The 57671-nt window shown below is 28.8% G+C and carries 42 protein-coding genes, 8 tRNA genes and 1 pseudogene (2 of these 51 running past the window's edge); 25 read left to right on the top strand and 26 right to left on the bottom strand.

Annotation, left to right across the window (positions count from 1 at the left end; all coding sequences use genetic code 11):
- From bpuSUM_RS03270 to bpuSUM_RS03260, 3 genes are all read left to right on the top strand, one after another.
- Nucleotides 1–644: the final stretch of a histidine kinase gene (locus bpuSUM_RS03270; protein ID WP_247065790.1), read on the top strand. Its footprint begins 1045 nt before the window's first position; 644 of the gene's 1689 nt are visible here — the last part of the coding sequence; the start codon falls outside the window, past its left edge; it ends in the stop codon at nucleotides 642–644.
- Between the two features lie 91 nt (nucleotides 645–735).
- Nucleotides 736–1254, top strand: a complete 519-nt coding sequence (locus bpuSUM_RS03265; protein WP_011772582.1) for a ferric uptake regulation protein — start codon at nucleotides 736–738, stop codon at nucleotides 1252–1254.
- Between the two features lie 13 nt (nucleotides 1255–1267).
- Nucleotides 1268–2251, top strand: coding sequence for an alpha/beta hydrolase (locus tag bpuSUM_RS03260; RefSeq protein WP_247066310.1), 984 nt, complete (start codon nucleotides 1268–1270; stop codon nucleotides 2249–2251).
- A 41-nt stretch (nucleotides 2252–2292) separates the two neighbouring features.
- On the opposite strand, the gene bpuSUM_RS03255 is transcribed toward bpuSUM_RS03260, so the two are convergent.
- Both bpuSUM_RS03255 and bpuSUM_RS03250 read right to left on the bottom strand, forming a co-directional pair.
- Nucleotides 2293–3837: a PTS transporter subunit EIIC gene (locus bpuSUM_RS03255; RefSeq protein ID WP_247065788.1), complete on the bottom strand. Its 1545-nt coding sequence runs from the start codon at nucleotides 3835–3837 to the stop codon at nucleotides 2293–2295.
- Between the two features lie 40 nt (nucleotides 3838–3877).
- Complete coding sequence (locus bpuSUM_RS03250) at nucleotides 3878–4591, bottom strand: N-acetylmannosamine-6-phosphate 2-epimerase (RefSeq protein WP_247065786.1); 714 nt, start codon at nucleotides 4589–4591, stop codon at nucleotides 3878–3880.
- 136 nt (nucleotides 4592–4727) lie between these two features.
- Here bpuSUM_RS03250 and ylqF point away from each other — a divergent pair, with 136 nt between their 5' ends.
- From ylqF to bpuSUM_RS03225, 5 genes are all read left to right on the top strand, one after another.
- The gene (ylqF, locus tag bpuSUM_RS03245; RefSeq protein ID WP_247065784.1) at nucleotides 4728–5594 is read left to right on the top strand and encodes a ribosome biogenesis GTPase YlqF; all 867 of its coding nucleotides are present in this window, start codon (nucleotides 4728–4730) and stop codon (nucleotides 5592–5594) included.
- Nucleotides 5595–5665: 71 nt separating this feature from the next.
- Nucleotides 5666–6709, top strand: coding sequence for an ABC transporter ATP-binding protein (locus bpuSUM_RS03240; RefSeq protein ID WP_247065781.1), 1044 nt, complete (start codon nucleotides 5666–5668; stop codon nucleotides 6707–6709).
- A gap of 5 nt (nucleotides 6710–6714) precedes the next feature.
- The gene (locus bpuSUM_RS03235) at nucleotides 6715–7512 is read left to right on the top strand and encodes an ABC transporter permease (protein WP_247065779.1); all 798 of its coding nucleotides are present in this window, start codon (nucleotides 6715–6717) and stop codon (nucleotides 7510–7512) included.
- A gap of 15 nt (nucleotides 7513–7527) precedes the next feature.
- Nucleotides 7528–8319 (top strand): ABC transporter permease, encoded by a 792-nt coding sequence (locus bpuSUM_RS03230; protein WP_247065777.1) that lies wholly within the window; start codon nucleotides 7528–7530, stop codon nucleotides 8317–8319.
- A gap of 17 nt (nucleotides 8320–8336) precedes the next feature.
- Complete coding sequence (locus bpuSUM_RS03225) at nucleotides 8337–9386, top strand: ABC transporter substrate-binding protein (RefSeq protein ID WP_247065776.1); 1050 nt, start codon at nucleotides 8337–8339, stop codon at nucleotides 9384–9386.
- Between the two features lie 43 nt (nucleotides 9387–9429).
- Here the strand turns inward: bpuSUM_RS03225 and bpuSUM_RS03220 are convergent, their stop codons facing one another.
- Complete coding sequence (locus bpuSUM_RS03220) at nucleotides 9430–10770, bottom strand: Na+/H+ antiporter NhaC family protein (protein ID WP_247065774.1); 1341 nt, start codon at nucleotides 10768–10770, stop codon at nucleotides 9430–9432.
- 1150 nt (nucleotides 10771–11920) lie between these two features.
- Entirely contained in the window at nucleotides 11921–13354 is a 1434-nt protein-coding gene (gene zwf / locus bpuSUM_RS03215) for a glucose-6-phosphate dehydrogenase (protein WP_247065772.1), read from the bottom strand.
- 195 nt (nucleotides 13355–13549) lie between these two features.
- On the opposite strand from zwf, the gene bpuSUM_RS03210 reads away from it, so the two are divergent.
- The 5 genes from bpuSUM_RS03210 (at nucleotide 13550) to bpuSUM_RS03190 (ending at nucleotide 23643) form a co-directional block, all read left to right on the top strand.
- Nucleotides 13550–14995, top strand: a complete 1446-nt coding sequence (locus bpuSUM_RS03210) for a nicotinate phosphoribosyltransferase (RefSeq protein WP_247065770.1) — start codon at nucleotides 13550–13552, stop codon at nucleotides 14993–14995.
- A gap of 24 nt (nucleotides 14996–15019) precedes the next feature.
- Nucleotides 15020–18241, top strand: a complete 3222-nt coding sequence (locus tag bpuSUM_RS03205) for an exodeoxyribonuclease V subunit gamma (protein WP_247065768.1) — start codon at nucleotides 15020–15022, stop codon at nucleotides 18239–18241.
- Between the two features lie 4 nt (nucleotides 18242–18245).
- Nucleotides 18246–21686, top strand: a complete 3441-nt coding sequence (recB, locus tag bpuSUM_RS03200; protein ID WP_247065766.1) for an exodeoxyribonuclease V subunit beta — start codon at nucleotides 18246–18248, stop codon at nucleotides 21684–21686.
- Between the two features lie 9 nt (nucleotides 21687–21695).
- Entirely contained in the window at nucleotides 21696–23522 is a 1827-nt protein-coding gene (gene recD, locus bpuSUM_RS03195; RefSeq protein WP_247065764.1) for an exodeoxyribonuclease V subunit alpha, read from the top strand.
- A 47-nt stretch (nucleotides 23523–23569) separates the two neighbouring features.
- Nucleotides 23570–23643 (top strand) — tRNA-Asp (locus tag bpuSUM_RS03190).
- Nucleotides 23644–23822: 179 nt separating this feature from the next.
- On the opposite strand, the gene pfkB is transcribed toward bpuSUM_RS03190, so the two are convergent.
- The gene (gene pfkB, locus bpuSUM_RS03185; RefSeq protein ID WP_247065762.1) at nucleotides 23823–24740 is read right to left on the bottom strand and encodes a 1-phosphofructokinase; all 918 of its coding nucleotides are present in this window, start codon (nucleotides 24738–24740) and stop codon (nucleotides 23823–23825) included.
- Between the two features lie 129 nt (nucleotides 24741–24869).
- On the opposite strand from pfkB, the gene bpuSUM_RS03180 reads away from it, so the two are divergent.
- Nucleotides 24870–26717 (top strand): fructose-specific PTS transporter subunit EIIC, encoded by a 1848-nt coding sequence (locus tag bpuSUM_RS03180; RefSeq protein WP_247065760.1) that lies wholly within the window; start codon nucleotides 24870–24872, stop codon nucleotides 26715–26717.
- Between the two features lie 33 nt (nucleotides 26718–26750).
- Here the strand turns inward: bpuSUM_RS03180 and bpuSUM_RS03175 are convergent, their stop codons facing one another.
- Complete coding sequence (locus bpuSUM_RS03175) at nucleotides 26751–27476, bottom strand: hypothetical protein (protein ID WP_247065759.1); 726 nt, start codon at nucleotides 27474–27476, stop codon at nucleotides 26751–26753.
- Nucleotides 27477–27575: 99 nt separating this feature from the next.
- On the opposite strand from bpuSUM_RS03175, the gene bpuSUM_RS03170 reads away from it, so the two are divergent.
- Both bpuSUM_RS03170 and rnmV read left to right on the top strand, forming a co-directional pair.
- Nucleotides 27576–28844: a M18 family aminopeptidase gene (locus tag bpuSUM_RS03170; protein ID WP_247065758.1), complete on the top strand. Its 1269-nt coding sequence runs from the start codon at nucleotides 27576–27578 to the stop codon at nucleotides 28842–28844.
- Between the two features lie 3 nt (nucleotides 28845–28847).
- Complete coding sequence (gene rnmV, locus bpuSUM_RS03165) at nucleotides 28848–29384, top strand: ribonuclease M5 (protein ID WP_347343293.1); 537 nt, start codon at nucleotides 28848–28850, stop codon at nucleotides 29382–29384.
- A 3-nt stretch (nucleotides 29385–29387) separates the two neighbouring features.
- Here rnmV and bpuSUM_RS03160 read toward each other — a convergent pair.
- The 3 genes from bpuSUM_RS03160 to bpuSUM_RS03150 all read right to left on the bottom strand — a co-directional run bounded on the left by bpuSUM_RS03160 (nucleotide 29388) and on the right by bpuSUM_RS03150 (nucleotide 32503).
- Nucleotides 29388–29459, bottom strand: a tRNA-Asn gene (locus bpuSUM_RS03160).
- A 76-nt stretch (nucleotides 29460–29535) separates the two neighbouring features.
- Nucleotides 29536–31584 carry a LysM peptidoglycan-binding domain-containing protein gene (locus bpuSUM_RS03155; protein WP_247065757.1) on the bottom strand — a complete coding sequence of 683 codons (2049 nt, stop codon included), beginning with the start codon at nucleotides 31582–31584 and terminating at the stop codon, nucleotides 29536–29538.
- Nucleotides 31541–32503, bottom strand: a complete 963-nt coding sequence (locus bpuSUM_RS03150) for a hypothetical protein (RefSeq protein ID WP_247065756.1) — start codon at nucleotides 32501–32503, stop codon at nucleotides 31541–31543. The genes bpuSUM_RS03155 and bpuSUM_RS03150 overlap by 44 nt, the downstream gene beginning before the upstream one ends.
- A 98-nt stretch (nucleotides 32504–32601) precedes the next feature.
- Between bpuSUM_RS03150 and mfd the strand changes: the two genes are divergently transcribed.
- Both mfd and bpuSUM_RS03140 read left to right on the top strand, forming a co-directional pair.
- The gene (mfd, locus tag bpuSUM_RS03145) at nucleotides 32602–35970 is read left to right on the top strand and encodes a transcription-repair coupling factor (protein WP_247065755.1); all 3369 of its coding nucleotides are present in this window, start codon (nucleotides 32602–32604) and stop codon (nucleotides 35968–35970) included.
- Nucleotides 35971–35978: 8 nt separating this feature from the next.
- Nucleotides 35979–37187, top strand: a complete 1209-nt coding sequence (locus bpuSUM_RS03140) for an acetate kinase (RefSeq protein WP_247065754.1) — start codon at nucleotides 35979–35981, stop codon at nucleotides 37185–37187.
- A 146-nt stretch (nucleotides 37188–37333) separates the two neighbouring features.
- Here bpuSUM_RS03140 and bpuSUM_RS03135 read toward each other — a convergent pair whose 3' ends face one another.
- Together bpuSUM_RS03135 and bpuSUM_RS03130 are read right to left on the bottom strand one after the other, a co-directional pair.
- The gene (locus tag bpuSUM_RS03135) at nucleotides 37334–37879 is read right to left on the bottom strand and encodes a DJ-1 family glyoxalase III (protein WP_247065753.1); all 546 of its coding nucleotides are present in this window, start codon (nucleotides 37877–37879) and stop codon (nucleotides 37334–37336) included.
- A gap of 16 nt (nucleotides 37880–37895) precedes the next feature.
- Nucleotides 37896–37969: transfer RNA gene (locus tag bpuSUM_RS03130), tRNA-Met, on the bottom strand.
- A 444-nt stretch (nucleotides 37970–38413) separates the two neighbouring features.
- Between bpuSUM_RS03130 and bpuSUM_RS03125 the strand changes: the two genes are divergently transcribed.
- On the top strand, nucleotides 38414–39961 hold the full coding sequence (locus tag bpuSUM_RS03125; protein WP_247065752.1) for a glycoside hydrolase family 3 N-terminal domain-containing protein: 1548 nt from the start codon (nucleotides 38414–38416) through the stop codon (nucleotides 39959–39961).
- Here bpuSUM_RS03125 and bpuSUM_RS03120 read toward each other — a convergent pair.
- Nucleotides 39948–40907, bottom strand: a complete 960-nt coding sequence (locus bpuSUM_RS03120) for a DHH family phosphoesterase (protein ID WP_247065751.1) — start codon at nucleotides 40905–40907, stop codon at nucleotides 39948–39950. The two genes, bpuSUM_RS03125 and bpuSUM_RS03120, sit on opposite strands and share 14 nt — an antisense overlap.
- 129 nt (nucleotides 40908–41036) lie before the next feature.
- Here bpuSUM_RS03120 and cdd point away from each other — a divergent pair, with 129 nt between their 5' ends.
- Entirely contained in the window at nucleotides 41037–41492 is a 456-nt protein-coding gene (gene cdd, locus bpuSUM_RS03115; RefSeq protein ID WP_247065750.1) for a cytidine deaminase, read from the top strand.
- 33 nt (nucleotides 41493–41525) lie between these two features.
- Here cdd and bpuSUM_RS03110 read toward each other — a convergent pair whose 3' ends face one another.
- Nucleotides 41526–41894 (bottom strand): hypothetical protein, encoded by a 369-nt coding sequence (locus tag bpuSUM_RS03110; RefSeq protein WP_247065749.1) that lies wholly within the window; start codon nucleotides 41892–41894, stop codon nucleotides 41526–41528.
- A 115-nt stretch (nucleotides 41895–42009) separates the two neighbouring features.
- On the opposite strand from bpuSUM_RS03110, the gene bpuSUM_RS03105 reads away from it, so the two are divergent.
- From bpuSUM_RS03105 to rpsD, 3 genes are all read left to right on the top strand, one after another.
- A complete protein-coding gene (locus bpuSUM_RS03105) occupies nucleotides 42010–43308 on the top strand; it encodes a cation diffusion facilitator family transporter (RefSeq protein ID WP_247065748.1) in 1299 nt (432 codons plus the stop codon).
- Between the two features lie 55 nt (nucleotides 43309–43363).
- Nucleotides 43364–43437, top strand: a tRNA-Met gene (locus tag bpuSUM_RS03100).
- Between the two features lie 20 nt (nucleotides 43438–43457).
- The gene (rpsD, locus tag bpuSUM_RS03095) at nucleotides 43458–44084 is read left to right on the top strand and encodes a 30S ribosomal protein S4 (RefSeq protein ID WP_247065747.1); all 627 of its coding nucleotides are present in this window, start codon (nucleotides 43458–43460) and stop codon (nucleotides 44082–44084) included.
- A 39-nt stretch (nucleotides 44085–44123) separates the two neighbouring features.
- Here rpsD and bpuSUM_RS03090 read toward each other — a convergent pair whose 3' ends face one another.
- The 12 genes and pseudogenes from bpuSUM_RS03090 to bpuSUM_RS03035 form a co-directional block, all read right to left on the bottom strand.
- Nucleotides 44124–44273, bottom strand: a complete 150-nt coding sequence (locus bpuSUM_RS03090; RefSeq protein WP_247065746.1) for a hypothetical protein — start codon at nucleotides 44271–44273, stop codon at nucleotides 44124–44126.
- Nucleotides 44274–44330: 57 nt separating this feature from the next.
- On the bottom strand, nucleotides 44331–46736 hold the full coding sequence (lon, locus tag bpuSUM_RS03085) for an endopeptidase La (RefSeq protein WP_247065745.1): 2406 nt from the start codon (nucleotides 46734–46736) through the stop codon (nucleotides 44331–44333).
- The gene (gene clpX / locus bpuSUM_RS03080) at nucleotides 46711–48000 is read right to left on the bottom strand and encodes an ATP-dependent protease ATP-binding subunit ClpX (RefSeq protein ID WP_247065744.1); all 1290 of its coding nucleotides are present in this window, start codon (nucleotides 47998–48000) and stop codon (nucleotides 46711–46713) included. The genes lon and clpX overlap by 26 nt, the downstream gene beginning before the upstream one ends.
- Before the next feature lie 23 nt (nucleotides 48001–48023).
- On the bottom strand, nucleotides 48024–48608 hold the full coding sequence (gene clpP, locus bpuSUM_RS03075) for an ATP-dependent Clp endopeptidase proteolytic subunit ClpP (protein WP_247066306.1): 585 nt from the start codon (nucleotides 48606–48608) through the stop codon (nucleotides 48024–48026).
- A 14-nt stretch (nucleotides 48609–48622) separates the two neighbouring features.
- The gene (tig, locus tag bpuSUM_RS03070) at nucleotides 48623–49966 is read right to left on the bottom strand and encodes a trigger factor (RefSeq protein WP_247065743.1); all 1344 of its coding nucleotides are present in this window, start codon (nucleotides 49964–49966) and stop codon (nucleotides 48623–48625) included.
- Between the two features lie 48 nt (nucleotides 49967–50014).
- Nucleotides 50015–50086: transfer RNA gene (locus bpuSUM_RS03065), tRNA-Gly, on the bottom strand.
- Nucleotides 50087–50092: 6 nt separating this feature from the next.
- Nucleotides 50093–50173 (bottom strand) — tRNA-Leu (locus tag bpuSUM_RS03060).
- A 57-nt stretch (nucleotides 50174–50230) separates the two neighbouring features.
- Nucleotides 50231–50304, bottom strand: a tRNA-Arg gene (locus tag bpuSUM_RS03055).
- A gap of 18 nt (nucleotides 50305–50322) precedes the next feature.
- Nucleotides 50323–50396 (bottom strand) — tRNA-His (locus tag bpuSUM_RS03050).
- A gap of 103 nt (nucleotides 50397–50499) precedes the next feature.
- A complete protein-coding gene (gene pepD / locus bpuSUM_RS03045; RefSeq protein WP_247065742.1) occupies nucleotides 50500–51921 on the bottom strand; it encodes a beta-Ala-His dipeptidase in 1422 nt (473 codons plus the stop codon).
- 218 nt (nucleotides 51922–52139) lie between these two features.
- A complete protein-coding gene (locus bpuSUM_RS03040; RefSeq protein ID WP_247065741.1) occupies nucleotides 52140–52631 on the bottom strand; it encodes a chemotaxis protein CheD in 492 nt (163 codons plus the stop codon).
- A 252-nt stretch (nucleotides 52632–52883) separates the two neighbouring features.
- Nucleotides 52884–53823: pseudogene (locus bpuSUM_RS03035) on the bottom strand (D-alanyl-D-alanine carboxypeptidase family protein); the annotation flags it as partial.
- A gap of 84 nt (nucleotides 53824–53907) precedes the next feature.
- Between bpuSUM_RS03035 and bpuSUM_RS03030 the strand changes: the two are divergent.
- Entirely contained in the window at nucleotides 53908–55410 is a 1503-nt protein-coding gene (locus tag bpuSUM_RS03030; protein WP_247065739.1) for a lactate permease LctP family transporter, read from the top strand.
- Between the two features lie 194 nt (nucleotides 55411–55604).
- Nucleotides 55605–57401, top strand: coding sequence for an integrin-binding adhesin P66 family protein (locus bpuSUM_RS03025; protein WP_247065738.1), 1797 nt, complete (start codon nucleotides 55605–55607; stop codon nucleotides 57399–57401).
- A 103-nt stretch (nucleotides 57402–57504) separates the two neighbouring features.
- On the opposite strand, the gene bpuSUM_RS03020 is transcribed toward bpuSUM_RS03025, so the two are convergent.
- Nucleotides 57505–57671 carry the 3' end of a J domain-containing protein gene (locus bpuSUM_RS03020; RefSeq protein ID WP_347343291.1) on the bottom strand. The gene runs 583 nt beyond the window's last position, so the window shows 167 of its 750 coding nt (coding positions 584–750); its start codon lies off the right edge, out of view; its stop codon occupies nucleotides 57505–57507.

Raw genomic sequence — 57671 nt, 5'->3', positions numbered from 1 at the left:
GTTCATTTTCATTTTCAAATGAAAAAATTGTAGGAATTAGGCAATATTTAAATTTCAATACAAAAGAAAAATCAATAATTGATTTCTTCCTAGACGAAAACCTTGCAAGCTTTTTTATATCGATTAAAATAGCATGGCCTTCTGTTATAATTTGTAATAATAAAAGCCTAAAGCTCAGTAACACAAATTATTTACTTGAATATTCAAGTCTAGAGATACCCATTTTTGAAGTTGAGAAAGGAACAAACTTAAAAATTACTGCAAAATACAATGACTTTGATACTTATGAAAAAATCATTGAAACAAAAAAAGACATAAAAGGATACATTAATGGCACAGAATTCTTAATATCTAAAGGAAACAATCAAAACAGTAATTTTTTCATAAGTTTTTTAAATATTGAAAAACATATTATATACACGATTAATTATAAAATCGCAAAAAGAGGTTTTAAGAGATGGTTTATCTTAAATATAGGAGGATCTTACAATACAATAAAAGCTGAAGATTTAAAAAATTATTCTTTGACTTTAAATTTGCTATTACTCCCAATTAATAACAATTTCGATAATAAAATCAAGATAAACTCAAAAATAAAAACCTTACTTTTTTACCCAAATATAAAAAAAAATGAAAATAAATAGCTATCAGTAGCAAAATATTAATAAACCGTTATAAAATTATTTCTATAAGGACATTAAAGTACTTAATCTTAAATAATAAAGGGTATTATATATGAACAACAATACAATAGAGGTACATTCCACTTTAGAAAAAGTCGGAATTACTAATGACCCTATCTTGCTAAAATCATTAACAACAGAGTTGGGCATGAAAGCCTCACATTCAAGAAATAGAATCATTCTACACATTGCCTCAAATCCAAAAGAGTATTTTACAGCAAAAGAGATTTACAATAAATTAATAAAAGAAATACCAAGTTTATCAAAAGCAACAGTGTATAACACATTAAACATCTTAAAAGAACGTAATATTCTTAAAGATATAAAAACAACCGATCAAAAAGAAACAAGATTTTATCTAAGTTTGACTTCTACAATAGCTCACTTTAAATGCAACAAATGCAATCAAGTCTATCCCATCCAACTTGATGACATTAAAGATATTCTGAAAGACAAACTTGGAGAAGAATGGAAAACCAAATCTATTGAAATTATTTACTCAGGCTCATGTAACAATTGTTATCAACAATCTAAAAAAGAAAAATCTAATATTGATTATGAAAATAATTAAAGGAAAGCAATATATGAATATAAAAAACACAATTTTTATCTTGATATTCTTACTTCTTTTAATAGTAGTAGGACCAAGAATTAAATTTAGAAATGAATTTGAAAAAACCAAAATTCCCAATAATCTTGGAGATATTGATCAATATTTACTAAGTGAAGAATCCAAGTTCAATCTAGAATCAAATACAAAAAAAGAAATCATATGGAACGGGGATAAAAAAAGAACAGAATATGCAGTAATATATATTCATGGATTTGGAGCATCTAAAAATGAGATTTATCCTATACCAAATAACATAACAAAAGCATTAAACGCAAATATATTCTTTACAAGACTCAAAGGACACGGAATTAACGACAAAAACGCATTCAAAGACGTCAAAACCAAAGACTGGTTAAGAGATATTGATGAAGCCATTCAAATTGGACAATCAATAGGGGAAAAATTAATACTCATTGGCACCTCAAATGGTGGCGCTTGTGTTATTTGGGCATTAAAAAACTACCCAGAGAAAATATATTCTGCCATTTTAATATCACCTAATATTTATCCTAAAGACAAAAGAACAAACTTAATTTACTATCCTTGGGGACGTCAAATTGCTTACCTTATAACAGGTGGATATAACGAACTTGAAATAAGACAAAATAAAAGAATAGAACATGCAGAGGTCACACCATTCCATTCACCAATACGACAAGTCGATTCAATAATTGCAATGATGGGTCTTGTTAAATTAATTAATAATAATGGTTTCAATGAAATAAAAACTCCACTAACAATAGTTTATTCCCCAAATGATCCTACAGTAGATTCTCCAACAATAAATAAATTCATAAGTGAATATGGAGGACATAAAAAAACAATACCAATGATCCTTGTTGAAAGCATTCACTCTCATGTTCCTGCAGGAAATCATAGTTACAGAAGTGCTCAAAATACATCTTATTTAACAAAATATGCGGTTGATTTTATTAAAAATATAAAAAGCAAGTGATATACAAAAACATACACTTGCTTAAAAAATTTAACCCGGAATTAATTACCAAGAATTTCTTCAATTTCATTCTTAAGCACACTAACACCAGGACCATAAATCACCTGAACACCACTATCTTTAATAAGAATTCCCTTTGCGCCTGTATTATCCAAGGTCTTTTTTAAAACTTTAAGAGAATCTCTAACAGTAACTCTAAGCCTTGTAGCACAACAATCAAGTTCAATAATATTATCACCACCCCCAAGCCCCATAATTACTTGAGATGCAATATTATTTCCCTTGACATTTGCATCAGAAAGAAATGTGTCATTATAATTTATAGCATCTTCTCTTCCAGGGGTTTTATAGTTAAATTTAGATATTAAAAAAGCAAAACTAAAATAATATAGGAAAAACCAAAAAACACCTACCAATGGAACTAAAACCCAATTTGTTCTTGCATTTCCCTGTAAAATTCCAAAAAGAATAAAATCAATAAATCCTCCAGAGAAAGTCTGTCCTATTGTGATTTGTAAAATATGAGCAAACATAAATGCAAAACCATCAAATACTGCATGAATTACATAAAGAACTGGTGCTACAAAGAGAAAAGAAAACTCAAGGGGTTCTGTAATTCCTGTCAAAAAAGAAGTTAAAGCTGATGAAAATAAAAGACCAAAAACCTTTGTCTTTTGATTTGGTTTTGCAAGGCGATAAAGCGCAAGAGCAGCACCTGGCAACCCAAACATCATAGTAATAAATCTTCCACTCATAAAACGACTAGTTCCAACAAAAAATTTATCAGTACTATGAGAGGCAAGTTCAGCAAAAAAGATATTCTGAGTTCCTTCAACTAACTTACCATTAATAATTTCAGAACCACCAAGACCTGTTGTCCAGAAAGGCAAATAAAATATATGATGCAGTCCAAAAGGACCAAGCATTCGTAAAAAAATTCCATAAATAAGGGTACCAACATATCCTGTTGCATCTACTAATACACCCATTTTGCTAATCCCAGCTTGCATGAATGGCCAAAATATAAACATACATACAGCAAGAAGAATATTTGAAAAAGAAACTATTATTGGTATAAATCTAGAACCTGAAAAAAATCCAAGAACTTTTGGAAATTCAATTTTATTTAACTTATTATGAAGATAATAAGTTAAAATACCAACTATAATTCCTCCAAAAACACCTGTTTCTAAAGTCCTAATTCCAAGTATTAACCCAACAGCTCCTTTTGAGATCTCTTTAGAGTTACCAAACATATCAATTAAAATACCAATAGTAGAATTCAAAACAAGATATCCAATAAAGGCAGCAAGTCCTGCTGTTCCCTTGTCTGATTTTGCAAGTCCAACGGCAACTCCAATGGCAAATATAGGTGGCAAATTAACAAAAATAATAGCACCGGCAGTACGCATTATATTAAACACTGACTGAAGAAAAAACACATTCAAAAAAGAATATGAGTTGATAGTTGCCGGATTAGATAAAGAACCTCCAATACCCAAAAATAATCCTGCTGCAGGAAGAATAGCAATAGGCAACATAAAAGAACGTCCAAATTTTTGGGCATTTTCAAAAAATTTTCCCATAAAACCCTCCTATATGTCTATAAAAGAAACATATTAGATATTATAAACACTCCCAAATTTCTTTAACCTCATTTATTTTATCAACAAATTTTCTTGTAATTTCCATAGGCCGTGTAATAGCGCCACCTACAACAACTAAAGAAACCCCAAGTTCAAAACTTCTCTTAGCCTTAAGAGGAGTATCAATTTTTCCCTCAACTATTAACTTTGATTTGAAATTACACTTAAGTAAATTTTTTAAAAAGGCAAAATCATTATCTGCAATATTGCACCCTTCAGTATTCTTGGTATATCCATGTAAAGTCGTACCAATAAAATCAAATCCAAGTTTATCTGCATTAACAGCCTCTTCTAAAGAAGCAATATCTGCCATCAAGAGCTGACTTGGATATTTTTGTTTAATCTTATTAAAAAACTCAAACAACAAAAGACCATCGGGACGCTCTCTAAGAGTAGCATCAAGAGCAATCACATCAACTCCTTCACTACAAAGTTCATCGACTTCTTTAATAGTAGGTGTAATAAAAACAGAAGAACCATTATAAACTCTCTTAACAATACCTATTATGGGTAAATCAACCTCTGATTTGATTTGACGAATATCTAGAACACTATTAGCCCTAATTCCAACTGCCCCACCCATTTTTGCTGCTAAGGCCATCTTAGACATAATAAAACTACTATGTAAAGGCTCTCCTTCAAGAGCTTGGCAAGATACAATTAAACCTTTTTTTATTTTTTCAATGATATACAACCCCCTATGATTTAATCATTTAAAGCAATCTTAAATTTACAAAATATACCATTTTTGAAAAAGATGCAATTCATCATAAAATTAAGTGCATAAAATACAAATTTCATATCTGCTTAAATTAAGCTATAATTTAACAATGTCAAACAAAATCAACTGGTTCCCTGGTCATATGAAAAGAGCATTAGACTTAATCCAAGCAAATCTTCAAAAAACAAATATTGTATTAGAAATACTTGACGCTAGAGCCCCACTTAGTAGCAAAAATCCACTAACTGAAAAAATAATTAAAAACTCAAATAGGGATAAAATAATACTTTTAAACAAATCAGATCTTGCACAAGAAGGAGAAATTCTGAAATGGAAAGAATATTTTAAAATACTTGGAAATAATGTACTAATCACAAACATATACAAAAAAGGAATGAGAAAACAAATAATAGACAACATAACAAAAATAGCTAATGTGAAAAAAATTAAAACTTACGAAGAAAAAATAAAAGTATTAATAATAGGGGTGCCAAATGTTGGAAAATCATCAATAATTAACCTATTAGTAGGAAAAAAAAGCACAAGTGTTGCAAATAAACCAGGACACACAAAAAATATACAAATATTAAAAATAAATGAAAGAATTAATATCTTTGACATGCCGGGAATCTTATGGCACAACTTCGAAGATCAAGAAATTGCAAAAAAACTTGCAATATTAGACATGATAAAAAATGAAATAATAGATAATACAGAACTAGCACTATATCTACTTAAAGAAATGCACATAAATAACAAAACCAAATTACTAAACAAATATAATATAATATCAACAAATTCAATTGAAATTTTAGAAGAATTTGCAAAAATAAGAGGATTTATAAATAAAAAACATATAATAGACATTGAACGGGCGTCAAAAATATTAATAAAAGAATATAGGGAAGGAAAATTTGGAAAAATTATACTTGACATAAAACGTCATAATAACAATAAATACAAGTCATTTACATAAGCATTAATATAAAGTATAATCTAGTTTCATGTGATTCAGTCGACACATGCAAAAAAGGGGGGTCTCATTAGTTGAATAATTACATCCTAGAGATTAAAGACTTAAGTCATTATTATACTGATAATAATAATAAAACTCTAGACACAATTAATTTAAAAATTAAAAAAAATGAATTTATTACCCTACTTGGTCCATCAGGATGCGGTAAAACAACACTGATAAAAATCATAGGGGGTTTTTTAAATCAAAACAAAGGAGAAATTCATTTCCTATCAAAAGAGATTTCAAAAATTACACCTAATAAAAGAGAAATTAACACTGTATTTCAAAACTATGCTCTCTTCCCACACATGAATGTTTTCGACAATATCTCATTCGGACTTAGGATGAAAAAGATAAACAAAAATTTAATTCAAGAAAAAGTAAAAGCTGCACTTTCCTTAATTGGCATGCAAAAATACGCTTACAGAAATATTAATGAACTATCAGGTGGACAAAAACAAAGAGTCGCAATTGCAAGAGCAATAATTATGGAACCTAAACTTTTATTATTAGATGAACCACTATCAGCTCTTGACTTAAAGATGAGACAAGAAATGCAAAAAGAACTTAAAAAAATACAAAGAAAGCTTGGAATAACATTTATCTATGTCACACACGATCAAGAAGAAGCATTAACAATGAGCGACAGAATAGTAGTAATGAATGAAGGAATAATCCTTCAAATTGGAACACCGGAAGAAATTTATAATGAACCCAAAACAAGATTTGTAGCTAGTTTTATTGGCGAAAGCAATATTTTTGAAGGAACATATGAAAAAAAATTTGTAGTCAAAATGTTTGGTAAAGATTTCAAATGCCTTGACAAAGGGTTTAAAAATAAAGAACCCGTTGACCTTGTAATACGACCAGAAGACGTAAAAATATTACCAAAAGGCCAGGGAAATTTAAGTGGAATAATTACTTCAGCAGTATTCCAGGGTGTACACTACGAAATGACACTAGAAATTCAAAAATCTCATTGGTTAGTTCAAAGCACAAAACTGACAAAAGTTGGTGAAGAAGTTGATATCTCATTAGGTCCTGATGATATTCATGTAATGTGCAAGGAATAACAAATATGCATAGAATAATTCTAGTACTATATACTCTATTCTTATCAATCTTTATTATCTTCCCATTAGTAATAATAATAGGTTTAGGATTTTTCAATGAACAAAATGAACTCACATTTGCAAATTTCATAAGATTATTAGAACCAAGCTACTTAAGAATTTTTTCAAGAAGCATAAACTTTGCCTTAATTACAACCATATTTTGTATGCTAATTGGATATCCCACCGCATGGTTTATTTCCATGTCAAAAAAAAGTGTTCAAAATATGCTCATAATAATGATAATACTCCCTATGTGGATCAATACCTTACTTAGAACTTATGCTTGGATCAGAATATTAGGAAAAAATGGGATTATTAATAATTTGCTTAAAGCCATGGGACTTGAAACTATCGAACTGCTCTACAATGAAAAAGCTGTAATAATCGGTATGGTATATAATTTTTTACCATTTATGGTCTTACCAATATATACAGGACTTTCAAAAATAAAATATGAATATATTGAAGCTGCAAAGGACCTTGGTGCAAGAATGTGGCAAATATTATTATATATCAAGCTACCATTAACATTATCATATCTTGCCACAGGAATAATAATGGTATTCATACCATCAATCACAGTGTTGATCATATCAGATCTATTAGGTGGCGCTAAACAAATTTTAATCGGCAATTTAATTGAAAAACAATTCTTATTCGTAGAAGATTGGCATACTGGCGCTGCTATTTCATTTATTGTAATGATAGTAATATTGATATTCAACTTAATAATACTTAAATTAATGCAAAAAACAACGTAAAATAAGGATATTAATATGCTTAAAATACTAAAAAACACTTTTCTATTCCTGACACTTGGATTCGTTTATGCACCCATATTAATTTTAATAATTTACTCTTTTAATGCAGGAAACAATGGATTTTTTTTTCAAGGATTTAGCCTAAAATGGTATAAGGAAGTCTTTGAATCACAGCAAATAAAAATAGTCATATATAATACTTTATTAGTAGCAATAGTATCATCCTTAATTTCTATTGTAATTGGTGTTCTGGGCGCTTACAGTATTTACAAAACAAAAAACAAAAAAATAAAAACCATCCTGTTATCAATCAATAAAATACCAATAATTAATCCTGACATCGTAACAGGAATTAGTTTAATGACTTTTTTTTCTTTGATAAAAATACAGCTGGGTTTTTCTACAATGCTAATGTCACACATAATCTTCTCAACACCTTACATAATAATAATAATTTTGCCTAAATTATATTCTCTCTCAGAAAACGTTATTGATGCAGCTCGAGATCTTGGAGCATCAGAAAGCCAAATTTTTAAAAACATAATATGTCCAGAAATAATTGGAAGTGTGGCAACAGGAGGTCTCATTGCATTTACATTATCGGTTGATGACTTTTTAATATCATTTTTCACGACAGGCCAAGGGTTTAATAATTTATCAATACTCATAAACTCTTTAACTAAGAGAGGAATAAAGCCCATAATCAATGCCATTTCTTCTATACTATTTTTTGTAATACTTAGCCTTCTATTTATTATAAATAAATGCGTAGGAATCAAAAAATTAACAGTAGATACAGAAATTTAATAATAAGGAGTTTAATTTTGAAAAAATTTTTAATATTAACAATAATTTTGACAGTCATCTCTTGTTCTCCTCGAAAAACACAAAATACTCTTAATGTCCTTAACTGGGCAGAATATATTGACGAAAAATTACTAGCTCAATTTGAAAAAGAAAATAATGTAAAAATCAATTATGAATGTTTCAATAACAATGAAGAAATGATGGCAAAATTTAATAACACAAAAGGTTATTATGACATTATAGTTCCATCAGAATATTTGATTGGAGAATTAATAAGTGAAAACAAAATTGAAAAGTTAGATTATTCAAAACTGCAAAATGTAAAAAATAATATATTAGATAGATTTTATAATCTAGAACATGACTTTGATAATTTCTATTCTGTACCTCTCTTTTGGGGAGTAATGGGAATACTTTATAACAAAACCAAAGTTGATATAAATGACATGAATGAATTTGATATACTATTTAACGAAAAATATAAACAAGAAATTGCAATGTTAGACTCGCCAAAAGAAAATATTGGGGTTGCACTTAAAAAACTTGGCTATTCCTTCAATGAACACAAAATATCCATAATCAAACAAGCCGAAGAACTACTCAAAAAACAATCTCCCTTGGTAATAGGTTATTTTTCAGATATTGCTGCAAAATCTCTAATACTCAATGGTGAATCATCAATCCAACTAACATGGAGCGGAGAAGCAATAGATGCAATGCTTAAAGATCCAAATTTAGACTTTTATGTACCTAATAGTACAAATATCTGGGTTGATGTCATGGTAATTCCATCAGACGCACCTCATAAAGAACTTGCTTATAAATTCATAAACTTTCTTTATGAAAATGAAGCATCTTATGCAAACTTTAAAGAGACAAAATATAATTCACCAAACAAAAATGTATTGCATCGATTACAGGAAGAAGCAAAGGTAAATCCTGAAATAAATATATACTTAGAAGAAAAATTTCTTCCAACAAATTTTTCAAACCACGAAGTATTTAAAACAGTGCCTAAAGAAGTTAAAGAAGAACAAATGAGAATATATGTAGAATTATCATCCTAACAAAATCTAAGGCACCTTTTATTTAAAAGGTGCCTTATCTTAATCAAACTTTAGCAGAATTTAAAAACTGATTTTTTAACCCAAAAAAAGCTATGGACACAATAATAATGACACCTAAAAATACTTGATAAAACAAAAATGGCATGATATCAAGTGGAGATATGGTCCCTTTTGCAATATTTATCAAACTTATCATATGCATACCATATGGTAAAGCACCAATTAACGCACAAGAAGAAATTGAAAGCAATGCCGCACAACGCTTAGGACATACAGAATTTGCTTCAGATATACCTTTAGTAACAGTCCCATTAACTAAAATTGCAAGACCACTATTTGAAAGAAAACCTGTCACCATAATTATTAAAAAAGTAATTGTAAACTCGGCACTCCTTCTGCACTTAGCAAAATACTTCAACTTAGTTAAAATCCACTCAAAACCCCCATGCCTAATAGTCATATAAGAAATTCCTCCTGTAAAAATAACAAGAATAAGCATCTCACTTAAATCTAAAAGTCCAGCATTAATATTTTTAAACATCAAAAGCAAAGTTAAATCACCATTAAAAATGCCAATACCACCAGCAATTAATATTCCAAAAAATAAAACTAAAAATACATCTACTCCTAAAAACGCAAAAATTATAACAAAAAGGTAAGGAATCACTTTCAAATAACTTATCTCACCAAGCTCAACATTAACTCCAATACCACCAATATAAGAGCCTAAAACAGCAAATGCTACAGTTGATAAAATAGATGCAGGAAATGTAAAAAAAGCACCATTTCTAAAAACATCTATAATTTTAACTCCTTGCGTACGACTTGCAATAATAGTTGTATCTGATATTAAAGACATGCTATCACCAAAAGCGCCACCTCCAAGCACAGCTCCTGCAACCATTGGCAATGGGATACCGCTTTTATTTGCTATTTCAAATCCAATTGGAGTAATAGCCACAACGGTTCCAAGAAAGCTGCCAGTTGCAGTAGATAGAAAAAGGCATATTAAAAATATGCCTGCTATCAACAAATTAGCAGGTATATACTTAAGTCCAATAGTTGCTACGGTTTCAATGCTACCTATTTCTTTACAAACAGCCGAAAAAGCACCTGAAATCATAAAGATGAAAGATATAAATATAATATCAGTCTGTGAACATCCTTCAATAAAGTCATTCATCTTATCTATAAACGAACCCTTAAATAAAAGGAATGCTGTAACAACAGCTAATAACATAGCAATTATTGGTGGCATTTGATAAAAAGCCATCTCTACACCTTGAAACTCTAAAGCCACTCCTGTTCCTACATAAACAACAATAAAAACAAGAAAAGGAATAAGCCCTAAAAAATTTGGCTGTATATGACTACCTTTGTTCATTTTAAACCCCCTTACAATTCATGCATTTATGAATTAATTACTTAGCTCTCTTATTCAACTTAAGAAATCTAAAATCAATTTATTTTTAGCGATAATCTAAAAAATCCCTTTATATCAAGGCTAACCATCATAGACAAAAAATAGAAAAATAGTTGATAAATTAAAACTATAACTACTTATGGAAGGAACAATACTCTTAACATCCTACAGACCTGCCAAAAGGCAAATAAACATATCTATACGCAAACAACTTCTATGAGAAGGAATATTATCATAAATAGATACTTCTTTTGCAAAAACCTATTACAAATAAGCATAGGGATCATAATCACTAGCAAAAAAATACCCTCAACTATGACAGTAAGAAATATAACTATCAAACCTGTAGAACTCCCACCTCCGCATTAAATTTTCAATCTTAACAATCAACCCTAACCATTTATTTTTCATAACACTCTTCATTATAACTACAACAAAAAAATTTACCATCTCAGTACCAAGAAAAAAATTAAGCATTTCGATCTTCTCCCTTACTAAATCTTTTTCATAATATATAAATATTTACAAATTTGCATAAAACTTCAATAAGATTAATACCTTAAACAGAAACCTTTTCTGTTTAAGCAATAAAACAAATAACATATTTTAAGACTAATACTTGAACTGATTTCAAAATTACTTATCCTTTTACAAAGAACAGAAAAAACTCTTGTCAATAAAGGGCAAAATCCAACAAAATCAAATTTAATCTCACACTCATTACATTTTCCACCAAAACTCCACAAACAAAAAACAGTAAAATAAATTACCTTAATTAATTATAAGTCTAAAAATATGGATATGTATTTTTAATATTATACCACAAAATATAACATTTAAAGATTTTATTAAAAAAATAAATTCAGATTGAATAAAAAATTGAATATAAAAGAGAAAATCATAAATTACATGAAGATTATTTTTTGAAAACAATCATATACTTACATATAATTACTTTGTAATAAAACTATGAAACAATACTATGTTTAAACCAGACAAGACAAAATAAGAAAATCATCTAAGACAGTATAAACACCTATAACAACAAATAAAGTAGGCATAAATTTTATCTTAATTAACTTAACAAATCTAAATTTAATATTTCAAATACCTACATCTTACGCCAAAAATGGTCATTTTCTAAAATCATATTTGCTTCAACTGGTCCTTCTGATCCATAACAATAATCCCAATTTTTAATGTCTTCCCATTTATCAAGAATATCTGATACAAATTCCCAAGAACTATCAATCTCATCATTTCGAGCATACAAAGTTTTATCACCCAAAAAAGCATCAAAAAGTAATCTCTCATAAGACTCACTAAAAAATTTGTTAAATGAAGCATGATAAGAAAATTCCATATTAGCTTCCTGAATATCATAATTATATCCTGGTCGCTTAGTATTAAACTTAATTTCAATGCCATCTCTCGGTTGAATTCTAAAAATCAAAGCATTTGAAAGATTAATCAACCCAGTATTAAAAATAGTGAAATCAGGCTTTTTAAATTGAATATATATTTCTGAAAATTTCCTCACAAGCGCTTTCCCCGTCCTAATATAAAAAGGCACCCCAGACCAACGCCAGTTATCAATAAACAATTTCATAGCCAAATAAGTTTCAGTATCTGAAGTACTTAAAAAATTAGCTTCTTCTCTATATCCTTTTTTTAAAATCCCTTGTACCTGAGAACACATGTATTGTCCTTTGATAATATGATTTTGCATAGTCTCTCTACTTAATTTTCTTAAACTCTTTAAAACCTTAACCTTTTCATCATGAATAAAGTCAGCACTAAATCCAATAGGAGGTTCCATTGCAACTAAACTTAAAAGTTGTAAGATATGATTTTGAACCATATCTCTTAAGGCACCAACAGAATCATAATACTCAGCCCTACCATCAATTCCTGCCTCTTCTGCTACGGTAATTTGAATAAAGTCCACATAACGATTGTTCCAAATATTTTCAAAAATAGAATTCCCAAACCTAAATGTAAAAATATTTTGAACGGTTTCTTTGCCCAAATAATGATCAATTCTGTAGATTTGTTCTTCCCTAAACACAGAATAAAGAAGAGTGTTTAAACACCTAGCTGTATCAAGACTACTACCAAAAGGCTTTTCAAGAATTATTTTAGACAAATAAGAAGTATTACTAAATGAATATGGTTTTAAATTTTCAATTATTGCCTCATAAAACTCAGGTGATGTTGAAAGATAATATATTCTCTCTCTATTATTTAAAAGAGATGACAATTTTACATAAGCATCCTTTGCCCTAAAATCTCCTGATAAATAAACAAAAAATTTCAAAAAATCATCAACCAAATCAGTAGACTCTTCTTGCCACAAAGAATCCTTAATATAAACCTCAAGTTCATAATCAGTAAAGTTTCTTCTCGCAAACCCAATAATTCTAAAATTATTAATATGACCATCCTTATACAAATTAAAAAGAGAAGGAATAAGTTTTCTTCTAGACAAATTGCCAGTAACACCAAATATTACAACATCAAAATTAGATACATTCTTTTCACTCATAAAATATCTCCAACAGATAATTATACTATTATTGTCACATCAAAAACCATGACATAATATTCTTATTATAAATAATAGTTATACCTACATTAAATTTAATCACAGCAATGACGGTTTAAAACGAATGCCTCAAAATTTATAAAAATCAAATACAAATATAGTGTTATAATTAGTATAGTGTACAATGTATAAGAAATGAAAAACTTATCACTATTTACAGATTTTTATGAACTCTCAATGATGAATGCTTACTTCATAAGAAGTATTAATCCAAAAGTCAAATTTGAAATGTTTTTCAGAAAAACGCCATTTAAAAACGGATACATAATTTTAGCAGGAATTCACACATTACTTAATGCTTTAAAAGAATTACATTTCAGAGATGAAGAGATTAAATATCTAGACAGTTTACAGTATTTTGACAAAAAATTTTTAGAATACTTAAAGACATTTAGATTAAACATAAAAATAAGCTCAATAGAAGAAGGAAGAATCGTTTTCCCCCATGAACCCATACTAATCATTGAAGGAAATTTAATTGAACTCTTACTCATAGAAGGACTGATATTAAATACAATAAATTTTGAAAGCCTAATTGCAACTAAAACAGCAAGAATTAAAGAAGCCGGGGCTAAAAATCTAGCAGAATTTGGTCTTAGAAGAGCGCAAGGAATTAATGGCGCACTCTCAGCAAGTAAAGCTGCTTACATAGGAGGTGCTAATTTTACAAGCAATGTACTTGCAGGATATAAATACAATATTCCTGTCATTGGCACAATGGCTCACAGCTGGATAATGAGTTTTAAAAATGAAGAAGAGGCCTTTTGGGAATATGCAAAAATATATCCAAATAATGTAAGTTTGTTAATTGACACTTATGATACACTTAACAGTGGTCTTAAGAATGCAATAAAAGTTTTCAAAGCACTAAAAAAAAAAGGAAGCAAAAATTTTTCCGTTAGAATTGACAGCGGAGATCTTGAATACTTAAGCAAACAAGTTAGAAGAATACTTAATGAGAATGGACTATCTGAAGTAAAAATCATTATATCAAACGAACTTGATGAAGAAATTATTATGTATCTAAACTCAATTTATGCGCCTATCGACTTCTGGGGAGTAGGAACCAATCTAGTTACTGCAAAAGGAGAATCCAATCTCTCAGGGGTGTACAAAATGACATCAATTCAACAAAACGGCAAATTTATCCCTAAAATGAAAATGTCAAATAACATTCATAAATCAACACTACCCTCTCAAAAAGGGGTTGTCAGAATATACTCAAATGAACAAATGATTTTCGATCTAATTTTTTTAAAAGAAGAAGAAGAAGAAATAAAAAAAATGTTAAGCTTAAAAAAGGAATTTACAATTTTTCACCCCATACAAGACAATACATTCAAAGAAATAAAAACATATGAAAGCTTTGAATTTTTAATAAATACAGTTTTTGAAAACAACAAAATTTGTCAAACCCGCGAATCAAGTCTCGAACATATAAGAGCAAGGGTTCAAAGTGATCTTAAAAAGATCGATCATACACATAAAAGGCTCATAAATCCACACATATATAAAGTAAGCATTACAGAGAAATTAAAAAATCTAAGAAACAAACTCATTAAAGAAAACAAAAAACCATAATACTATGTATAATATGTGTATTATATGTATAAGATATATAAAACAAACAAAGTAAGCAAAATTTATAATAAAATTAAAGAATTAATTAAAAACGATGACATATTTAAAAAAGAAACTATCATCATTTTAAAAAGTAACATTTTAAGCGAAGAAATTAAAAAATATCTAGCAACCCTAAATGAAGTCTCATATAACCTCAATGTAAAACAAAACATAATAAAAACGATATATAATCTCTCAATGGAAAACCACAATATAAAAAAATTTTTGGAAAACAATACATTACTCCTTTACTCAGAAACAGAAAAATTTATTCTGTATCACATGTTAAAAGACAATAAAATAAAAAATATCAAGCAATTTAAATCGACAAAAAACAGATATATCTTTGCATCAAAGATAATAACTTTATTTCATAAATACTACTCTAAATTTCCAAATTTAATTGATTATTGGAGACAAAATAAATTTTTATTTGAAGATCAAAATAAGATTCACTATGAATCCATGCAAAAGGAAATGTTTGAAAAACTATTTGAAAATCAAATCAGCCTTTTTAACTTGCACGAAAAAATTGAACAAGAAATAACAGATACTAAGCAAAGCATTGAAACAAAAAGAATAATAATAATTGGAGAGACTAGAGAAACTGACAGAAAAATTTTACATTGTTTGCAAAAAATTTTCGACATTATAGTATACGAATTGATACTTGAAGATATAACTCAAATCAAATCTGCCTTCATAGATGAACTAGTGCCGGTAAAAATCAAAAAATGCAATTCAAGTACACAAATAGAAGAAGAAACTGATATTCAACCATTTGAAGAGAAAAATTTTTTAGCAAGTTTCAAAAACAATATTATAAAAGGTACTCCCCTATTAAACTTAGATAATAGTTTTAAAATAACAGAGGCAACAACAAAAAAACGAGAGGTAGAAATTTTAGTAAATAATATTTTACATTCAACACAAAATAATCATCTAAAAATAAACGATATCGTAATAACTTACTTACCAAAAGATATGGACATATACTTACCATACATAGAAGAATTTTTAAATAAATATGAACTTGAATTTACTATTTTAGATTCTAAAGATATCTCACAAAGTAAAAGTGTAATAGCATTAAAACAATTAATGAAATTCTTCGTTTCAAACAAAGGAACGATTAGTAATTTTAATAGAAAAGAAATAATTGAATTTTTAAGTAATACAAAAGTAATGAATAAATTCAACATCTCAATAAGTGAATTAGAATACCTAATAAAATTTAACGATGCAGTGAATATTAATTTTGGAATGAATGATGCTCATAAAGAAAGCTTATCTTATGACAAGAATTTTTTAAATTCATGGGAAAATGGCTTTGATAGATTTCTCACATCTACAATGTTTAATGAAAAATATGAATGCAATAATTGTCAAGAGAGCATAAGCTTTCAAGATCCAGATTCAATAGTAAGATTAATAAGTATAATAAAAAGCCTATACGAAGACATAATGTACTTTCAAGAACAAGAATATACAATATATGAATGGGCAGAAATAATGGATATTTTCATAGATAAATATATCAAACTTGAAGATAACAACAAAATCGATGAATATATAAGCACAAGAATACAATACTTTAAAAACTTTTCAAAAGATTTTAATGAAAACCTTTACAAAGATTACATGACAAAAGTTAAAGACAGAAAAGTTGATTTTGCTCTCTTCAAAATAATGCTTGAAGAGAGCATCGAACAAAAAGCATATCAATCAAACAATCAAAATACAGGTATACTTGTTGCAAGCTCTGATAAAATCGAATATTTACAAAAACCTGAAATTCACTTTTTAGGAATCCATCAATTAAATTCAAATATTCATTTTGATAACATGAACTTATTAAACGAATATTATGACTATGTCAATCTGGAACAAGATAGCATTTCAAATTTAATTAGAATAATCTTTGCAGCATCAAACAAATTCTATTTTTATTACTCACTAAGCGAATCTCCAAATCCAGATATCAATAAACCTAAAGTAATAAATAAGATAATAAATTACATAAGAGATATGGGACAAGAGCTAAAAATTGAAATACACCCAAGTGAAAATTACGATTTTGAATATTTCAAATACAAAAAAGCCAATTACCTAATTAACTATGATACAGAAGCCTTTAATATTGCAAAATCACTACAACAAGGCAAACATCCAAACTTCAAACAGAAAAGACTTAAATTAAAAAAACAAATCACACTAAGGATAGAAGACATAAATAAAGCTATAACCAATCCATACAAATACTTTTATGAAGAAATATTAAATGTATATATTAAAGATATAAGCCAAATTGGTGATATTAAAAAAAAACAAGAAGAACAGATTATTGACATTGATAATTTTAATTATAAGCTAATGAATAATATCATACCAATACATGAATATATAAAAGATGAAACTAATGAACATATATTAGAGAAAATAGATAATATAATTGAAAATCAGATTCAGAAGGGAATAATTCCCATGAAAATCAAAAAAACAACTATCAAAGAAGAATTCATAGAAAAATTCAATGAAATCAAAAATAATATTGTTATCAATTTTCAGGAATTTTTCAAAATGCAGAAAACCGAAATCACATTAAATAAAAGTATATTCATTAACTTCGAAGGTGAAACAATAGAATTTAAGTTAAATGGAACACTCAAAAACATATATAAAATAGATAATCGATATTTTTATGTCAATTTAGAGAAAAAAGATTACGGTCAAGACAAAATTATCAGAAAAATCAACCTATACATAATAGGATTAATGTTAAAAAGCTCAATTAAAAATATAGAATCAATTCAAGAAATAAGAATAACTTATAAAACTTCTAAATTATCACTTGAGAATCAATATACAAATGAAACGATAAACTACATAGACCTTACAAATTTATTAAAACAAATAGCATACATCTCAAGCTATCCTACTCCCATTTATAAGGATTTAATACAAAAAAGTTTAATTAAAATAAAAGACATAAACGAATTTCCAACAGTACTAAAAACACAAATAAAATATCCACAAAAAAGCATTAATATTAACAAAGATATGGAATTCATTCTTCAACAAAGAGATATAACATGGTGTCCATATTATAACAGATTTAAAGACACTCACGATCTAGACATAAACGACAACTTAGAAAAATTACTTCAAGATTTTTATGCTAAATTCATCAAGGTAGAAAGTTAATCCCATGAGAGAAATAATAGATAAAATCAAATACAACGAAAAAATATTAATTGAGGCTTCAGCAGGAACTGGAAAGACCTACATACTTGAGAATACTATTACAAACTTACTCATAAATAAAATGTACTCTCCAAGCGAGATTTTAGTGCTAACATTCACAAAAAAAGCAACAGAAGAGATGCATACTAGAATATTGAAATCAATTGAACATGAATATCAAAATTCACAAAAAGATAAATCTTTAAAAAATTTTTACGAGCAATCAAATAAAATATTTATCTCAACCATAAACAAATTTGCACTACATTCTCTAAACAATTTTCAAATCGAGACAGAAAACTTTGTCAAATACAGTGTAAAAGAAAATTTTACATCAGAAATAGACGAAATAGTTTATGAATTTTTAAGAAAATCGGATTCATTAAAAAAAGAATTAGCAATCAAAGATGATGAATTTGAAATCTTTAAGTCTAAATTTAAAACTACAAAAGACATGATTCAATATATAAGACAAGGATATAAAATAGACAAGACACAAAAACTTGGGGATTGGATAAAAACTCAAACGATTTTTAAAAAAATGCTTACAAATCAAGATAGATTAATTAATGAGTATAACTTAATAGTCGAAGCATTAAACAAAATGACTATGGAAGAAAAAATAACTTTCCTAAATAAACATAATCAAGGAATTAAAATATCGGAAATAAAATATAGTAATGAAAAAGATATAGTAAAAATAACAGACATACTTGTAAACAACAAATTTCTTTCGAAGATAATAGAATCTAATCTTAAAAAAAATGTCACTCTCTTACCTAAGGAACTAAAAATACAAACCGCCTTAAGAAAACTTAGTCATGAAACAAATATAAATAAAGAAGATAAAAACACACTTAAAAGATTTATTAATCTAAAAGTCGAATATAAAATACTTAAATATATAGAAAAAGAACTTGCAAATACCATTAATGAAACAAACACAATAGACCAAAAACATATAATTCTAAACTTCAAAAAACACCTGGAATCTCATGATAACAAATTATTAAATTCAATAAAAAGCAGATATAAAATAATACTAATAGATGAAGCACAAGATTTAAACCTAATACAAATAGAAATATTTAAACTACTTAACTCTTGTGGCATAAAGCTAATATTTATAGCCGATCCTAAACAAATAATTTATACATTTAGAAATGCTGATATATCATATTATAACCAAGGTATAAAAGATCAAATAAAAGATAACGCAAGAATAACCTTATTAACAAATTACAGAGCAAACAAAAAATTAGTTGAACCTTTAAATATCATGTTTGATAATATCTATAATAAAACACACACAACGAAAATCGAACAAATAGAATTTATCAAGTCAAAAACAGAACCTAAGAATGACAAAAATAAAATTTTTATAAACGATCAAGAAATAGAAGCAATAAACATAATAAAAAATGAAGAAGATAAAAATATTTTACAAAAAACAGCTACAACAATAAAATATCTACTAACAAACGGAAAAATTTATGATAACAACAAACTAAGACAAATTAAAGAATCAGACATAAAAGTACTTTGCAGAACAAGCAAGGAAATAGATTTAATAGCTAAAGAACTTAAAAATCAAAATATAAAAACGAATAAGATCGAAGAACCATTCTTTAAGACGAAAGAATTCAGCGAAATATTTTACCTTATAAAATGTTTCGACAGGAAACAAAATTTTCAAACTCTAAACTATATCTTAACTAGCAAAATAATAAACCTTCCGTGGGAATTATACCTAAATCTACTTGAAAAAAATGAAATAAAACACATAGAAGAAACCATTAGTGACATAATATATTTACTTGAAAATCAAAAAATAACATTAATAAAAGCAATAGACGAAATCATATCAAAGAAAGATTTATGGCTCAATTTGGCAAAAATTTTTAATAATACTACGTTTACTGAATTTGCACAATCAAAAAAAAGCTACAGAGAAACCCTAATAAATGAGGAAAAATTTGAGGAACTTAAGAACTACGAAATAAGTCTAGACTTTATTTCCAAAATTTACTATGAAGATAAAACCATAGAATCATTAATATGCACTCTAGAAGATCTAATAATCAATAAAGATACTGAACAAAATGAAGAGCAAATCACTACCCAAGGTAGTCAATCCATAGAAATACTGACAATTCATAAATCAAAAGGACTAAGTGTTAATATCGTATTTCTCATAGGTGATATTCAAAACAATGATAGCCTACTGAAAAAATCAGATACATTTTATAAATTTTGCTTAGAAAATAAGATAGAATATGATTTTTTAAAATTAAAAGAAAATCAACAATCTGCCAAACATAAGATTTTAAATGAAGAGAAAAATATTTTTTATGTAGGAACAACACGATCAAGATTCGCACTATTTATTATCAATAAAGGCACAATAATAAATAAAATGCTAGAGCTAGCGGAAATAAAAACAATCGATAAAATAAATTTAGACTTTAATGTATATAATCTGATTAAAACTCATAAATTCAATAAATTAGAAAAAAATGATAACAAAGAAATAAAATTAATCCCTCCAACACCAATAAACAAACATTTATTTAGAAGAGAATATATACATAGCTATACAAGTCTTGCATCAAATTATAAATTTAATTACCATGCAAATCAAGAAACAAGAGATGATGAGACTTATGACAATCATGCTAATTGTACGGAAGAAACACTCCCAAAGGGCAAAGATATTGGTAATATTTTACATGTCATAATGAAAGATATAAATTTTAGCGACGCAAAAGATAATTTCAACAATTTTCAAAAAATCAATATTGCTCTTATACAAAAAAGAATTGAACATTTCAATTCAAAACTAAATACACCAAAGATACAAGAAATGTTAATAAAAATGATCTATAACATATTAAATACAAAAATCAAATTTATTGACGCAAGACTGTGTGATATTCAAGAATTGCAAAAAGAAATGGAATTTTTAATCAAGATAGATACAAAAATTTATGAACAAAAGTCTCTCTTTAAAAATTATAACAAATTGGATTTAACACTCAATAATGGATATATAAAGGGAATCATTGATCTTATATTTAAGATAAATAATAAAGTATACATTTTAGACTACAAAACAAATTATCTTGGAGCAAATTCAAAAGATTATAATTTAACAAATTTAAAAAAGAAGATGAAACAAGAAATGTATGACTTACAATATAAAATTTACGCACTAGGAACAAAAAAAATACTCTTTAAAAATTCAGAAGAATATAATAAATACTTTGGAGGAGTAATATATCTCTTTACAAGAGCATTTCAAAAAAATACCAAAAAACAATCTAAAACACAGAATGGGATTTATTTCACCATACCAAATTTCAAAGAATTAGATTTAGAGCAAATATATTTACAATTAAAATATTAAAAGGAAAATATGAGAAATTTTTTAGTCTTAAGAGAGTTTTTAAAAGATCATAAGAGAAACTATTTGAATCCAGAACTCAAAATTTATGAAATAATAGAAACTTTAAACATAAACATAGAAAATTACTATAAAGCACATTTACTCACAAAAAAAATCAAAGATGAAAAATACGAAGAAATTACTACTTTTTTAATATTCTTATTTAATTATCTCTCTAAAGGACACTTAAGAGCTAATATTAATTTATTAATTAAAGATATTCAAAATACAATCAACTGTGCTTTCCTTGAAATAGAAGATGAAGATCAATCTTATCAAAAATCAATCAACATACTAGAAGAACTTGAAAAGTTTACACAAGCAACAAAAATATACAAAATAATCTTACATTTAAAAGAAAATAATATAATGAAAGATCTTAATAAAAATGAAAGAATCATAACTCCTTTAATATTAGAAAATAATATTAATATCTATACCCAAAAAAACTTTAGAGAAGAAGAAGAATTAATAAAAAAAATAGATCAAAGACTTAAGGATAATAAAAGTGAAATAACTACTCAAAGAATACAAAATATCATGAACAACTTAAACACTAAGGACCTAAGTGAAGAACAAATCAATGCAATCAAAAAATCTTTAAAAAGTAATTTCTTTATACTCAGTGGCGGACCGGGAACAGGCAAAACAACAACTATAAATTATATTCTAAAAGCAATTGATATGCACTCAAATGTTAAACAAAAGGTAGCCCTTGTAGCACCAACTGGAAAAGCAAGTCAAAAACTAAAATCAAGTCTAAAAGAATCATTTAAAAATCTTGAAACAGAATATAGCACAGTACAAAAATTATTAAAAATGTCATTTATCAATAAAGGCAATAAATATGATGAAGCCAACCCCCTAGAATTTGAAATAATAATAATTGATGAAGCATCTATGATAGATTCAAGCACTTTCTTAAAATTGCTAAAGGCGGTTAAGATAAGCACAAAACTCATAATAACGGGGGACAAAAACCAACTTCCATCAATAGCTGGAGGCAATGTATATTCAAGTCTAACGCAAATAAAAGAAATAAATGATGAAAACATAGAAATACTTAAAAAAAATTTTAGAAGTAACGATGGGATAAATTTATTAGCCAAAGCAATATATCAAGAGGACACAAATCTAATTGATATTCAACTTAATGCCAACAAAAATATAATTTTAAAGGACATAAATAAAGTCAATATTGAAAATGAATTATTAAATCACATAAAAAACTTATATAAAAAAATCTATAATTTTGATCTCAATTCACTAAATAACAAAGAAATTAAATTAATAATTAATGCTTTGCTTAGCAACGTCATTTTATGCTCAAGAAATTTTGGAAAATTTGGAACAAAAAGAATAAATGAAATAATAAAATTATATTTGAAAAAAATCTATGGCAATTTAATTGGACAAATAATTTTAATTACTCAAAATGATTATAAAAACGATCTATTTAATGGAGAAAGGGGTATTCTCTTTAGAGAAAACTCTAAAATTTACGCTTTATTCAAAAAAGAAGATGAAAAATACAAAAGAATCAACTTTAATTTAATAAACAAATATGAACTTAGTTTTGCAACAACCATACATAAAAGCCAAGGCTCTGAATATCAACATGTACAAATAATAATAGAAGATAATCCATTCTTAACAAAAGAACTACTCTACACTGCAATAACAAGAGCTAAAGAAAGCATAAAAATAATATCAAGCAAAGACATTATTAAAAATGTCAGCCTAAAAACAATAAAAAGAGATTCAAAAATCTCAGATCATATAGATGCATTAAAATAAATTGACAAACAAAAAGAAAAACAATATAATCTTAAGGTATTGCATTTGGGGGCGTAGTTCAGATGGTTAGAACGCCTGCCTGTCACGCAGGAGGTCGCGGGTTCGAGTCCCGTCGCTCCCGATAGTAATCCTTAAAGTCAAGAATTGTTATTTGCATTTACTTTATTTCAAAAGTAACTATGAAAGCATAAATCAACTGCAAAACACATTAAAGCTATTATTAAAGTTGCATTATAAAATAAAGACCCTTCAAAAACCCCATTAAAACAGAAAATTCATTAATATTTATAAATGCTTAAGTTACATTAAAGAAAGATATTCAAGTTTTACTTTATCAAAAATATCTTTAGCATCATCCAAACTACAAAGTTGCCCTCTAAGTGCCGTTGCGGTACCTGACGCAACTCCAAACCTAAAAGAATCAAGAAGAGAATTCCCATTTTGATAAGCATACACAAATCCAGCAACTACAGAATCTCCTGCACCAATAGTACTTAAAGAATTAATTTGCGGGACATTAGCCAAACAAGCATCTTTATTATTTATAAAAACAGCACCTTTACTTCCCATTGAGATTATAATATTTTGCACACCCCTTTCCATAAGCTCACACCCAGCATTAATTAGATCTCTACTAGAAGTCAAATTAATACCCAAAAGTTCTTTAAGTTCATTAATATTTGGCTTTATTAAAAAAGGTTTAAGCCCTATAATCTCTTGCAAGGCAGGACCACTAGTATCAATAATTAACTTAACATTACTCGCAAGACTCTTGGCTATTTCATTATAAACCTGATACCCAAGCGAGCTTGGCACACTACCAGACATGATTAACACATCTTTATCTAAATTTTTTAATTTTAAAATCAAAGACTGAAAATCCCTCTCAAGAATTACGGGTGATTTTCCATTAATCTCTGTTTCTTCTCCATCTGACATCATTTTAATATTGATTCTAGTATTGTCAGATATGCTAACAAAATCATGCTTTATACCCATCAAATCAAGATAGGACCTTATATAATCACCTGTAAATCCACCCAAAAATCCAAGAGCAACACTTTCAATTTCAAAATTTTTAAGTACATTACTTACATTTATTCCCTTCCCACCAGCAAAAAAATTATTCCTAACAATATGATTAAGACATCCTGTCTGAAAACCCTCCACAACTATTTTATAATCAATAGCAGGATTAAGAGTAAGCGTATATACCAAGCCAATCTCCTTTATAATTAAGTAAAATAATTAAATAATTAAATAATGTAATTATTATATGTTATAATTATAATATATTATATTTATAATAATTATAATATGGAACTATAGTATAGCAAGGAGTTTCCTATGCAAGATTTATTTTCTAAAAAATTAATATTATTAAACTACGAAGCCAAAAGTAAAGATGATGTAATTGAAAAAATGGCTGACATGCTCAATGAAAACAGATATTTGAATAACAAAGAAGATTTTATAAAAGAAATTAAAAAACGAGAAGAAATAAGCGGAACAGGCCTTGAAGAATATATTGCAATGCCACATGCAAAAGGTAATTTTGTTAAAAAACATGGAATAGCTATATTACGAACTAAAGGAGAAGGGTTTGATTTTAACGCTTCTGACTTACAACCTTCAAAATTATTTTTCATGATAGCTGTACCTGAAAAAATTACAGGTAATACTCATATTAAAACAATATCTTACCTTAATAATATATTTAATAATGAAATTTTAAGACAAGAAATTATGAGTACAAATGATACAAATAGATTTTTAGAAATTCTTTTAAAGAATAACACAGATGTAATAATGAATGACACTAGTTCCAAAAATTTCATTCTAGCAGTAACCGCTTGCCCTACAGGCATTGCCCATACATACATGGCAGCTGAAAGCCTAAAACGAGCAGCAGCTGAACTAAACGTAGAGCTCAAAGTAGAAACTAATGGCTCTAGTGGAGTTGACAATCTAATAGAAGAAGAGGAGATAAAAAGAGCAAAAGGCATAATTATTGCATCCGGAAAAACTGTCGATAAAGACAGGTTTAATGGTAAACCACTAATTGAGGTTGGTGTAAAAGATGGTATACATAAAGCAAAAGAACTCATTCAAAACATTCTTGATAACAAAGCAAAAATTTATAAGAGCGAAACAGTACAAGAAAAAAGCAAAACAATCCGAAAACCAGGTGGTGCATATAAACATTTAATGAACGGTGTATCTTTCATGCTCCCATTTGTAGTGTCTGGGGGAATAATTATTGCAATATCATTCATGTTCGGCATCAAAGCTTTTGATCCAAACGATCCAAGCTATAATAAGATAGCAGATATTTTAATGCAAATCGGCGGTGGTAATGCTTTTTTTCTAATGATTCCAATACTTGCTGGATATATTTCATTTAGCATAGCAGAACGTCCCGGCCTTGCACCTGGAATGATTATAGGATTAATGATGAGCAAAGGAAATGCAGGATTCTTAGGGGGCATTCTAGCAGGATTTATCGCAGGATACGTAACTTTAGCAATAAAATCAATAAGTAAACAAATAATACCACCAAAAATAAGTGGTATTAATCCCGTTTTAACCTACCCGCTTTTCTCAGTGCTAATATCAGGATTTTTAACATATTTTTTACTAGCACCAATTGAATATATTAATACATCTATAACAAATATGTTAAATTCACTAAGCGGAACAAATATGGCATTACTGGGTGCACTACTTGGTGGAATGATGGCAATAGACATGGGTGGTCCTGTAAACAAAGCTGCTTATGCATTTGGCATTGCAATGATAACTGCTGGGAATTATATACCCCATGCAAGCGTAATGGTAGGAGGAATGACGCCTCCACTTGGCATCGCACTTGCAACTAGCATTTTCAATAATAAATTTTCACAAGAAGAACGTGAAGCTGGTAAAGTTTGTTACTTTTTAGGCGCATGTTTCATAACGGAAGGGGTGATTCCTTTTGCAGCATCAAACCCTTTAAAGGTAATACCTGCTTGCATAATAGGGTCATCTATCGGGGGTTTTTTGTCTGCATTATTTAAAGTAGAGCTTATGGCCCCACATGGCGGTATCTTTATTCTCCCAATAATAACCAACCCATTAATGTGGATAATATCTATCCTCATAGGTGCTTTAATAACAGGTCTATTAATAGGATTTATGAAAAGAGATAAGAAATAATTCTTATCTCTTAAAATAATATTTACACAAATTTTAATAAACCAATCTCAATTTTATTGGTGTTTCAAGACTTAAAGTCCTAATCATATCTAGCTTAAGTTCTAAATTATTGGAGTTAAGCTGTTTAAATCCAAACTGTTCTTGAATTTTTCTCGATGTCCTGATTTTGAGTGTAACATTAGAATTATCAATAAGCTCATCTGCACGTGAAGTAAAGTCTGATAAAAAGTAAACTAATACATCTTTATATTCCTTCTCAGACATTGGTATCTCTTCTGATGGCAAAAGTGCTGCAAGAGCATCATTTACCTGATCCTTACTTTCATTAATAATCTTGGTAACAGTTTTTAAATTAAAATCAATATCAAGAATATTTTTCCCATTCTTATTTGCTATCTTAAATATAGGCATTGTCTCCTTTGCAAGATAATCTTTTAGAACCTTAACCAGATTATCAAATTGAACAATCAAATTAAGAGAATCACCATTAGACTTAATATTTAAGAGCTTTAGACCTAATTTTTTCCCTTCATCACCAAAATATTGTTTTATCTTATCAATAGGGAAAAGGGACATTTTAGCTATTTCCTCTCCTACAAGAGTTGCTACAAGTTCTTTTCTGATCTTTTCAAATTCTTTATTAACATTAAATATTAATGAAACTGTTCCGCTCGCATCATCTTGTAAATTAACCTCTGAAATCGTAGTACAAGCAATAAATATTAAAGACACAAGCATCAAATTATAAAATTTAGCCATTTAACAATCTCCTTGCATATACAACAAACATATATACATACACTAGCTATTATAATAAAATATTAAGTATCAAAACAATAAAACCATAGGAGAAAAAACATGCATGACCAAACATTAGATATATCACATTTCCAGAAATTACTAGATACAAGCTTAACACCATACCATTTAATAAACTATATTGAACAAAAACTGATATATTATCTTAATGCAAAGGAATTAAAACTTGACGATAAATGGACACTAGAAACAGGATATTATTATGTAAAAAAGGAAGGAACAAGCCTTATTACATTCAACATTAACACTAATAAAATACATGAACCATTCCTAATAGCAGCAGCACACTCTGACAGCCCTGGATTAAAGCTCAAAATAGAATCTAGGAAATACAAAGACAATGTATTCTCTCACCACATCGAAACTTACGGTAGTCCAATAATTTCAACCTGGACTGACAGAGACTTAAGCTTATCAGGAGTCGTATACTTTAATAAAAATGAAATAATTAACTCAGAATTAATAACAATTGAAAATGTTGGGATCATACCAAACGTTGCCATTCACTTAAACCGAAATGTAAATGAAGGATTTGCATATGATACTCATGAGAACATAGTCATCATCACAGGTTTTAAAAAAAGCATTAAAGAAAAAATTCTAGAAAAACTGCAAATATCTGAAAGAGATTTCCTATCATGTGATTTAATATTTACAGCATCAGAACCTGCTAAAATTATAGGTAGCGAAGGTGAATTTTTAGCATCCAAAAACCTAGATAACAAATCGGGATGCCATGCAATCATGAATGCATTTGTTCATACAAATAACAATAAAAATAAAGTAGCTGTATTTTTTGACAATGAAGAGATTGGATCTTTAACTTCCAGAGGAGCTGACTCAACACTATTAACAGAGGTCTTAGAAAGAATTGATCATGTTTTAAATCTAGGAAAAGAAGAACATCTAATCAAACTAAACAAATCATTCAATATTTCAATGGACGGCTCACATGGAGTTCATCCAGGATACATATGTAAACATGATCCAAACTATCAAATAAGTCTAGGAAAAGGAGTAACCATTAAAAACAATGCCAATTTTAAATATGCAACAACAGCACATGGATGTGCAAAACTTAAAGCCTTGGCTATGAAAAATAATATTAAAATTCAAGAAATAATAATGAAAGCAAACACAAATGCCGGAACCACAATTGGTCCAATCTTAAACTCTCAAACAGGAATTGAAACTATAGATATTGGAACCCCAATGTGGGGAATGCACTCTTTAAGAGAAACTATTGCCATATCAGATCACATAGAAGCAATCAAACTTCTCAGAGCATTTTTTGAAAATTGGAATTAAAAACTGGAACAAATAAAAGAAATAATTGTAGTTGAAGGCAAAGATGATGCTAAGAGAATAAAAGAACTATTTAAGTGCACTATAGTTGAAACTGGTGGATTATATCTTAAACAATCAACCATTAATGTTTTAAAAAAAGCAATAAAAACAAATGGAATCATTATTTTCACTGATAGCGACAAAGCAGGGGATCTAATTAGAAAACAAATACTTAAAAAAGTGGGCTATTTAGACCAAGACAATATTAAACATGCTCACCTTAAAAATAAAAATCAAGAGGTAGAAATGTCTTCTAAACTTGAAATAACAACAATTTTAAAAAAAATAGGTACTTTTTATAATGAAAAACAAAAAGAAGATCTAAGTTTAAATGATTTAATAGAACTTGGCATCACAGGGGCTCAATCCAAGAAAAAAAGAGAACAAATACAAAAATACTTCAGTTTAGGAAATGGTAATAATAAAAAACTACTTGAGAGACTCAATTATTTTAAAATAAAACGAGAAGACATAGAAAAAATAATCTTAACAAAAGAATAAAAACTCCCCCAGAAGGAATTGAACCTCCGACCAAGTGGTTAACAGCCACCTGCTCTACCGCTGAGCTATAGGGGACTCAATGTCTAAACATTATGCTAAATTGAAACTATTTTGTCAAGTCATATAATCCATAAAAAATAATCTACTTATCTTATAAGATTTTCAAAATAGCATCAGCAAGTATTTTAGAATCCCGGTCCCTAAGCTTAGAAGATCTAATAGCCCAAGCTTCCTCATCAAATGCTAAATTCCTAACCTCAACCAACAATTTAGTCTTAACAACGTTATTTTTTAGCACATAAAGGTTTTGGCCCTTAATATAAGGGGTTCTCTTAAAACCTTTTGTCATTTTTTCAATCATACTCTTAGAATGAGCATCAAAACCCTTTCCATCTTCAGACTGGTAATAAAATCCCATACACCGAGGCGCACCAACACTATTATCAGAATGCAAACTAATATAAAGAATATCTTGTTCCTTAACATTTTTATACTTATTTATAAATTTCTTCACAACTGCCAATCTTTTCCTCAAACCTTCTTGAGTACCGTTTATCCAAGAGTCAACCGTATCAGTTTTATTTAAATCATAATCATTATAAACTTCATTCTTAACATTAACAAATGTATTATTAGCAGACACACTATCTCTGATTAAATGATCAGGGGATAAAATAGTAAGCTCAACATTAGCTCCATATTCTTTAAGATATACATAAAGCCTTAAAGCAATATCATAAACATATTCATCCTCAACAACAAAAATTTCATTCTTAAGTCCGTCTCTTGCTTTAACAATAGCACCAGGATCAAGACCTCCATGTCCAGGATCAATAATGATTAACTTATTTTTTAGGCTATTATTTTTCACTGACCGAGATTGCACAAGACTTTCAAAACTCTTAAAAAGTTGACTTGCTTTCTTATAGGCATTCAGAGGCGAATACCAATCTTCTGAATAAAACTTACTTGGTTGACTCCCTTTTTTAGGCTTATACCAATAATAAAAAATTCCATTAGCCTCAAATATAGGTATTTTAGGCTCCAATACAACTAAAGCACTAATATCAAAAACATCTCTATTGTCTAAAACATTGGAAAAATTTAAATTTAATTTTCTACTCTTAGCAGAAACAATATTTGCAATAGCTTTAACTGTGGTTTTAGAAGTTTTATCCACAAATTCTTTCAGCTCTTTATTTGCAACAACTAGTCCTTTGCTTTTATCATAAATCTTAAGTTCTTGATTATGAAAAATACTATTCCCATTTAAATTATTCCAACTTTTAAGATCTTCAAGCAAAACCCCATATTTACGAGCAATACTATATAATGTCTCACCAACAGATACTTTGTGGGATATAAACGTTTCTCTACTTCGATTTTCGCTATTTAATTGTAAATATTTAGAACTTGGCAAATCTTCTTCAATAACTTTTGAAACATCTAAAATTGAACCCGCCTTTAAATTTATCGCCTTATCTCCATTAAGACGGACAAGATGCTTTGCAGTCACACCATAAATATATGCAATTTTCCCAAGAGTCTCTCCTCGCTTTACATAATGAAAATTGACATTCCCAGAAGTCCTTTGTAAATATAATTTTTGACCAATTATTAAGCTCTTATTCTCTAGAGAATTAAATCGTATAATATCCTCAATACTAATATCAAAATCTACAGAAAGCTTGGAGAGTGAATCACCCTTTTTAACTATATATGGCTTTAAAAAATTAGGCTCATCCAAATTCAATTTAGAACCAACTTTAAGAAGTTTAGAACTTAAATTATTCCAAGCAAGCAATTCCTTTTCCTTAATGCCATATTGTCTAGATATATCTTCAATAGTATCGCCGAGTTTAACAATATGAATTTTGGCATCAAACTTGCTTAACTTAGGCTTCCTATTACTCTCTTTAGTAATAATTTTGTTAACCTTAGAAGAATTTGGAATAACTAATATACGCCCAACTCTAATATGCTCAGACTTCAGATTATTTGCACTTTTAAGTTCTCTTATTGGAATTTTATATTTAAGAGAAATCGAATATAAAGTATCACCTTTAACAACTTCATGTTTAAAATTAGCATATAAACTAAAGTAACTTACTATCCATAAAACAATACTAAGTCCTTTAATCTTAAAAATAAAAGGCCTAGTATTTCTCCTTAATCCCAGTATTTTGAACAGTATAATCATAAATGATCCAATAATAATCATACTTTTTTAAAAAAAAGGTATATCGTTTGGCTACATAAAAATGACCATCTTCAAAATACACATCAGATACAACTTTCCCTGCAGAATCCGTATAAGTTGTTTCAATAATAGAAAATTTACTTGGAACTTTTGAAATAGCAGAATTACTATTATTCCATAAATAATCTTTATATTCTTCTAGCATATTATTAGAACCTGATTTAAGTTCTTGCTTATAAAGATATGATTTATTTTGATCACTTAAAATAAGACTTTCAATATCAATATATAAAAAGAATTTTTCTCTCTCTCCAAGCCGCAACGCTGAAAATAAATATTCAACAACTTTATCAGGGGACAAATTTTCTCTTTTCAAAATACTTTGAATTTCACGATTGGAAGATAAATTAGAAAAGTCAAATTTTCCTGCAACATCATCCATTTTAGGTTTTAAAAACAAAGTAATAACATTAGACTCTACACGCTTTTGTGGATCTGAGATATCTGGGAAAAACATACCTTTGACAAAATAAACTCCATCTTTATCAAATTGTACAAATTGATTTAAGCTCATCACTACAGAAAATCTCTCATTAGGTCTTAAACTAAGAGTTCTTACAGGAATCGCAACATTTTTTGCCCTATCCTTAACATATTCAAGAGACCTTTTAACTTTTATGTTAGTAGTATCCGTAACATCAAAATCAAAACCAAAAGTATTAACATCTCCTATTTCAAGAATAAGCAAATCATCAGACGAGTTACTAAGAGAAACTTCAATAGAAACATTACTATTAACACGATAAATTGATTGATTGAAAAACTTTATCTTAAAATCAAGACCCTTATAATCTCTAGGAAAAAGCATAAAAGGAACAACTATAAGAGATATAACAAACAATAAATTCCTAAATTTCATAAACTCCTCAAAATCTAATTAATATTATACATAACGAAACAGAACATATCTATTAATATATAATATTATACTAAACTACAGAAACAAAAAGGTAAAAAATGAATATAGAAAAAGAATTAACTGCCAGATTAAATGACAATCAAAATCTAAAAAAAATACAACAACTTATTGAAAAAAATATACCCTTTACAATAGTAGGACATGAAGGATTTTTTAAAGCTTTCTTAATCAACAAAATAAAGGAATACAGCAGTAGCAATCAAATTATATTAATAGTTAAAAACGAAAGTATCTCCGATGAACTCAAAGATGATTTAATGCAAATTACAGATAACATATATGAACTTAACTATTTCAGTCCCCTTATATATAAAGACATCGGTTCAAAAAGTAAAATCTTTATAAAACGAGTAAAATTTTTAATCAATTTTTATGAAAATAATTCTGGGATCTACATTGTTTCACTAAAATCCCTACTTAGCAAAATTCCTACAAAAGAAAATTTATTTAAAAATATTTATAAAATTCAGACAGACACGATAATAAACATAGAAAATCTTGAAAGTAAACTTATAAAACTAGGATATGAAAAAACAATGAGGGTTACATTACCTGGAGAATTCACAATAAAGGATGAAATAATAGACATACACTCATTTAATAAGACAGAACCAATAAGAATTTCAGTGGAAATTGATAAAATAAAAGAAATCAAATATTTTAATCCCCTAACTCAATTAAAAAAAGGAAATTCAATTTCCAAATTTGATATAATTCCCAAAAAAGAAATCATTTGGAATAACGAAAACATAAATAAACTAAAACACCATTTAAAAGAAAATGAATATAAAAAATTATTTGAACAAATTGAAACAAAATATAATGCAAGAGCAGAAGAAATATTTTATCCACTAATAGGAGACACATACCTAAGCCAAGAAATAAATGAAGATACACCTATTGTAAATTTAGAAATACCAAATTTACAAGAAGAGATTAAAAAGATCTATAAAGAGTATGAAAAACTTTATAGCCAAGCAATAAAGTCTGGAAAAAAAACAATTGCACCAAAAGAAATTTTCATAAATTTGAACGATTTAAAATTAAAAACTAATATTTTTATCGTGAAAACCCCTGCAAATATAACAACAAAAGAACTAATAAAATTTAACATAGAAAGTGAGCGTAAATTTTTCTCAAATATCACACTTGCAAAAGAAGAAATACAAAACTGGCTAAACAATGGATTTAAAGTAATCATTGCAGCAGAATCTAATTCACAAAAAGAAAAATTAAAATACATCTTCAAAGATCTGACAAAAATCAAAATTGAAGTTTTAAAAATATCAAGCTCACTTATAATAAACAAAGAAAAAATAGCCATTATCCTTGAATCAGATATTTTTAATAGAAGACAAAAAATAAATAAAGCTTTCGAATCATCAAAAACAAAAATTATTGATTCATTTACTGAAGTAGAAAAAAACAGTCATGTTGTTCACATAAACCATGGAATTGGAATATTTCGGCAGATAAAAAGAATTAAAACGAGTCTTCTTGAAAAAGATTACATTGAAATTGAATACGCAGATAACGAAAAATTATTTATTCCAATCGAACAAACACACCTCATTCAAAGGTATATTGGAAATGAAACTCAAAATATAAAATTAGATAAAATCAGCTCAAAAACCTGGGAAAAGAAAAAAGCTTATGCAAATAAAAGAATCGATGCAATTGCCGATAAACTTGTTGAACTTTACGTGAAAAGAGAAAGTACTAAAGGATTTCAATATCCTCAAGACAATGAATGGCAATTATTATTTGAATCAGAATTTCCATACGATGAAACTCCGGATCAATTAACAGCAATATCAGAAATCAAAAAAGACATGATGAGTTTAAAAGTAATGGATAGACTTTTATGCGGCGATGTTGGATTTGGTAAAACTGAAGTCGCAATGAGAGCTGCATTCAAAGCTGTCATGGGCAAAAAACAGGTAGCAATACTCTCTCCAACAACAATTCTTACAGAGCAACACTTTAATACATTTAAACAAAGATTTAAAAACTTTCCAATCAACATTGAAATGATGAGCAGATTTATAAAAAAATCAAAAGAAAGAGACATTATAAAGAAACTAGAAACAGGAAAAATTGACATAATAATTGGAACACATAAAATACTCTCTAAGAAAATAATATATAAAAATTTAGGACTCATCATAATCGATGAAGAACAAAGATTCGGGGTAAAAGAAAAAGAAAAATTAAAGGAAATAAAAATCTCTGTTGATTGCCTTTCTCTATCAGCAACTCCAATACCGAGATCCCTTCATATGTCATTAATCAAATTAAGAGACATTTCTATCTTAAAAACTCCACCCCAAAATAGAATCAAAATAGAAACTTACGTAGAAGAATTTAGCGAGCTATTGATTAAACACGCAATAGAAAATGAACTTTCTCGAGATGGACAAGTTTTTTTTGTACATCACAATATTCAAGAACTAGATTTAATAAAAGCAATGCTAGAAAAAATGGTTCCTTATGCAAGAATTGCAACCATCCATGCAAGACTTCAAGGTGACCAAATTGAAAATATTATGCATGATTTTATAAATAAATCATATCAGGTATTACTAGCAACAACAATCATTGAAAATGGAATAGATATTGAAAATGCAAATACAATAATAATTAACAATGCGAATAGATTCGGACTTGCACAATTATACCAGCTAAGGGGCAGAGTTGGAAGAAGTTCACAGCAAGCCTTCGCTTATTTCCTATATAAAGAAAATTCAAGTTTAAACGAAAGTGCCATTGAAAGATTAAGAGCAATATCTGAATTTTCAGAACTTGGAACAGGATTTCAAATTGCAATGAAAGATATGGAAATAAGAGGTGTTGGAAACTTACTTGGACCCGAACAACATGGAGATATCGAATCTATTGGACTAGATTACTACTTAACAATGTTAAACAAAGCAATTGAAAAACGAATGGGAAAAAATTCTAAGGAAGACGAAATCACTATTGAAATCAATTACAATGGATTCATCCCCGATAGCTATATAAATAATGAACAAGACAAAATATCAATTTATAAAAAAATCTCAAGGGTTCAAAATGAGGAAGAAAATAACAAAATAAGGGCTGACATTTATGACCAATTTGGACCAATCCCAAAAGAACTTAACAATTTACTTATATTATCAGAACTCAAATTACTTGCAAAAAAACTCAATATTACCAGACTTACAGAGAAAAATGGATTACTTGAAATCGAATATTTAAATACAAAGAGTATTCCTGCCGAAAAAATAATGCAAATCATAAAAGACAATCCTACTACACTGCAAATAAATCCAGAATACAAAAATTCCGTTTTCTTAAACCTAAAACACGTTAAAGAATCAGAAAAAATAAACTGCATATATAAAAATTTGAATCTATTATTATAATAAAAGATATGAAAATATTAACAATTAACACAGGAAGTTCTTCATTAAAATTTACACTTTATAAAAATACACAAACACTAGTATCTGGAACAATCGAAAAAATAAAAACAAAAAAATCAATAATCAAAATTAAGACCAAAAATGACTTACTAGAAAAAACAGATAAACACATCAAATCACACAAAGAAGCATTAAAACAAATGATTAGAATATTAACAAACAAAAAATTAAAAATCATAGAAAATCCAGACGAAATTAAAGGCATAGGACACAGAATTGTACATGGAGGTCCAAATTTTAAAAATTCAACAATACTTAACACAAATACCTTAAGCGAACTAAAGAAGCTATCCAAGTTTGCACCTCTTCACAATCCAACTGCAATAAAAGTCATAGAAATAACACTTAAAATATTTCCAAATGCAAAACAAGTTTTATGTTTTGACACATCATGGCACAAAACCATAAAGGAAAATGCATTTTTATACGCCACACCATATTCTTGGTATAAAGACTATAATATCAGAAAATATGGATTTCACGGTTTATCATACTCATATATAACAACAAGAGTTGCAACAATACTTAACAAACCTAAAGAGGATCTAAACTTAATAATACTACACCTAGGCAATGGTTCAAGCATCAATGCAGTTAAAAAAGGATTATCTTACGATACAAGCATGGGTCTTACCCCTCTTGAAGGACTTGTAATGGGAACAAGAAGTGGAGATATAGATCCTGCAATTATCCCTTTAATGAGCAAACTTTTAAATAAAACTCCAAAAAAAATCGAAGAAATTCTTAACAAGAAAAGTGGTATGCTTGGCATATCTCTTAAGTCAAATGATCTAAGAGACATTTGGGAAGGAGTAAAAAATAATGAATATAACTCTAAACTTGCAGTCGAAATAATGGCTTATAGAATAAAAAAATACATTGGATCTTACCTTGCAGTACTTGATTTTAATATTGATGCAATAATTTTCACAGCCGGCATTGGTGTTACAGATTATGGAATAAGAGAGTTATCACTAAAAGGCTTTGAAAAAATTGGCATAGAAATTGATCCTCAAAAGAATAATTTAGCAAGAGACAAACATACAGAATCCGACATCTCAAGTGAAAAAAGTAAAACAAAAATACTTGTAATACCAACAAATGAAGAATTAACCATACTTGAAGATACCTACAATTTAATTACAAAACCTTTATAAGGTTTAGAACAAAGATATAAGATTCAATCTTCAGTATATTTAACAAATAAATCATAAAAAAAGTTTAAAAATTAATCACAAAATGACCTTATCTTTAAAAATAAACTTACTAAATTAATCAAAATACTTCAGTAATGCAAATCATATTAAAGTAAAACTTGCTTCTTGATATCTTCAAGAACCCTCTCTCCCTTAACAATCTTAAGCAAAGTAAAAGCGAATTCAAAAGCTGTACCAATACCCTTAGAAGTAATAAAATTATTACTAATAACAACATTCTCATCCACAAATTCACCATCAGTAATATCATTTTCAAATCCAGGATAACACGTAAATTTATTTGTACCTAAAAGTCCCTTTGCAGAAAGCACAATTGCTGGAGATGCACAAATGGCTGCAATTAACTTGCCTTGTAAGTTCATATTTTTTAAAATCTTATCTAAATCTTTAGATTCAAAAAGATTGATAGCACCAGGCATTCCTCCAGGAAGTATTATTAAATCAAAATGGTCCTCACTATAATCTGATATTTTCTCATCAGCATAAAAAGTAAACCCTCTAGAACCTGAAACAACCTTATCATCATTCAAACTGATAACTCTTAGATCAACACCACCTCGTTTTAAAATATCCATAGGAATTATAGCTTCAATTTCTTCAAAACCATTCGCAAGCACAATTGCCACTCTCATAATACAAACTCCTTAATGCTGATGGAGGGACTTGAACCCACGACAACTCGGATATGAGCCGAGTGCTCTAACCAACTGAGCTACATCAGCTTGTAGCCATTAAAGTGTATAAATTCAAAGATATTTTGTCAATATAAAATCATACTCCTAAAATACACACTCATTTCATTAAAAAGATTAAAATCAATATAATAAGAACTTAAACTTACAAGATAAGTACTTGGTTTCTTTTAAATGAAAAATAAAATTATTACTGACAATAAATTATATCTCTTAATATGAATGAAAATAAAAATTTTATAACTTAAATTACGTTCACTTATTGAAGTAGGTTTAAAAACAATAAAAGATCTGGAATGAGTAATTTTAAAACAATATGCTATACTTATGAATCGAAAAAAACAAAAGATTGGTATGGTTTAAATGAAAAAAATTGTTTGTATAGCTATCTTTTTTATCCATAATAATTGTTTCGCCTACAACTTTTGGACTACAGAAGATAAAGAAAAATTAATAGACAACATAGTAAGTCAAATGGATGATAAAGAATTATTGGGACAAATGTTCATGATAAGTTACCCAAAAGAACAAATAACAAAATTTGTACTAAACTTCATCAAAGAGAGAAATTTAGGGGGAATTAAAATCTTTGGATGGAATGCCAAAAACTTACAGATGCTAATAGAAAGTATAAATAAAGCACAATCGATGTCCCAAAACAATAGATTTAAAATACCTTTATTTATAGCAACTGATCAAGAAGGTGGATGGACACAACACATAAAACTCAAAACATCAAAAACAATAGGAAATCTTGGAATCACAGCTACTCTATCACCAAACGATTCTTACCTTACAGGATATCACATAGCAAGTGAGCTAAGACAACTTGGAATCAATCTAAATTTTGCACCCATAACAGACATTTACAGCAATGAGGAAAATTTTACAATAGGACCAAGGACATATTCAAATAATCCGCAAATAGTCTCTCTTTTTGCTTTAGCCTTTTACAAAGGACAAAAACAAGCAGGAATAATTTCAACAGCAAAACACTTCCCCGGACATGGAAATACTGTTGTTGATTCTCACATAAAAATGCCAATAATAAACTCAAATTTAAGAGAAATGCAATCAAATGAATTATTGCCATATAAAATATTAATACAAGAAGATATTCCAATGATTATGAGCGGACATCTAGCATATCCAATGATTACAAATGGCAAAGAAATACCTGCATCATCTTCAATGAAAATCATAAAGGAACTACTTAGAAAAAAGTTGAAATATGATAATTTAATAATAACAGATGATTTATTAATGAATGCAGTAAGATATAACAATGAAAGCATTTATGACACAATTGAAAGAATTATCAGAACTGAAACTGATATTTTATTAATATCACTAAACGAAAACATACAAAACAACGCTTACAATAAACTATTAAGTCTCATGCAAAAAAATAGTGAAATAAGAGAAAATATCATTAAATCTAACAAGAGAATACTTAGAATAAAGCTAGAATACCTAAAAGAAAGAAAAAATGAAACTGAAATTTATTCAAATCATAAAAAAGTTCAAGCAGTACCTACCAAGGAAACTAAAAATTTTTTTGAACAAAGTACATTAAGAGGAATAACTAAAATAAAGTTATCAAAACAAGTATCAAAGCACAAAAAAACACTTTTAATATCACCTTATAACACAATGATTAAAGAAGGGAAAAAAATATTCCAAAACAGTTCCGGATATTACTATGACTATTATCCCTTAAACAACATAAGCCCCACAAAACTGAAAGAGATAAAAAAGCTAATTGAAAAACACGAACAAGTTATATTTAATCTCTCAACACCCGCTAGTCAACAATACATAGAAAACTTAAAAGAATATAAAGACAAAATAAGTATAATTATATCGCTTACACCCCAACTTATTAAAAACATAGACTGGATACAAAATATAGTAATAGTATACGGAACAACAACACTGTCTTTTAAATCTGGATTCCTCACTTTAACAGAGGATTTTAATCCAAAAGGAAAAAACCCCTTAATAAACTTTAAACCTTCATAGCATCTTTGATGTATGCGATTATTTGACTCTCTAAAAAATTTAAAGAACTATTTTTAATCTTAAATCCACTAGCATGCTTATGTCCCCCTCCCCCAAAATACTTTGCAAGCTCACCCACATCAAAATATTCTCTAGAACGAAGCCCCACCAAAATAGAACCATCTTCTGTCTCTTTTAAAATAATTAATATTTCATTATCCTCAACATTAGAAAGAAGCGCATAAAAAAGTTCATTAACACCACTAACATTATTATCCTTCTTAGAATTGAAAGGCAAAATAGTAAGCAATACTTTTCCATCGAAATAAGCTTTAAGATTATTTAACATCACACTAAGAATATCTATTGAGGTTAAACTCTTAACAGATTCAATATAATTATAAACATCCTTAAGACTTAAACCTTTAGAGATAAGTCTAGCCACCATTTCAAAAGGTTCAGGATCACTTCTTGAAATAAATCTAAAAAATCCTGTATCTGTACAAAATCCAACCAAAATATACCATGCTTCCTCTTTAGTAACCTCATACCCAAATTTTCTAATTAATTTCTCAACCAAAAAAGTAGTTGAAGGAGAAAAAGGATCAATATATCCAGGAACATCCAACTTATCACCCGATGCATGATGATCAATAACAAGAATAGGCATATCTTTTACATAAAAACCAAACTCATCTCCAATTCGATCAAATATGGAGCAATCTAAAATAATAACAGCATAATCTGAAGAATTAACATCTGGCCATTTAGATAAAAACTTATCTTTAAAAGGAATTATTTCCTTTCTCAAAAAAGGACCTTCATTTAACATGATGACCCTTTTACCTATTCTAGACAAAAAAGAAGCTAAAGCTAAAGACGAGCCAATACAATCAAAATCAGGATCCTTATGCCCAATAATAATAAAATTATTATATTTTTTAATAAATTCAATAACATCTATCATAAAAAATATTAATAAACCTTCCACATATATCAAAAAATTACATCTTATAATTAAATATTTTACAATATTTTTATAGAAAATTATAATCATTGTGCTATAATTGACAATGTCATAAACTAAAGGTATTAAATGAAAGATAATGAACAAAATGCAATTGTAAAAGCATTTCAATTGGCGGAAGCTGCAAGAAATAATGCATATTCACCATATTCAAAATTTAAAGTAGGAGCCTGTATTAAAACTAAAGACAATTTATTTTTTCAAGGTTCAAATGTTGAAAACGCAAGTTTTGGAGCAACTCGTTGTGCAGAACAAGTCGCAATAATGAACATGATATCATCTGTTGGTATACAAAAAATAGATTTTATATTAATCACAACAACTCCAGCAAGTGTTCCATGTGCAATATGTCGTCAAGTAATGTCAGAATTTTTCGAAGAAAATACCAAAATATTAATGACAGATCCTAACCAATTTAACGCCACTAAAACAATCTCACAAACTTATACACTTAAAGATTTAATTAAAATACCATTCAACAAAAAAGAGTTATCAAGAATACTTGAGGCAAATCAGGAAACATAAATCAAAAATTTGTGTAAAGAAAAAACTTAAGCATTAATCTAAGATACCAAGAGAAACAATAGCCCTAGCAAGCTCATTCAATGTGTCATCCTTAAGAGTGAACGCTGAAGAATCAAACACTTCTAATATGAGCTTTTTCTCATCAATGCTAAATTCATAATCCAAAACCTCTAATGACAAAAAGTTAATAATTGGAATAAATTTATCAATAAAAGCGTATATTCCCTCATTAAAGTCAAAATTCTCACAATAATAATCGAATACACTCTTTAAAGCTTTTTCATCAAAAATTTTAAAAAAATCATAAAAAATATGTTCAACATTGTTCACATTATTTATCAAAACTTCATCTTTAGAAATGGCTCTTTTACACTTTTTAACAAAAAATTGAGATTGTAACATAAAAATCCCTCCCACCTCATTTAGGATATTAACAAAATTAATTGAACATTAAAAAAAATAATGTTATCTTTACACATAATAGGATTATGCAATAAAAAAAAGGAAAAGTGCAAACATGATCAAGATAATCAACAATAAAAACATCAATAAATGCACTAACTTAAAACTTGCAAGCTTAAAAAAAGATGAAATTTACATAGCTTACACAGAAAATAATGTCGAAATGGTTTCATACCTAAAAGCCAAAATACAAAATAAAGAGATTAAAATTAATAATTTCTATATTGATCAAAATTTTAAAGCAGAGGGAATAGAAAGAGTACTCATTAATAACCTAATTTATTATGGTAAAAAAAATAAATTACAAAAAATCTTATGCAAAATTAATGACATAAAAGAAGAACTTAAAAACCTAGGATTTGAAAATAACAATAATATATACGAAAAAGACTTAACTTATGAAATAAAAAAAAATACACTTATAATAAGAATAGGACTTATCTCAGTATTAGCAGAAGTAGCATCAATAACATCTAAACTTACTGTTGGAATTCTTTTTAACTCGTTTGCACTCACCGCAGATGCACTTCACGTTACATCTGATTTTATCCTATCCACAATTACTTATTTTAGTTTAAAAATTACAAATCGGCCTGAAACAATTTATTATCCTTATGGATATAAAAAAATGGAAAACTTGATAGCATTTATCATAGGATTAATCATCATAATCTCAGGATTTACAATATTTCTAAGCACAACAGGACTGAACAAATTAATGAACTTCAGAAGTGAATCTGGATTACATATTCATAATCATGGATATGATCACCAGGAATATGATCATTATCACGAAGATAAAAAAAATATATTAGAAATATTTTCAAATAATTCTTTAAAAAAAAGCATTTGGATACCATTAATACCCTTTATATTTTTCTTAGTCAAGATAATCGAACATTTGGTAAAATTTCAAATCGGAAAAAGGTATAACAACTATTTGCTTTTAGCATTATCATCATCTGATAAGAATTGCATATTCTCTCATGGAGGAACCACATTAAGTTTATTACTTGCAAATTATGTATGGACAGGATTTGATAAAATAATATCTATATGTATTAGTTTTATAATGATCAAAGAAGGACTACACGTAATCATAAATAATGCTAATAAGCTCCTTTCAAAACAAAACATAGACTTAAAAAGGAAAATAAAAAACACATTAAAAAATATTAATGTAAATTTCAAAGAACTCAACTTCTTTCATCAAGGAAATGACTTAAATCTCCATGTCAAACTAGACTTAAGCTATGAAAATGACTTAAAAAGTTTGATACAAAAAACAGAAAAAATAAAATACACTATAAAAAAATATCATAAAGAAATATGTGAAATATACATATTAATATAACCAAATAAAATTAATTGACACCTTAAATACAATTGTGTTAAAATATGTTGCAAGACGCAGGGTGGAGCAGTTTGGTAGCTCGTCGGGCTCATAACCCGAAGGTCGTAGGTTCGAGTCCTGCCCCTGCTATTTAAAGATGCGAGGAATAAATGAATAGAAAAAACATAGCTAAAGGAAAATTGGTAAGGCGATTTGGCGTGAATATCTTCGAACAGCCTAAATACGATAAATTGCTTAAAAAGAAACCTAATGCACCTGGAATGCACGGACGATCTAGGAGAGCTAAAATCACAGAATATGGAAAGCAACTAATAGAAAAACAAAAGGTAAAATTCACTTATGGTGTAAGTGAAAGACAACTTACTAATATTTTCAAAGAAGCAAGAAAACAGCATGGAGTTACAGGCGATAATCTCTTAGCATTACTTGAGAGAAGAATTGACAATGTTGTATACAGAGCTGGGTTTGCTATTTCAAGAGCTCACGCAAGGCAAATAGTTTCACATGGAATTATTATGCTTAATGGAAGAAGAGTTACAATTCCATCCATTACTCTAAGAGCAAACGATATGATACAAGTAAAAGAAAAAGATAGTCTAAAAAAATTAGTTAGATCCAACATAGAAAAAACATCAACTCTTAGAAAATTACCAACTTGGATAGAAGTAAATGCCGATGATTTAAACGTAAAAATAACTCGACCGCCATCAAGAGATGAAATACCTACCCTTGCAAATGAACAAATGATTGTTGAATACTATTCCAAGAGAGCATAAATCAATAAGAGTGGCATGGTTATTAGCCATGCCACTTAACTACTTACTTTTTTTTTTCTTCTTAGCAAAAGCTTTCCCAAAATTGCCATTTGTAAAAGATGCAAAATTATTGTTAATTCTATTTTTAACAGAACCTTGAGAATTAAATGATGCCCTGCTACCTGAGGGTTTTCTAACTCCATCCTTCATATTTCCTCCTTAATAAATTCTAACATATAAAACTCTAAATTATTTAAATAGAATAATTTAAATAATATTTAAATAGTTAAACACCTCTCCCAAATTAGACACATACTTAACATCAATACTATCCCTAATATCTTCTGGAAGTTTAACATAATCTTTCTCATTATCCTTTGGAATAATAATTTTATTTATACCATTCCTATAAGCTGCAAGAACCTTCTCCTTAATACCTCCTACAGGAAGAATTGAACCTTTAAGAGTAACCTCTCCAGTCATAGCAAGATCTAGAGGTACTCTCTTATCAGATAGCACAGAAGCTATGGCTGTTGCGATAGTAATTCCAGCAGAAGGTCCATCTTTTGGTGTAGCTCCTTCTGGAAAATGAATATGAATTTCAGGAATTTCATTTATATCAAAATTAAGCTCAGAAGAATAAGTTTTTACAACAGAATAAGCCAATTGTGCACTTTCTTTCATAACACTTCCAAGACTACCTGTTAAAATAATATCGCCTTTATTATCAAACTTAATAGCTTCAACAGGAAGTACAGTGCCTCCATAACTTGTCCAAGCAAGACCATAAACGAATCCAGAAGAGTCAATCCTAATTAAATTAAACTTATACTCACAATTCACATAAAAATGAAAATTATTCATATTAATTATTTTGTAAATACCAGGAACATCAGGATCATGGGTAAAGAGTAAATTATTGCCATGTATTAAGGAACTTGGAAAATAAAAATTTCCTTTAATTATATCCTCCCTTGAATAGACATAAAGTAATTCTCTTACAACCATCCTAAATAAATTAGTCAAAACTCTCTTTAAATTCCTAACTCCAGACTCCATAGTACAGTTCCTGATTATATGTAAAATAACATCATCTTCTATTTTTATATATACATTATTTAAACAACTATCTTTAATTATATTTGGTATTAAAAAATTTTTTGCAATTTCTAATTTTTCACCACAAGAATATCCTTCTATCTTAATGATCTCCATTCTGTCAAGAAGAGGCCTAGAAACCTCATGAAGAGAATTGGCTGTTGCTACAAATAACACATTAGAGAGATCATAAGGAATTTCTAAATAATGATCAACAAATCTAGAATTTTGTTCAGAATCTAAAACTTCTAAAAGTGCTGCTTCCGGATTCCCCTTATAAGTACTGTTAATCTTATCTATTTCGTCAAGAAGAATTACGGGATTAGATTTTCCAGCCACTTTGATTGCATTAATAAAAACTCCCGGAAGAGCTCCAACATAAGACCTTCGATGACCTCTAATTTCTGTTTCATCTCTTAACCCACCAAGGGAAATTTTTGTAAATTCCCTAGAAAGAGACTTAGCAATAGATAAAGCAACAGAAGTTTTTCCAGTACCAGGTGGACCCACAAGACACAAGATAGGCGCTTGAACTTTAGAATTAATATGATAGACGGCTAAAAAATTCATTATTTTTTCTTTAGTTTCATACATACCATAATGAGAATTTCTTAAAATAAGTTCAATCTCTCTTAAAGAATTCTTCATCACAGTATTTTCATTCCAAGGAAGATCAAGTAACAATTCAACGTAGTTCCTAACAATATTAGCATCTGGAGAATTCATATTCATACGGGTCAATCTAGATATTTCTTTTTCAATTCTAGATTTAATATTTTCAGGAATATTTTTAAAGTTTAACCTTTCAAGATAATCAGTCTCATCTCTCCCTAATCTTTTCTGAATTTCCTTAATTTGCTCATTTAAAAAATATTCTTTTTGACCCTTATCAAGTTTGGTCTTAACCTTAGTCTTAATATCTTTCTTAAGAATTAAAAGCTCAGTCTCAATATTTAGATTTATGATCAATTTCTCCATTCTAAGCTTAACATCTAATTCTTGTAAAAGTTCTACTTTAACTTTATATTCCAAATTCACATTAGAGGCTATAACATCAACAAACTTAGCTGGACTATCAAAAAAATCGTTACTCTCATCATTGTCTAATTTTTTAACGGGTAAATAAGATCTATAAATATTATACGCTTCTCTTAAAAATTTAGAATAAGTAAAAAACTCATTATTAAATTCACATTTATCAGATATAAAATCAACCTTTGCTCTAAAGTAATTATTCTTTTTTAAAATACTTTTGATAATAACTCTATCCTGAAAGGTTACTAAAATTTTTATCAAAATTTCAGTAACCTTTACAACTTGAATAATCTTTGCATAAATACCAATAGAATATAAATTTTCTAAACTAATTTTGCTACTATTACACGAGTTAAGATCATTAGCACAAAAAAATAAGATCAATCTACCCTCTAACATAGACTGATATATTGCATTAATCGAAATACCATCATCACAATTAACCCATAAAGTTACATTTGGAAAAAAAACATTCTGCCTTAAAACAATAACTGGAAGATCGTCTTTTTTAGAACTAATTAGATTGAGAATTGATTTCATAAAGTTCTTTTGCCCAAGGTTTATTAGCATGCCTTCCTGTCAAAATCAAGGGCTCAATATTGCTATTTAAAACAGACTCTTTAGTAACAATAACTTTTTTAATTTGCTTCGTTGAAGGTATTTCAAACATTACATCTTTAAGCAATTCTTCTAAAATAGAACGCAAACCTCTAGCACCTGTATTTTTAAGCATGGCTTCTTCTGCAATTGCATCAAGCGCATCCCTTTCAAATAATAGATCAACATTATCCATCTTAAACATATGACAATATTGTTTTACGATAGAATTTTCAGGTTCAACTAATATTTTGATCAGGTCTTCCTTTTCTAACTTTTCAAGATAAGAATGTACAGGAAGCCTACCTACAAACTCCGGGATGAGTCCAAATTTAATCAAATCTTCCATTTCCAAGTATTTTAAAGAATTAACCTCTCCAGAATCTTTTCTACCAGCAGATGAAAATCCAATAGAACTTTTATTAATTCTCTTTTTAATAATATTTTCAAGTCCTACAAAAGCCCCACCACATATAAATAGTATGTTCTGGGTATTGATTTCAATAGTACACTCATAAGGATGTTTTCTTCCACCTTTTGGCGGTACATTTGCAATAGTGCCTTCAATTATTTTTAATAAAGACTGTTGAACACCTTCTCCAGATACATCCCTTGTAATTGAAACATTTTCACCTTTTTTTGCAATCTTATCTATTTCATCTATGTAAATGATACCCCTTTCTGCGAAACTTATATCTCCATCAGCAGCATGAATTAACTTAAGTAAAATATTCTCAACATCTTCTCCCACATATCCAGCCTCAGTAATCGTTGTAGCATCCGCCATTGCAAATGGAACATTCATCTCAACTGCTAACTTTTTTGCAAGCAAAGTTTTACCACTCCCAGTAGGACCTACAAGCAATATATTAGATTTTTCAAGTTCAATCCCATTATTACTCTTATTACCTTTAAATATCCTCTTATAGTGATTATAAACAGCAATGGACAATACTTTTTTTGCATCTTCTTGTCCAATAATATATTTATCTAAATGACTTTTAAGTTGTTTAGGAGTTGGAAGACCCCTTGAAGATTTAGGCCTTACAGGCTTTTCCGTTTCTTCTTTAAAAAGATTATGACATATTTTAGAACATTCAAAACAAATAGCAACAGATTTTGCTGAAATAATTCGCCCTTCAGCCTCAGCCTCAGTACGTCCACAAAAAGAACATCCTTCAATTTTTTGACTTTTTCTTCTTGCCATATCAAATCTCACCCACAATAAAACTAATTTTTTACCAAGATACCATCAATAATTCCATAATCAAGAGCATCTTTTGGTGTCATAAAATAATCCCGTTCAATATCAAGAGATAATTTCTCCTTAGATACTCCTATCTTATCAGACATAATATCTATTATTAATCTCTTAAGCCTTATAATTTCATTCGCTTGTATACTAATATCACTGGCTTGACCACCTATTCCACCCCAAGGTTGATGAATCATTATTCTTGAATACGATAATGACTCTCGTTTGCCTATCGCACCTCCTGCAAGTAAAAATGCAGCCATTGAAGCTGCTTGACCAATGCAGATTGTTCTTACATCTGGTTTGATATACTGCATAGTATCATAGATTGCAAGTCCTGCGGTAATACTACCTCCAGGGGAATTTATATAAACATATATATCCTTTTTAGAATCTTCAGACTCTAAAAAAAGAAGCTGAGCAATGACTGTGTCTGCCCTTATATCATTAATCTCACCACTCAAAAAAATTATTCTATCCCTTAACAATCTTGAATATATATCAAAAACACGCTCATAATTTCCAGTATGCTCCACAACAGTAGGAACTAAATTATGCATATATTCTCTTATCATTATCCACCTGTTTTATAATTAATAAAATCTCTAAATGCAACTTTTTTAGAATTAATTTCCTTCACATTTTTTAAAATTTTATCTTTAACCTTTTGCCTTTTAATTTCATCTTTTAAAATTCCAAGCAATTTCTTATCTCGATAAAATTTCTTAACCTCTGCAAGTTTCATCTTCGCATTTTCAGCCTGTTTAACAAGCTCATCCTCTAAATCAGAATCTGTAACCTCTGTCAAATCATTATCTACTATTTTTTGGAAAACTAACTTAGACTTTAATTTCTTAAGTACATTCTCCTTAAAAACATCATTAATACCTTCTAAACCTGTAGAAGAGCTTAATTGCTCAAAATTAATCTTATTTTGATGTGAAAATTCGTTTAAAACATTTTTCAATTCAGCCTCAAACATAGAAGATGGAATCTCTATGTTTAACTTCTCTGCAATATCAGATAACAATTTTGAAAGTTTAAGAGAGTCACTTCTTTCTTTAACAACCCTTAACATATTCTCTCTTATATGTTCTTTAAGATCTTCCAATGTATTAAAACTATCCTTAATATCCTTTGCAAAATCATCATCAAGCTCAGGAATATCACGCCTCTTTATATCTTTAAGAGTGATCTTTAATCTCTTAAAAGAATTAGCAAGTTCACTAAATTTATAATCCATACCATAATTTTTCTCTACTATTTTCTCTTCATCCTTTTTCATACCAATAATATCATTATCAAATCCATAATAATTATTAGACTCGCCAACAGTAAAAACAAAATCTTGTCTTTTAGTTGTTAAAATCTCACTTAAGGAATCATCAAGCTCCACGAAATCTACTCTAACAATACTGCCTTCCTTAACATCACCACTATCCTCAACAACCATTGCATTTTCAAGTTGTAATAATTTAAGCTCTTCCTCCACATCAGAATCAGATACACAAACTTCTGGAATTTCTACCTCAACATTAGATATATCAGATAGCTCAAATTCAGGATAAGCCTCATAGACAACAGTAAATTCAAAATCTTTACTTAAATTTATCTCTAATTTCTCATCTAATATTTTAGGAACAGCATAACTTAATGGTTTATAAGTCGCTCTTTTAAAAAATTCTTCTAAGGACTTATGAATAAGTTTCTCTATAGTGAGAGCTTTTATATTATCAGAATATTTGCCTTCAATAATACTAAAAGGAACTTTTCCTATACGAAAACCTTTAACCTTAAGACGAGAAGAGTAATCTTGTAAAATCTCGTTGTATTTACTTTTAACAAACTTTTTTGAAATTCTAATAACAGCCTCAACCTTAGAACCAGGAATCAATTTTACATCATTATTTAATATCACACTATTCCTCTAATTAAAATACATCAATACTAATAATTGCTAAATTCAAGCGAAAGACGGGATTTGAACCCGCGACTTCCACCTTGGCAAGGTGACACTCTACCCCTGAGTTACTTTCGCATTTCTTGCAGAAGGTGGGACTCGAACCCACATGCCTAAGGCACTAGATCCTAAGTCTAGCGTGTCTGCCAATTCCACCACTTCTGCATACCTTAGGTAGTATACACAACTTAAAAAGCTTTTTCAAGTATAAAACTAACGTTTTACACCCAGCAGGATTCGAACCTGCAACCTTTGGATTCGAAGTCCATTACTCTATCCAATTGAGCTATGGGTGCAGTTTAATCAAAATCGAAGGTGGCTGACGGGACTTGAACCCGCGCTACCCGGAACCACAATCCGGTGCTCTAACCAACTGAGCTACAACCACCACTTATACTCAATTACATGTAAACTTATTTTATAAACATTCAAATAGTAAGTCAACTAATGAAATATATACTCAAAATCACAAAATATAAAAATATAAAATTTTATAAAGTCTCTAAACTTTTCTTCAAAAAATTATAAACTCTAATAGTTGAAGCAATATCAACCTGTTCTCTTGGTGTATGGGGAGCATTGATCCAAGGTCCAATTGTAACTGAATCTATTCCTCCAAATTTTGCAGATATTATTCCAGTCTCAAGACCAGCATGAATCACCACGGTTCTAGCTTCTTCCAAGTACATATTTTTATACACATTCTTAAGATGGTTTAAAAGTTTACTATTCTCAGCCGGCTTCCAAGAAGAATAATCATAAACTATTTTAAAATTAGCACCTGAGAGACTACTAATGGCCTTTAAATGATTAAAAATATATTCCTTCTCAATATCCAACAAAGATCTTATTGTAAATACAAACTGATACTCATTACAAACCTTTAAAAGACTAGCAAAATTTAGAGACGTTCTAATAAGTTTTTCACCATAATTTTCAACTTTTTGAACTCCGTGTAAAAATGCCATACCCATATTTAAAAGCTTATCTTGATCCATATCATCCAAAACATCACCAGAAAAATTTACTCTTCTTAAAATAATTTCAAAATCAGAATCAAAAGTATACATCTCTTGCATATGACGTTTAAACGATTTTAATTCTCTCTCTAATAAAATATAATGCTCAGCTTCAATTAATATTAATGCCTTTGACTCTCTAGGAATTGCATTACTCTTATCCCCACCGGATATATACCCAATTTCAAATTCCATATTTGCCTTAAGTGTACTCAGAGCAAAAAATATCAATTTCAAAGAATTTGCTAAATCAATATGAATATCAGCACCAGAATGGCCTCCCTTAAGACCTGTAAACAAAATTTCAACACCTGTTTTTTTTCTATTTTGTCTATATTGTGGCTCAAAGTTAATATGAACAAGTCGAGAACCAGCACAACCAACTAAAAAATAACCCTCTTCCTCTCCATCAAGGTTAATTAACATCTTACCACTACATAAATTAGGATCAAGTCCAATCGCACCTATCAACCCTATTTCTTCATCAACAGTAAAGAGAAGTTCCAAAGCAGGATGTTTAAAAGTCAAAGACTCACTCATAATGGCAAGCATCATTGCAACCCCAATCCCATCATCAGCACCAAGAGTAGTGCCTGATGCAACAAAATACCCATTATCTTCAATGATATTAATAGGATCTTTTTTAAAATCATGAACAACAGATTCATTTTTTTCACAAACCATATCTGTATGGGCTTGCAAAATAATAGGCAACATATTGCTACAGCCATTAGACTTAATCTCAACTACAATATTACCAATACTATCTTCCTTAAAAGGATATCCAAATTTTCTAGCTTCTTCTTTAATAAAATTACTAATGCCCTTTAAATTTTGTGAACATCTAGGAATTTGAGTTATTTCCCTAAAATAACGAATTACAACATTTTCCATCTTGTTCCCCTAATAAAACCAAATTTACAATTAATAATTAAATATATTGATTATATGCTACCCATAACATATCTCAAAAAATTAATATCTAACAAACTAAGAATTAATATAAAACATACGTTCTCTTAAAATTTTAACTCTATATAGGAAAACCCACTTAACAGATAGTCTCATACTGAAAATCATGAAATCATTTGCTAAATTAATTTAAGGAAAGATTAAAAAATCTTAAAACCATCTGGATATTCCACAACAACCTTAAAATTTTCAGGAAAAACAAAAATCTTTCTGGATTTAGACTGATTAAAATCTTGTGCTACAACTGGAATACCATATTTAATCAACGAATTAACGGCAAACTCTGAATTCTCAACACCAACTCTTATTGTTCCTTTGGCCATAAAATTAGCACCTCCAAAAAGTTTAGCCTTAAGATTACTTTTTGATGCCCCACTTTCTATCATAGCATCAATTAACATAGGAATAGCATAAACTCCATATCTACCTTTCTGTAAAACATTCACCACTGAATCAGCTCTCACTAACACATAATGATTTACTCCTATAATCCTACGCACCCCATCATAAAGCACAACAGACACACAAGAACCAAGTATTGTAGAAATAACTCTATTATTTGACACAAAAGCTTCACCCGGCACTATTATTGTAACATCTCTTTTCAACTTAAAATTAAAATGATTCAACATAAAACAATTACTCTCTTAAAAAACTTTTATAAAACACCTATAAATACTATCAAAATTTCTAATTCTTAAACGTAACTAAACAAACAAACTTAGCACCTCTAACTTAAAAATATCCAAAAATCAATATTCTCACTACTTCATCATTTTTAAGTAGAACAACCAACTCTTCTATACCAAAACTAACTTACCAAAGTGTGTCTCTTTCAAAAGACATATTCAAAAACTCTTTAAAAAAAATACCGAACATACCTCATTATAGATCTTTTCTTTTAATTTTGCCAATAAAAGAAAATTGAGCATAGTTACCAAATCCATACTCAAATAATTTTTGTGCAATTAAGGCACGCTTCCTCTCTCCAACATTGTTAACTCCCTTATTAACTCCCAAGACAACCGCTATTAATCTTATATCATCTTTTTTAGCTGTAGCAACTAAATTTAAACCAGATGTTTTAATATAACCAGTCTTTAATCCATCAGCATAAGGATAATTAAATATTAAAATATTTTTATTTTTTTGTTTTAAATTTAACAGCTTTAAAGAAGAAGTATTACCTAAATTTTCAGACCTTGGATAAATAAACTCTTTAAGGGAATGTATATGAAGTATAAATTCAAATTCTTCCATATAGGTTCTTGCAAACAATGCCATTTCCAACGCCGTAATCTTATTATCACTGCTATAACCCGATGTATCAACAAAACTCATATTTATAAATCCCAAGTTTAAAACATTAATATTCATTAAATCAATAAAATCACTTAAATTTTTCCCAACTATAAATTCAGCAATTGCAATAGCGGCATCATTACCTGAAGAAATTATAAGACCTTTAAGCAATTCCTCAAAATTCACTTTGTGACCTTCTTCTAAAAACATCAAAGAAGAATCTAAAGGCAGATTATAATACGATGCAGCACTGCTAATAGGAACAGTGGTCTTTAAATCTATATTTTTTTTCCTTGCCTCAACTAAAGCGGTATAAATAGTAACGAGTTTAGTAAGCGATGCTGGTGGAAAAACCAAATTTGGATTTTTGGAATAAAGAGCACATTTGGTATCATAATCAAGCAAAACAACTGACTTAGCATCTTCCGTTACTTTTTTGATCTCAAGTAAATCAATTGAAAAAAGTTTACTAAATACACCTGATAAAATTAAAATGTTTAGAATAACAGGAATAATTTTCATAAAGTAATATTATATTATATATTATTGCATAAGAATTTGTTATAAAATTAAATGGTAAATCTAAAAAGGAGCACACATCCTATTATGAATTTTTATGACTTCATTAAAGCCTTAGTACCAATAACAATTATAATCATTGGACTTGGGATAATAAAAAAACCAGCATATTATGTGATACCAATATGCTTAATAGTTACTATTGCAATAACCTTACTTGACAAAAATTTAGGAATAATCAATACAAGTCTTGCAATATTTGAGGGAACGATAATGGGAATATGGCCAATAGTTATTGTAATTATAGCTGCTATTTTCACATATAAAATGGCTGAAAGTCAAAATGATATGAAAATCATAAAAGCCATGTTATCAAACGTATCCTCTGATAAAAGAATAATAGTCTTGCTTGTAGTATGGGGATTTGGTAACTTCTTAGAAGGAGTTGCGGGATACGGAACTGCAGTCGCCATTCCCGTATCAATACTAATGGCAATGGGTTTTGAACCATTCTTTGCCTGCCTTATATGTTTAATCATGGATACATCCTCAACTGCCTATGGTTCAGTAGGAATCCCTATAATATCTCTCTCCCAAGCAACAGGATTAGATGTTAATATGTTATCATATGATGTCTCTTTACAACTCATCCTGCCAACTCTTATTATACCATTTGTATTAGTTATGATTGTAGGAGGCGGAATTAAAGGTCTTAAGGGCGGAATGTTTATCCTAACACTCCTCTCAGGAGCATCAATAGCAATATCTCAAGTTTATGTTTCAAAAACCTTAGGCCCAGAACTTCCCGCAATACTTGGAAGCATACCTGCAATGGCAATAACAATAATTTATGCAAAGCTTTTTGAAAACAAAAATACAACTAACAACAATATAAAAGTATCAGCAATGGAAGGATTACTTGCATCTCTACCCTATATTTTAATAGTTTCACTCATAATAACTGTCTCACCACTTTTCTATGGAATAAATAAATATCTATCAAACTTTAAAACTACTCTTTCAATTTATCCAGGAGCAAATCCACTACAATTTAAATGGCTAACCTCACCAGGACCACTAATTATTCTTGCAACAGTAATATCTTACTCAATCAGAGGTGTTCCTATAATTGAACAACTAAAAACATTCATACTTACAATAAAAAAAATGGCATTATCTTCTTTTGTAATTATCTGCATAGTATCAATATCAAGATTAATGACACATAGCGGCATGATAAAAGATCTTGCAGATGGCATATCAACATTAACAGGCACATTATACCCATTATTTAGCCCATTAATTGGAGCTTTGGGAACTTTCCTTACAGGAAGTGATACCGTTTCAAATGTTTTATTTGGGCCATTGCAAACGCAAATCGCAGCAAATATTGATGTTAATCCTTACTGGCTTTCAGCCGCAAACACAACAGGAGCAACAGGGGGAAAAATGATCTCACCTCAAAATATTACAATAGCAACAACAACAGCAGGACTTATTGGACAAGAAGGAAAATTACTATCAAAAACCATAGCATACGCTCTTGGTTATATTTTTATATCGGGAATTTTAGTTTATTTCTTATTATAAATAAATGATAAAATTTAAATATTTAATAAATAAGACTAACAAAGTTATTATGTTAGTCTTATTTAAAAATAATAACTATAAAAATACTTGAATTTTTATCGAAGAATTAATACCATTAATACCCAAAGACAAAAATGCATGTTATTTAAAACTTCTAATGAAGCCCTAAATTTCACAACGAAGGAGATATAAAAGTGAATAAAACAATATTATTATGTATCTTTATGTTTCTATTAACCACTGTTACAGTTTTTGCCGATGACATAGATAAAGATATATCCATGTCAAGCCCATGGAGTCCTAAACTAACATTCGAAAATAGTAGCGAATTTAGATTCGATATAGATGAGTCAATTCCTGGTCTGGAAAATAAAAGCCAACTAGGAATTAAATTTGTACCATATGAAACACATAACGAAATAGGAAAGCATGATCCTTTCTCAGCTTACATCAAAATAGAAGACCTCGTGTTAAAAGCTAAGGGCAAAAAGGATGCCATACTTAAACTCGATGTAGGAAGCATTACAACACAAATCAACATATATGACTTTTACCTTAAAATAGAATCAATGACTGATTTTGATTTTAATCAAGAATCATTATTTAGTTTCGCACCAATGACTAGTATTCAAAGCAAATATTACGGTTTTCCAAGCGATGATTGCGCTACAAGAAGAACAATCCTCGCAAGAAGTACAGCAAAAACAATAGGAACACTTCAGTTTGGATACACCTTTCCACAATTAGAACTTGTGCTTGCAATTGGGGCAACAGGAACAGGGAACAGAAACTACAAAAAAAATGCTAACGATTCCGAAGAAGATAAAAAGAAAAAAGACGAAACTCCTTACAACAATACATATCAAGGTATACTTTATGGAACAAAAGTGAAATGGACACCAATGAAAAATGAACTAGAACAATACAGCTCAGATGTCATTGCAAAAATTCCATTTGAATTACACTTTGGACTCTCAGGGGCAATCGGAAACGCAACATTTAATCATTCATCAATAACATACGGACTTAAAGACAAATCTGTTGTAGGCTCAGATCTTGTCAGTCCAACTTTATCAAACGCATCTATAATGGCCTCTATTGGATTTACATACAAGCTTGGTCTTACAAAAATCAATGATAAAAATACCTATCTCTTAATACAAACCGGTTCTGATGTAGGAATAGATCCATTTGCCAGCGATTTTTCTATACTTGGACACATCTCCAAAAAGGCAAATACAGATAAAACAAACCAGTTTAATCCAACAGGAAACAAACTTCAATTTGACAACAAAAGAAGTACCAACTTCGCATTTTCTGTAGGCACAGGTATCGGTTTAGCTTGGAATACAGATGACGGTGAACAAGAATCATGGTCAATTAAAGGTGATAATTCCTATAATACAAGAATATTTGGAAAACAAGACAAAAAATCCGGAATTGGACTTGGAATTACCTATGGAAAGAACCTATATAAGCCTACATCTTCAAACAAAATAATACAGAACATCGCTGCAAAATCATTTCAAACTTTTAATGCCGAAATTTCAACTTACGAAGACAACATAAAAGGAATTATTCCTGGTCTTGGATGGATAGCTTCACTTGGAATTTACGATCTATTAAAAGAACAACCCCAATCAAATGATATAATAACTACTCTCACACCAAATACTAATACTACTACTAATAATACTCAAACAGTTGCATTTACTGAGGCGACTAAGCTTGGAGGTGCATTATACATAAATTACGCAATACCTGTAGAATCCATATCACCAACAACACACATAATACCATATGTAGGCACCCATATTTTAGGCTCACTTAAGGGTTCAGATAAAAGCATATATCTAAAAGCTGGGATAGAATTAGACAATTTAATCAAATTGACCAAAATATCACTTGGATGGGATTCAAACAATCTTTTCGCAACAAAAGACCAAATGGGAAGTGTTTTCTTACAATTTGCAGTAAATTTTAACGAATAAACAAAAAGGATCGTTTAAAGGATAGATTTCTACTCTTTAAACGATTATCAAATTTATTTCAAATAATAAAATCCTATTAATCAAATACAACTTAATAAATTAACTATTTTAAATTTCGCTCTTTGCAGATCTTTTCATAAGCATCTTGGATCTTAATAAATTTTTCATTCGCCTCTCTTTGTTTAATAGGTTCACTTGCAAATCTATCTGGATGGTATTGTATAACTAATTTTTTATAAGCCTTCTTTATGTCATCACCACTGGCGCTAT

Source organism: Borrelia puertoricensis, from assembly GCF_023035875.1.
Lineage (GTDB): Bacteria > Spirochaetota > Spirochaetia > Borreliales > Borreliaceae > Borrelia > Borrelia puertoricensis.
Note: the sequence above shows the minus strand (reverse complement) of the source record. Positions and strands in the feature narration are given on the sequence as shown.

Coding starts and splice junctions, on each gene's coding strand:
- bpuSUM_RS03125 (WP_247065752.1), top strand. CDS start 38,414: ATGGATGATAAAGAATTATTGGGACAAATGTTCATGATAAGTTACCCA.
- cdd (WP_247065750.1), top strand. CDS start 41,037: ATGAAAGATAATGAACAAAATGCAATTGTAAAAGCATTTCAATTGGCG.
- clpX (WP_247065744.1), bottom strand. CDS start 48,000: ATGGCAAGAAGAAAAAGTCAAAAAATTGAAGGATGTTCTTTTTGTGGA.
- zwf (WP_247065772.1), bottom strand. CDS start 13,354: ATGAGTGAAAAGAATGTATCTAATTTTGATGTTGTAATATTTGGTGTT.
- bpuSUM_RS03230 (WP_247065777.1), top strand. CDS start 7,528: ATGCTTAAAATACTAAAAAACACTTTTCTATTCCTGACACTTGGATTC.
- bpuSUM_RS03260 (WP_247066310.1), top strand. CDS start 1,268: ATGAATATAAAAAACACAATTTTTATCTTGATATTCTTACTTCTTTTA.
- lon (WP_247065745.1), bottom strand. CDS start 46,736: ATGAAATCAATTCTCAATCTAATTAGTTCTAAAAAAGACGATCTTCCA.
- clpP (WP_247066306.1), bottom strand. CDS start 48,608: ATGCATAATTTAGTTCCTACTGTTGTGGAGCATACTGGAAATTATGAG.
- bpuSUM_RS03175 (WP_247065759.1), bottom strand. CDS start 27,476: ATGGCTAAATTTTATAATTTGATGCTTGTGTCTTTAATATTTATTGCT.
- bpuSUM_RS03210 (WP_247065770.1), top strand. CDS start 13,550: ATGAAAAACTTATCACTATTTACAGATTTTTATGAACTCTCAATGATG.
- bpuSUM_RS03105 (WP_247065748.1), top strand. CDS start 42,010: ATGATCAAGATAATCAACAATAAAAACATCAATAAATGCACTAACTTA.
- bpuSUM_RS03180 (WP_247065760.1), top strand. CDS start 24,870: ATGCAAGATTTATTTTCTAAAAAATTAATATTATTAAACTACGAAGCC.
- bpuSUM_RS03135 (WP_247065753.1), bottom strand. CDS start 37,879: ATGAGAGTGGCAATTGTGCTTGCGAATGGTTTTGAAGAAATTGAAGCT.
- bpuSUM_RS03205 (WP_247065768.1), top strand. CDS start 15,020: ATGTATAAGATATATAAAACAAACAAAGTAAGCAAAATTTATAATAAA.
- bpuSUM_RS03235 (WP_247065779.1), top strand. CDS start 6,715: ATGCATAGAATAATTCTAGTACTATATACTCTATTCTTATCAATCTTT.
- mfd (WP_247065755.1), top strand. CDS start 32,602: ATGAATATAGAAAAAGAATTAACTGCCAGATTAAATGACAATCAAAAT.
- recB (WP_247065766.1), top strand. CDS start 18,246: ATGAGAGAAATAATAGATAAAATCAAATACAACGAAAAAATATTAATT.
- rpsD (WP_247065747.1), top strand. CDS start 43,458: ATGAATAGAAAAAACATAGCTAAAGGAAAATTGGTAAGGCGATTTGGC.
- bpuSUM_RS03120 (WP_247065751.1), bottom strand. CDS start 40,907: ATGATAGATGTTATTGAATTTATTAAAAAATATAATAATTTTATTATT.
- recD (WP_247065764.1), top strand. CDS start 21,696: ATGAGAAATTTTTTAGTCTTAAGAGAGTTTTTAAAAGATCATAAGAGA.
- bpuSUM_RS03170 (WP_247065758.1), top strand. CDS start 27,576: ATGCATGACCAAACATTAGATATATCACATTTCCAGAAATTACTAGAT.
- bpuSUM_RS03155 (WP_247065757.1), bottom strand. CDS start 31,584: ATGATTATACTGTTCAAAATACTGGGATTAAGGAGAAATACTAGGCCT.
- bpuSUM_RS03030 (WP_247065739.1), top strand. CDS start 53,908: ATGAATTTTTATGACTTCATTAAAGCCTTAGTACCAATAACAATTATA.
- bpuSUM_RS03140 (WP_247065754.1), top strand. CDS start 35,979: ATGAAAATATTAACAATTAACACAGGAAGTTCTTCATTAAAATTTACA.
- bpuSUM_RS03110 (WP_247065749.1), bottom strand. CDS start 41,894: ATGTTACAATCTCAATTTTTTGTTAAAAAGTGTAAAAGAGCCATTTCT.
- bpuSUM_RS03265 (WP_011772582.1), top strand. CDS start 736: ATGAACAACAATACAATAGAGGTACATTCCACTTTAGAAAAAGTCGGA.
- bpuSUM_RS03090 (WP_247065746.1), bottom strand. CDS start 44,273: ATGAAGGATGGAGTTAGAAAACCCTCAGGTAGCAGGGCATCATTTAAT.
- bpuSUM_RS03255 (WP_247065788.1), bottom strand. CDS start 3,837: ATGGGAAAATTTTTTGAAAATGCCCAAAAATTTGGACGTTCTTTTATG.
- bpuSUM_RS03150 (WP_247065756.1), bottom strand. CDS start 32,503: ATGAAATTTAGGAATTTATTGTTTGTTATATCTCTTATAGTTGTTCCT.
- bpuSUM_RS03220 (WP_247065774.1), bottom strand. CDS start 10,770: ATGAACAAAGGTAGTCATATACAGCCAAATTTTTTAGGGCTTATTCCT.
- ylqF (WP_247065784.1), top strand. CDS start 4,728: ATGTCAAACAAAATCAACTGGTTCCCTGGTCATATGAAAAGAGCATTA.
- pepD (WP_247065742.1), bottom strand. CDS start 51,921: ATGGAAAATGTTGTAATTCGTTATTTTAGGGAAATAACTCAAATTCCT.
- bpuSUM_RS03040 (WP_247065741.1), bottom strand. CDS start 52,631: ATGTTGAATCATTTTAATTTTAAGTTGAAAAGAGATGTTACAATAATA.